Origin of the sequence: Sporobacter termitidis DSM 10068, from assembly GCF_900130065.1 — a bacterium.
GTDB classification, from domain to species: domain Bacteria; phylum Bacillota; class Clostridia; order Oscillospirales; family Oscillospiraceae; genus Sporobacter; species Sporobacter termitidis.
In genome coordinates, this window is the sequence record NZ_FQXV01000006.1 from 1 (window position 1) to 56,083 (window position 56,083).

At 58.3% G+C, this 56,083-nt stretch carries 56 protein-coding genes and 1 riboswitch (1 of these 57 cut by a window edge); of the genes, 30 read left to right on the forward strand and 26 right to left on the reverse strand.

The features are described from left to right. The first annotated feature begins 11 nt into the window (after positions 1 to 11). From BUB60_RS20135 to BUB60_RS09430, 6 genes are all read left to right on the forward strand, one after another. Positions 12 to 119 (forward strand): ASKHA domain-containing protein, encoded by a 108-nt coding sequence (locus tag BUB60_RS20135; protein ID WP_479725498.1) that lies wholly within the window; start codon positions 12 to 14, stop codon positions 117 to 119. A gap of 2 nt (positions 120 to 121) precedes the next feature. Then, positions 122 to 760 carry a DUF3786 domain-containing protein gene (locus BUB60_RS09410; RefSeq protein WP_073078156.1) on the forward strand — a complete coding sequence of 213 codons (639 nt, stop codon included), beginning with the start codon at positions 122 to 124 and terminating at the stop codon, positions 758 to 760. Positions 761 to 845: 85 nt separating this feature from the next. Beyond that, the gene (locus tag BUB60_RS09415) at positions 846 to 1,457 is read left to right on the forward strand and encodes a GNAT family N-acetyltransferase (RefSeq protein WP_073078158.1); all 612 of its coding nucleotides are present in this window, start codon (positions 846 to 848) and stop codon (positions 1,455 to 1,457) included. Between the two features lie 112 nt (positions 1,458 to 1,569). Next, a complete protein-coding gene (locus BUB60_RS09420) occupies positions 1,570 to 2,106 on the forward strand; it encodes a flavodoxin family protein (protein WP_073078160.1) in 537 nt (178 codons plus the stop codon). A 113-nt stretch (positions 2,107 to 2,219) separates the two neighbouring features. Next, positions 2,220 to 2,690, forward strand: a complete 471-nt coding sequence (locus BUB60_RS09425; RefSeq protein WP_073078162.1) for a hypothetical protein — start codon at positions 2,220 to 2,222, stop codon at positions 2,688 to 2,690. Then, a complete protein-coding gene (locus tag BUB60_RS09430) occupies positions 2,683 to 3,300 on the forward strand; it encodes a helix-turn-helix domain-containing protein (RefSeq protein WP_073078164.1) in 618 nt (205 codons plus the stop codon). The genes BUB60_RS09425 and BUB60_RS09430 overlap by 8 nt, the downstream gene beginning before the upstream one ends. Positions 3,301 to 3,363: 63 nt before the next feature. Here BUB60_RS09430 and BUB60_RS09435 read toward each other — a convergent pair whose 3' ends face one another. Further along, a complete protein-coding gene (locus BUB60_RS09435; protein ID WP_073078166.1) occupies positions 3,364 to 4,254 on the reverse strand; it encodes a DUF362 domain-containing protein in 891 nt (296 codons plus the stop codon). Positions 4,255 to 4,419: 165 nt separating this feature from the next. On the opposite strand from BUB60_RS09435, the gene BUB60_RS09440 reads away from it, so the two are divergent. After that, the gene (locus BUB60_RS09440) at positions 4,420 to 5,367 is read left to right on the forward strand and encodes a D-2-hydroxyacid dehydrogenase (RefSeq protein ID WP_073078168.1); all 948 of its coding nucleotides are present in this window, start codon (positions 4,420 to 4,422) and stop codon (positions 5,365 to 5,367) included. A 238-nt stretch (positions 5,368 to 5,605) separates the two neighbouring features. Here BUB60_RS09440 and BUB60_RS09445 read toward each other — a convergent pair whose 3' ends face one another. Next, a complete protein-coding gene (locus BUB60_RS09445) occupies positions 5,606 to 6,469 on the reverse strand; it encodes a DMT family transporter (RefSeq protein WP_073078170.1) in 864 nt (287 codons plus the stop codon). A gap of 165 nt (positions 6,470 to 6,634) precedes the next feature. Between BUB60_RS09445 and BUB60_RS09450 the strand changes: the two genes are divergently transcribed. Both BUB60_RS09450 and BUB60_RS09455 read left to right on the forward strand, forming a co-directional pair. After that, positions 6,635 to 6,901 carry a type II toxin-antitoxin system Phd/YefM family antitoxin gene (locus tag BUB60_RS09450; RefSeq protein ID WP_073078172.1) on the forward strand — a complete coding sequence of 89 codons (267 nt, stop codon included), beginning with the start codon at positions 6,635 to 6,637 and terminating at the stop codon, positions 6,899 to 6,901. Between the two features lie 2 nt (positions 6,902 to 6,903). After that, positions 6,904 to 7,221: a type II toxin-antitoxin system RelE/ParE family toxin gene (locus BUB60_RS09455; protein ID WP_073078174.1), complete on the forward strand. Its 318-nt coding sequence runs from the start codon at positions 6,904 to 6,906 to the stop codon at positions 7,219 to 7,221. 56 nt (positions 7,222 to 7,277) lie between these two features. Here the strand turns inward: BUB60_RS09455 and BUB60_RS09460 are convergent, their stop codons facing one another. The 4 genes from BUB60_RS09460 to BUB60_RS09475 form a co-directional block, all read right to left on the reverse strand. Beyond that, positions 7,278 to 7,781, reverse strand: a complete 504-nt coding sequence (locus BUB60_RS09460; protein WP_073078177.1) for a GreA/GreB family elongation factor — start codon at positions 7,779 to 7,781, stop codon at positions 7,278 to 7,280. A gap of 91 nt (positions 7,782 to 7,872) precedes the next feature. After that, positions 7,873 to 8,355 carry an LURP-one-related/scramblase family protein gene (locus BUB60_RS09465; protein WP_073078179.1) on the reverse strand — a complete coding sequence of 161 codons (483 nt, stop codon included), beginning with the start codon at positions 8,353 to 8,355 and terminating at the stop codon, positions 7,873 to 7,875. A 137-nt stretch (positions 8,356 to 8,492) separates the two neighbouring features. Then, positions 8,493 to 8,717: a hypothetical protein gene (locus BUB60_RS09470; RefSeq protein WP_143162313.1), complete on the reverse strand. Its 225-nt coding sequence runs from the start codon at positions 8,715 to 8,717 to the stop codon at positions 8,493 to 8,495. Positions 8,718 to 8,940: 223 nt separating this feature from the next. Continuing rightward, on the reverse strand, positions 8,941 to 9,534 hold the full coding sequence (locus BUB60_RS09475; RefSeq protein WP_073078183.1) for a DUF6143 family protein: 594 nt from the start codon (positions 9,532 to 9,534) through the stop codon (positions 8,941 to 8,943). A 238-nt stretch (positions 9,535 to 9,772) separates the two neighbouring features. Between BUB60_RS09475 and BUB60_RS09480 the strand changes: the two genes are divergently transcribed. Next, positions 9,773 to 10,408 carry a TetR/AcrR family transcriptional regulator gene (locus tag BUB60_RS09480; RefSeq protein ID WP_073078185.1) on the forward strand — a complete coding sequence of 212 codons (636 nt, stop codon included), beginning with the start codon at positions 9,773 to 9,775 and terminating at the stop codon, positions 10,406 to 10,408. Next, positions 10,405 to 11,202 carry an NAD(P)H-dependent oxidoreductase gene (locus tag BUB60_RS09485; protein WP_073078187.1) on the forward strand — a complete coding sequence of 266 codons (798 nt, stop codon included), beginning with the start codon at positions 10,405 to 10,407 and terminating at the stop codon, positions 11,200 to 11,202. Before BUB60_RS09480 ends, BUB60_RS09485 begins: the two co-directional genes overlap by 4 nt. Here BUB60_RS09485 and BUB60_RS20140 read toward each other — a convergent pair. The 3 genes from BUB60_RS20140 to BUB60_RS09495 form a co-directional block, all read right to left on the reverse strand. Then, positions 11,197 to 11,364: a hypothetical protein gene (locus BUB60_RS20140; RefSeq protein WP_159435379.1), complete on the reverse strand. Its 168-nt coding sequence runs from the start codon at positions 11,362 to 11,364 to the stop codon at positions 11,197 to 11,199. The two genes, BUB60_RS09485 and BUB60_RS20140, sit on opposite strands and share 6 nt — an antisense overlap. Then, positions 11,354 to 11,608, reverse strand: a complete 255-nt coding sequence (locus BUB60_RS09490) for a hypothetical protein (protein ID WP_073078189.1) — start codon at positions 11,606 to 11,608, stop codon at positions 11,354 to 11,356. The genes BUB60_RS20140 and BUB60_RS09490 overlap by 11 nt, the downstream gene beginning before the upstream one ends. A gap of 117 nt (positions 11,609 to 11,725) precedes the next feature. After that, positions 11,726 to 12,343: a TetR/AcrR family transcriptional regulator gene (locus BUB60_RS09495; RefSeq protein WP_073078192.1), complete on the reverse strand. Its 618-nt coding sequence runs from the start codon at positions 12,341 to 12,343 to the stop codon at positions 11,726 to 11,728. Positions 12,344 to 12,461: 118 nt separating this feature from the next. Between BUB60_RS09495 and BUB60_RS09500 the strand changes: the two genes are divergently transcribed. Then, positions 12,462 to 13,898, forward strand: coding sequence for a DHA2 family efflux MFS transporter permease subunit (locus BUB60_RS09500; protein WP_073078194.1), 1,437 nt, complete (start codon positions 12,462 to 12,464; stop codon positions 13,896 to 13,898). Between the two features lie 4 nt (positions 13,899 to 13,902). Here BUB60_RS09500 and BUB60_RS09505 read toward each other — a convergent pair whose 3' ends face one another. Further along, the gene (locus BUB60_RS09505) at positions 13,903 to 14,856 is read right to left on the reverse strand and encodes a glycyl-radical enzyme activating protein (protein ID WP_073078197.1); all 954 of its coding nucleotides are present in this window, start codon (positions 14,854 to 14,856) and stop codon (positions 13,903 to 13,905) included. A 288-nt stretch (positions 14,857 to 15,144) separates the two neighbouring features. On the opposite strand from BUB60_RS09505, the gene BUB60_RS09510 reads away from it, so the two are divergent. From BUB60_RS09510 to BUB60_RS19765, 3 genes are all read left to right on the forward strand, one after another. After that, positions 15,145 to 17,640, forward strand: a complete 2,496-nt coding sequence (locus BUB60_RS09510) for a pyruvate formate lyase family protein (protein ID WP_073078199.1) — start codon at positions 15,145 to 15,147, stop codon at positions 17,638 to 17,640. A gap of 218 nt (positions 17,641 to 17,858) precedes the next feature. Next, on the forward strand, positions 17,859 to 18,308 hold the full coding sequence (locus tag BUB60_RS09515; protein WP_073078202.1) for an endonuclease domain-containing protein: 450 nt from the start codon (positions 17,859 to 17,861) through the stop codon (positions 18,306 to 18,308). Positions 18,309 to 18,310: 2 nt separating this feature from the next. Further along, positions 18,311 to 19,264 carry a hypothetical protein gene (locus tag BUB60_RS19765; protein ID WP_207650766.1) on the forward strand — a complete coding sequence of 318 codons (954 nt, stop codon included), beginning with the start codon at positions 18,311 to 18,313 and terminating at the stop codon, positions 19,262 to 19,264. Positions 19,265 to 19,268: 4 nt separating this feature from the next. On the opposite strand, the gene BUB60_RS09525 is transcribed toward BUB60_RS19765, so the two are convergent. After that, positions 19,269 to 19,487, reverse strand: coding sequence for a hypothetical protein (locus BUB60_RS09525; RefSeq protein WP_073078206.1), 219 nt, complete (start codon positions 19,485 to 19,487; stop codon positions 19,269 to 19,271). A 524-nt stretch (positions 19,488 to 20,011) separates the two neighbouring features. Here BUB60_RS09525 and BUB60_RS09530 point away from each other — a divergent pair. The 5 genes from BUB60_RS09530 (at position 20,012) to BUB60_RS09550 (ending at position 25,150) form a co-directional block, all read left to right on the forward strand. Then, positions 20,012 to 20,305 (forward strand): GNAT family N-acetyltransferase, encoded by a 294-nt coding sequence (locus tag BUB60_RS09530; protein WP_278277492.1) that lies wholly within the window; start codon positions 20,012 to 20,014, stop codon positions 20,303 to 20,305. An 87-nt stretch (positions 20,306 to 20,392) separates the two neighbouring features. After that, positions 20,393 to 21,163, forward strand: a complete 771-nt coding sequence (ygiD, locus tag BUB60_RS09535) for a 4,5-DOPA-extradiol-dioxygenase (RefSeq protein ID WP_073078211.1) — start codon at positions 20,393 to 20,395, stop codon at positions 21,161 to 21,163. Between the two features lie 154 nt (positions 21,164 to 21,317). Then, positions 21,318 to 22,199: an MBL fold metallo-hydrolase gene (locus BUB60_RS09540; protein WP_073078213.1), complete on the forward strand. Its 882-nt coding sequence runs from the start codon at positions 21,318 to 21,320 to the stop codon at positions 22,197 to 22,199. A gap of 133 nt (positions 22,200 to 22,332) precedes the next feature. Further along, positions 22,333 to 22,530 (forward strand): DUF4177 domain-containing protein, encoded by a 198-nt coding sequence (locus tag BUB60_RS09545; protein WP_073078216.1) that lies wholly within the window; start codon positions 22,333 to 22,335, stop codon positions 22,528 to 22,530. A 148-nt stretch (positions 22,531 to 22,678) separates the two neighbouring features. Continuing rightward, a complete protein-coding gene (locus tag BUB60_RS09550) occupies positions 22,679 to 25,150 on the forward strand; it encodes a glycyl radical protein (RefSeq protein ID WP_073078218.1) in 2,472 nt (823 codons plus the stop codon). Positions 25,151 to 25,213: 63 nt separating this feature from the next. Here BUB60_RS09550 and BUB60_RS09555 read toward each other — a convergent pair whose 3' ends face one another. The 3 genes from BUB60_RS09555 to BUB60_RS09565 all read right to left on the reverse strand — a co-directional run bounded on the left by BUB60_RS09555 (position 25,214) and on the right by BUB60_RS09565 (position 28,048). Continuing rightward, positions 25,214 to 26,620 carry a cation diffusion facilitator family transporter gene (locus BUB60_RS09555; protein WP_073078221.1) on the reverse strand — a complete coding sequence of 469 codons (1,407 nt, stop codon included), beginning with the start codon at positions 26,618 to 26,620 and terminating at the stop codon, positions 25,214 to 25,216. Positions 26,621 to 26,713: 93 nt separating this feature from the next. Continuing rightward, positions 26,714 to 26,798, reverse strand: a riboswitch (NiCo riboswitch). A 92-nt stretch (positions 26,799 to 26,890) separates the two neighbouring features. Continuing rightward, positions 26,891 to 27,517, reverse strand: coding sequence for a chloramphenicol acetyltransferase (locus BUB60_RS09560; protein ID WP_073078223.1), 627 nt, complete (start codon positions 27,515 to 27,517; stop codon positions 26,891 to 26,893). A gap of 48 nt (positions 27,518 to 27,565) precedes the next feature. After that, positions 27,566 to 28,048, reverse strand: a complete 483-nt coding sequence (locus tag BUB60_RS09565; RefSeq protein WP_073078225.1) for a glutathione peroxidase — start codon at positions 28,046 to 28,048, stop codon at positions 27,566 to 27,568. A 41-nt stretch (positions 28,049 to 28,089) separates the two neighbouring features. Here BUB60_RS09565 and mutY point away from each other — a divergent pair, with 41 nt between their 5' ends. Next, on the forward strand, positions 28,090 to 29,139 hold the full coding sequence (gene mutY / locus BUB60_RS09570) for an A/G-specific adenine glycosylase (RefSeq protein ID WP_073078228.1): 1,050 nt from the start codon (positions 28,090 to 28,092) through the stop codon (positions 29,137 to 29,139). Between the two features lie 439 nt (positions 29,140 to 29,578). Here mutY and BUB60_RS09575 read toward each other — a convergent pair whose 3' ends face one another. Then, entirely contained in the window at positions 29,579 to 30,394 is an 816-nt protein-coding gene (locus tag BUB60_RS09575; RefSeq protein ID WP_073078230.1) for an HAD-IIB family hydrolase, read from the reverse strand. 191 nt (positions 30,395 to 30,585) lie between these two features. On the opposite strand from BUB60_RS09575, the gene BUB60_RS09580 reads away from it, so the two are divergent. After that, positions 30,586 to 30,849 (forward strand): SHOCT domain-containing protein, encoded by a 264-nt coding sequence (locus BUB60_RS09580; RefSeq protein WP_084726382.1) that lies wholly within the window; start codon positions 30,586 to 30,588, stop codon positions 30,847 to 30,849. Positions 30,850 to 30,914: 65 nt separating this feature from the next. On the opposite strand, the gene BUB60_RS09585 is transcribed toward BUB60_RS09580, so the two are convergent. Together BUB60_RS09585 and BUB60_RS09590 are read right to left on the reverse strand one after the other, a co-directional pair. Then, on the reverse strand, positions 30,915 to 32,402 hold the full coding sequence (locus BUB60_RS09585; protein WP_073078232.1) for a phytoene desaturase family protein: 1,488 nt from the start codon (positions 32,400 to 32,402) through the stop codon (positions 30,915 to 30,917). 93 nt (positions 32,403 to 32,495) lie between these two features. Then, positions 32,496 to 33,095: a TetR/AcrR family transcriptional regulator gene (locus BUB60_RS09590; protein WP_073078234.1), complete on the reverse strand. Its 600-nt coding sequence runs from the start codon at positions 33,093 to 33,095 to the stop codon at positions 32,496 to 32,498. Positions 33,096 to 33,285: 190 nt separating this feature from the next. On the opposite strand from BUB60_RS09590, the gene BUB60_RS09595 reads away from it, so the two are divergent. From BUB60_RS09595 to BUB60_RS09610, 4 genes are all read left to right on the forward strand, one after another. Further along, positions 33,286 to 34,995, forward strand: a complete 1,710-nt coding sequence (locus BUB60_RS09595) for a flavin monoamine oxidase family protein (RefSeq protein ID WP_073078237.1) — start codon at positions 33,286 to 33,288, stop codon at positions 34,993 to 34,995. A 224-nt stretch (positions 34,996 to 35,219) separates the two neighbouring features. Then, complete coding sequence (locus tag BUB60_RS09600; RefSeq protein ID WP_084726383.1) at positions 35,220 to 36,329, forward strand: GGDEF domain-containing protein; 1,110 nt, start codon at positions 35,220 to 35,222, stop codon at positions 36,327 to 36,329. A 57-nt stretch (positions 36,330 to 36,386) separates the two neighbouring features. Then, the gene (locus BUB60_RS09605) at positions 36,387 to 38,354 is read left to right on the forward strand and encodes an oxidoreductase (RefSeq protein ID WP_073078242.1); all 1,968 of its coding nucleotides are present in this window, start codon (positions 36,387 to 36,389) and stop codon (positions 38,352 to 38,354) included. A gap of 154 nt (positions 38,355 to 38,508) precedes the next feature. Beyond that, complete coding sequence (locus tag BUB60_RS09610; RefSeq protein ID WP_073078244.1) at positions 38,509 to 38,838, forward strand: rubredoxin-like domain-containing protein; 330 nt, start codon at positions 38,509 to 38,511, stop codon at positions 38,836 to 38,838. A gap of 69 nt (positions 38,839 to 38,907) precedes the next feature. On the opposite strand, the gene BUB60_RS09615 is transcribed toward BUB60_RS09610, so the two are convergent. From BUB60_RS09615 to BUB60_RS09625, 3 genes are all read right to left on the reverse strand, one after another. Further along, positions 38,908 to 39,927 (reverse strand): ABC transporter permease, encoded by a 1,020-nt coding sequence (locus tag BUB60_RS09615; RefSeq protein ID WP_073078246.1) that lies wholly within the window; start codon positions 39,925 to 39,927, stop codon positions 38,908 to 38,910. After that, complete coding sequence (locus tag BUB60_RS09620; protein WP_073078249.1) at positions 39,927 to 41,456, reverse strand: sugar ABC transporter ATP-binding protein; 1,530 nt, start codon at positions 41,454 to 41,456, stop codon at positions 39,927 to 39,929. The genes BUB60_RS09615 and BUB60_RS09620 overlap by 1 nt, the downstream gene beginning before the upstream one ends. Positions 41,457 to 41,749: 293 nt before the next feature. Continuing rightward, complete coding sequence (locus BUB60_RS09625) at positions 41,750 to 43,081, reverse strand: sugar ABC transporter substrate-binding protein (protein ID WP_073078252.1); 1,332 nt, start codon at positions 43,079 to 43,081, stop codon at positions 41,750 to 41,752. Positions 43,082 to 43,949: 868 nt separating this feature from the next. Between BUB60_RS09625 and BUB60_RS09630 the strand changes: the two genes are divergently transcribed. Next, on the forward strand, positions 43,950 to 45,551 hold the full coding sequence (locus BUB60_RS09630) for a PucR family transcriptional regulator (protein WP_073078254.1): 1,602 nt from the start codon (positions 43,950 to 43,952) through the stop codon (positions 45,549 to 45,551). A gap of 534 nt (positions 45,552 to 46,085) precedes the next feature. On the opposite strand, the gene BUB60_RS09635 is transcribed toward BUB60_RS09630, so the two are convergent. The 6 genes from BUB60_RS09635 to BUB60_RS09660 all read right to left on the reverse strand — a co-directional run bounded on the left by BUB60_RS09635 (position 46,086) and on the right by BUB60_RS09660 (position 52,130). Next, entirely contained in the window at positions 46,086 to 47,264 is a 1,179-nt protein-coding gene (locus tag BUB60_RS09635) for a BMP family lipoprotein (protein ID WP_073078257.1), read from the reverse strand. Positions 47,265 to 47,331: 67 nt separating this feature from the next. Then, a complete protein-coding gene (gene cdd / locus BUB60_RS09640; protein ID WP_073078259.1) occupies positions 47,332 to 47,745 on the reverse strand; it encodes a cytidine deaminase in 414 nt (137 codons plus the stop codon). A gap of 2 nt (positions 47,746 to 47,747) precedes the next feature. After that, positions 47,748 to 48,407 carry a deoxyribose-phosphate aldolase gene (gene deoC, locus BUB60_RS09645; RefSeq protein ID WP_073078261.1) on the reverse strand — a complete coding sequence of 220 codons (660 nt, stop codon included), beginning with the start codon at positions 48,405 to 48,407 and terminating at the stop codon, positions 47,748 to 47,750. Between the two features lie 29 nt (positions 48,408 to 48,436). Then, positions 48,437 to 49,414 (reverse strand): ABC transporter permease, encoded by a 978-nt coding sequence (locus tag BUB60_RS09650; protein ID WP_073078263.1) that lies wholly within the window; start codon positions 49,412 to 49,414, stop codon positions 48,437 to 48,439. Then, positions 49,411 to 50,592 carry an ABC transporter permease gene (locus BUB60_RS09655; RefSeq protein ID WP_073078265.1) on the reverse strand — a complete coding sequence of 394 codons (1,182 nt, stop codon included), beginning with the start codon at positions 50,590 to 50,592 and terminating at the stop codon, positions 49,411 to 49,413. The genes BUB60_RS09650 and BUB60_RS09655 overlap by 4 nt, the downstream gene beginning before the upstream one ends. Then, positions 50,589 to 52,130 carry an ABC transporter ATP-binding protein gene (locus tag BUB60_RS09660; RefSeq protein WP_073078267.1) on the reverse strand — a complete coding sequence of 514 codons (1,542 nt, stop codon included), beginning with the start codon at positions 52,128 to 52,130 and terminating at the stop codon, positions 50,589 to 50,591. The genes BUB60_RS09655 and BUB60_RS09660 overlap by 4 nt, the downstream gene beginning before the upstream one ends. 430 nt (positions 52,131 to 52,560) lie before the next feature. On the opposite strand from BUB60_RS09660, the gene BUB60_RS09665 reads away from it, so the two are divergent. The 3 genes from BUB60_RS09665 to BUB60_RS09675 all read left to right on the forward strand — a co-directional run. Next, complete coding sequence (locus BUB60_RS09665; RefSeq protein WP_073078269.1) at positions 52,561 to 54,072, forward strand: sensor histidine kinase; 1,512 nt, start codon at positions 52,561 to 52,563, stop codon at positions 54,070 to 54,072. Next, positions 54,059 to 54,757: a response regulator gene (locus BUB60_RS09670; protein ID WP_073078271.1), complete on the forward strand. Its 699-nt coding sequence runs from the start codon at positions 54,059 to 54,061 to the stop codon at positions 54,755 to 54,757. The genes BUB60_RS09665 and BUB60_RS09670 overlap by 14 nt, the downstream gene beginning before the upstream one ends. Before the next feature lie 314 nt (positions 54,758 to 55,071). Then, positions 55,072 to 56,083: the 5' portion of an APC family permease gene (locus BUB60_RS09675; RefSeq protein WP_341444199.1), read on the forward strand. The gene runs 710 nt beyond the window's last position; 1,012 of the gene's 1,722 nt are visible here — the first part of the coding sequence; the start codon lies at positions 55,072 to 55,074; its stop codon lies beyond the right edge, outside the window.

The window sequence follows — 56,083 nt, forward strand, 5'->3', positions numbered from 1 at the left end:
TCGCCAGGTGCATGACATATCTGGAGCTCTCCACCCAGCCCGGCTACATGGACGCCTTCGTCGCCGCCTGCTTCCTCCCTCATACCGACGCCGCCCTCTTCCCGTCCGTCGAGGTATAGCGATGGCGGAACGAAACCCCAACCAGCAATATGGCGTGCCGCTGGCCATCTATCAGGAGCGGTACGGGGCGCTGGACCCGGAGGAGGTCTCCCGGCGCGCCGGCGTCCCGTTTGACCCGGCGCGCGGCGTGTTCACCCTCACCGTTCTGGGCTTTGAAATCGACGCGGCCTGGCCGGAGTTTTCCCTGGCGCCGCGGGATGCGGAGCGATGCCCCAGCGCGCTGTACGACAAGGAGGGGCGCATCCTCCTGATCCGCTATCTCATCGAGGGTACGATGGCCGAGCCCACCGGGGCCTGGCTGCCCTACCGCGAGCTGCCCTGGGGCGACGTGTACGACCGCAACTTTCAGGGCCGGTGCATTAAGCGCCTGGCGTTCGGCTTCGGCGCCAAGCCCGGGGAGTTTGCCCGGGCCTGCCAGGCGCTTGGCGGCGTTCCTTACGACAAGGGCGACGCCTCTTATGACCTTGCCTTCCTCCCCCACGTCACCGTCCGGCTCATCCTCTGGTCCGGCGACGACGAATTTCCGCCCCAGTCCCAGTGGCTCTTCTCGGACAATATGCCCCTGGCGTTCACCGCCGAGGACGTGGCCTGCATGGGCGACGTGATCATCGGTGCGCTGAAGGAAATAGGGAAAAAATAAACGTATGGCCGCCCGAAAAGGGCGGCCGTTGTGCGTTTTAATATACGATACAAGACGTAACTTACAGAGGAAACGAGGTATTAGCATGGAGATCAGGCGTCTGAAACCGGAGCAGAAAAAACGCGCCGCCAAGGTGGTGGCCGATTCGTTTTACGATTACCCGTCGCTGATCTATTACTTTCCCGATACAAAGCGGCGGATGCGCTGTCTGCCCTGGTACATGGAGGGCGTTTTAAACAGCGCGGTCTCCTTCGGGGAGGTCTGGGTGACGGAGGACGTCTCCGGCGTGCTGTTTATACTGCCGCCCGAGCATACGCGGATGTCCGACTGGGACTATATTAAAAACGGCCTTCTGGCCGCGCCCCTGGTGGTTGGCCTGCACCGTTACCCCAACCTTTCCGAGTGCGAGGCATATCTGGCCGATACGCAGGAAAAGCTGCTGGCGGCGCGGCCGCATTACTATCTGTGGGGCTTATCGGTCGACCCCGCAAGGCAGCGGACGGGGGCCGGCACGGCATTGATCGCGTCGCTTCTCAAGAAAACAGACGCGGAAAACATGCCCGTTTACCTGGAGACCCACAGGGAGCAGAATGTCGCCTATTACGAGCAGCGGGGCTTTAAGCTCATTCACACCGATATTATTCCCAGGCACAATCTGGACTTCTGGTGCCTGCTCCACGAGCCGGGCGGAAAATAAATTATGGATTGGCCGCCTGTTCGGACGGCCAATTTTATCGCGGCGGCAGTTGAATCGTCTCCCGAAAAATACTATAATTATTCAAAACCACTTGCTTTAAGGAGGTACCATCATGAAAATCGTCATGCTCACCGGGAGCCCGAGGAAAAACGGGACGTCGTCGCTGCTGGCGGACAAGTTCGCCGAGGGCGCGGGAGAAAAGGGACATCACGTCGTGCGGTTTGACGCGGCGTTCAGGAAAGTCGGCGGGTGCATGGCGTGCGGGTACTGCAAGAGTCACGGCGGGGCGTGCGTGCAGAAGGACGACATGGACGAGATACTGCCGGCGCTTTTGGACGCTCATCTGGCGGTCTTCGTCACGCCGCTGTATTACTGGGACATGACGGCGCAATTAAAGGCTGTGGTGGACCGGTTCTTCGCCGTGGACAGGGCGCTGACGGACCCGCCCAAAGGCGCCGTGCTCCTTGCCACCTGCAACTCGCGGCACACGTGGGCTTTTGACGCCCTGACGGAGCACTACAAGGCCATCCTCCGGCACCTGCGCTGGGATGACCGGGGGACGCTGCTGGTATCGGGCGTGGGCGCCCGGGAGGATATCGAGGACACGGAATATCCGCAAAAAGCCAAGGCGCTGGGGCTGTCGCTGTAGCCGCCGGCACAAAAATACTACTCTTTTCACCCGGGGGGTAATAGCATTCGGGAGTCGTTTTGTGTATATTTATGTCGATAATCGGTTGCATATCAAATATTAAGGATGATTTTATGTTTTACTGGATCGGCATTATTGTTTTGCTTGCGGCTTTTATCCTCGGCTTTTCCTTCCTGGGCCCGGCGGGCGCCCTTTTGAACCCAGGCAGCCTGTTCATCATCTGCGCCGTCGTGCTGCCGCTGCTCATCGCCTCGGGACAGTTTCAGTATTTCCTGATGGGGATCAGGATCGCCGTGGGCCGGGTGAAAAAAGCTCCCGCCGAGGAGGTAAAAAAGGTGCTCGTCGCTCTGCAGCTCACCACCCGGCTGACGCTGCTGGGCGGCTTTATCGGCTTTCTGGCGGGCGGCATTTCCATCCTGGCCAACATGACGACGGTGCAGATGCTCGGCCGGCTGTCGGCCGTGGCCGTCGTCTCCATCCTGTACGCGCTGCTTGGCGTCTCGTTCCTGCTGCCGCTGCGGGCCAAGGCCGAGGCCTTTCTGATCGACATGACGAGAGCCCCGGGCAGTGCGGCCGATGAGTAATCCCGCGGTCAAGGCCGTCATTCTCCTCGTTTATCTGGCGCTGCTCTCGCTGATCATGGGCTTTGATTTTCTGCGCATCGTCAACCTCCCGTTTCTCGTCATGGTGTCGTCGGGCGGCCTGCTGCTGGCGCTGCTGGGCTACCGGAAGGGCTCGGGAAAATGGGGCTATCTGCAGAAGCTGAAAATCATGCTCCTGTTCTCGGGCGGGCTGACGGCGTTTCTGGCCAATATCGCCTTTCTGTCGGCGGGCACGCCGGACGGCGCGGAGCTCTACGCGGGCGCCGTACAAAATTTTCTGCCGCTCTTCTACGGCTTTTTATTTTACTTTATCCTGGATCTGATCCGGGTCCCGCAGGACGGGCCGGAGGACGGCGCGCCGCCGCCCGGCGGCGGCGCTGAAAATCTGGAGGACTACGACCTGACGCGCCGGGAGCTCGCCGTGGCCCGGGAGATATTGCTTGACCTGTCCAATGGCGAAATCGCCGCAAAGCTGTACATCACCGAAAACACGGTAAAAAAACACGTCAATCATATTTTTCAAAAGGTGGGCGCCCGGAACAGGACGGCGTTCATCGTCAGATTCGCCCCGAAGCCCGAGAGCAAAGCCTGACCACGCAACGGCTAAAGCGCGGCGGCAGATCATTCTGCCGCCGCGTCTTCTTTATGGGCCGTATTATTCCGCCTTTAATACCGCCCGGAGCTTTTCGGCCAGGGCTTCGCTCTTCGGGTCGTCGGCGACGATGTCTATCTGGTCGGGAGCGGTGACGCCGAGGCCGAGCTCTGCGGCGCGCCGCATCTGCTCCTGCTCAAAGATCGGGGTGTCCATGATGGCCTTGTTGCTGCCCAGGTGCTTGAGAAGGGCGAGGCCCACGGCGTCCAGAGCCACCCTGTCGCGGCCGGCGAACATGACGCCCGCCTTGGCCCGCTTGCCGTCCATGGGGCCGCCGTCCGTAAAGATGTCGATACCGTCCATGACGATAAAGTCGGGCGTGTAGGCCAGATTGATCTCGGCGATCATCCGGCGCATGTCGGGGGTGTTGTGCAGCTTGGGGAAATCCTTGGGCGTGAGGCCCACGGCGAGCTTTAAGGACATGCTGAACACGCCGCCGAAGCCGTGAGTCTTGAGACAGCAGGTGGACACGACCACATCGGCGTCCTGCACGACCTTCGGATATTCAAAATAACCGCCGGGCCAGTGCAGATCGTCCCGGCTGAATTTCACCCAGCCGCTGTCGTCCAGCGCCTCAAAGTTGACAAGCCCGGCGCCGTGCCTGGCGCAGAGCTCGGGGATGCCCTTCTGGCGCATGACCTCGGCGGTGTCCGCCGGGCCGCTGCGGTCGCCGACGGTAAGGGCGAGGGGATTTGCGGCCCTCAGGGCCTTCAAAAGCCCCTCCAGCGTGTCGTTATGGGTCGAGCCGGGGCACACGTCCGCCGTGTTGAAATTGGGCTTCAGGAAGACCTTTTTCCCAGCGTAATCGAGGGGGCCGATATGGCTTAAACAGCGGGTGACGCCCTCGCTCCTGTTTTCGGTCGCCACCAGGTATATCCGCGTTTTTTGATTCATTGGACAGCCTCCAGTTTTTTATTATTCATGGCTCTATCATAACGTCCGTCCCGCCGTTTTTCAATCAAATATTCCATACCGCGCCGCGCCGCCTTGAACGCGCCGGGGAATGGCGGTATAATGGGGCAAAAACAATACGCCGCACGCGCGGCGGAAGGAGATAAAATGATCGTATCGCTCCTCGTCTGGGACACCCCTTATCTCGAGGCCATTGAAGAGGCCACCGGCGAAAAGGTCGTGGAATGCCGCAGCGCGGAGGCGGCGCTGAAAGCGCTCCCCGAGGCCGACATTGCCCTCACCATGGGCGGCGCGGCGCTGCTGGACGAGACGCTGCTGGCCACCGCCAAAAAGCTGAGGCTCGTTTTGAGCGCCAGTGCCGGCGTTGAAAAGCTGCCGCTCGAAGCCCTCCACGCGCGGGATATCGCCGTCTGCAACGCGAAGGGCGCCCACGCCGTGACGATCGCCGAATATGTCCTGGGCGGGATGCTGGCCTGGAGCCATCATTTCCCGACGTTTATACAGCATCAGGAGAGGGCCCACTGGCAGTCCTTTTTTTCCGGCGACGACTTGGACGGCCAAACGCTCCTGGTAGTCGGCACGGGACTGATCGGCCGGGAGATCGGCAGGAAGGCCGGGGCCTTTGACATGCGCGTTCTCGGCCTGCGCCGCCATCCGGCGCCGGAGCCGCATTTCGACGAGATCCTGGGCATCGGCGCGCTGCGCGAGACGCTCCCCCGCGCCGACTTTGTGGTCATGGCCACACCCCTGACCGACGAGACGTATCACCTCATGGGCGCGGAGGAATTCCGTGCCATGAAGGATTCCGCCGTCTTTATCAACATCGCCCGCGGCGACACCGTGGATGAGGACGCGCTCATCAGCGCGCTGCGCGGCAGGCAGATCGCCGGCGCCGTCCTGGACGTGTTCCACCGGGAGCCCCTGCCCAAGGACAGCCCGCTCTGGTCCATGGACAACGTGATGATCACGCCCCACAACGCCGGGCTGTCGGACAGCGCCGAGCGGAAGACGATCCGGTTCCTGTGCGACAACATCCGGCGCTTCCGCGCCGGTCAGCCGCTGATCAACCAGATCAAAAAAGGCGAGGCATATTAAACTGCCGGAAAACCCGCTGCGCTGGGCTTTCCCGGCAACACGGGGGGAAGATTGTCGCCGCTGAGGCGGCTCTAAAGGTAAAGGGTGGCGGAAGTGAATTCCGCCACCCTTTAAGATTTGACCTTTTTTGGCTCTGTCACACGCCCGCGCACTCCGACGCCAAAAAAGCTTTTCGCCGTTGGCGAAAAGGACGGGGGACACGAGTAAAGGCCGCCCGCACGGACGAGGCTTTATTTTTTCATGCCGGGGCGCTTTCGCGCGCGGGGGCTTTGGCTTGAAGGACGCACTGGGCGGTGACGGCGGCGATGATGATAACGCCGCCCACAAGGGCGAAGGGTCCCGGACGCTCGCCGTTGAAGAGGAGCACCCAGACGGGGTTTAACAGCGGCTCCACCGCGCCGATCAGGCAGCACGGCAGCGGCGGACAGTACCGCACCGCCAGCCCCAAAAATATGTACGGAATGCCGATCTGCAAAACGCCCAGGACGACGACGGCGGACACCGTCGTTACCGACACCGTCCCCTGCGTGAAAAACGCGAAGGGGAGGCCGATCAGCGCCGTCAGCAGCTGGCCCAGCAGAATGCCGCTCATCTTCTCCCCGTCCGTGGCCTGGCCCACCGTGATGTACATGCCGGCCACAAACACCCCCGCCAGGATGCCGAGGATGTTGCCGAACAGCTGCCCCCCCTGCAGCCCGGTGATGAAGAACAGGGTGATGCCCGCAAAGGTCAAAAGCACGATGGCAAGCTCCGAGGCCTTGAATTTCTGCCGGAAAAGCAGCGCGGAAAACAGGACGATAAAGATCGGGGACGTGAACTCCAGCACGATAGCGTTGGCCGCCGTGGTGAATTTGTTGGCGGTCACGAAGCAGATAAACGTGGCGGCCAGAAAAAACATGCTGATGACCGTATTTTTGGAGAAGATCACCTTCTGCCGCGTCACCGCCATGTAGATGCCGATGGTGGCCGCCGCCAGCAGGCTCCGGACGCCCGCGATCACAAAGGGATTCCAGTCGATCAGCTTGATAAGTATCCCGCCCGTGCTCCACAGCGCCGCGCAGACCAGCATCTGCGCCACCGCGATTCTCTGTTTCTTTTTCAATCCTTATCCCATCCATCCGCGCAATATAGACTCAAACGAGGGCTATTATAGCACAGCGGTCGGGGTATCGCCAGCAAAATAAAAACGGCGTGACATAAAATCAATTGACCGCATAGAATAAAACGTCTATAATATAGTCAGAATGTTACTATGGAGGCTGATGCCATGCAAATCAAGCCGTCTGCGAATATCCGGCAGAATTACAACGAAATTGCCGAATTGTGCCGCGCCACGGGGGAGCCCATTTTTCTCACAAAAAACGGCGAGGGCGATCTTGTGGTCATGGACATCGATACATTCACCCGCCGGGAAAAAATGCTGAAGCTCCGTGAGGAGCTCCTGGCAGTGGAAGAAGACCGTCTCGCCGGCAGAACCGGATACACTCCCGACGAATTGGAGCGCTATCTGGACGGTATTATCGCCGGAGCATAGCAATGGACAAAAGAGCAGCCTATGACGTCATTGTGTCCGACCGCTCCCGCCAGATGCTGGCCGGCCACATTGCTTTTCTGGCCAGAACAAGCCCCGACGCGGCCCGCGAAGCAAAAAATAAAATTATCGCCGGTATCCGTTCTCTCTCCCAATTGCCCGAACGTTTTCCGTTTCTGGATGCGGAATTCATCCCGCCGAATAAGTACCACAAGATGTTCATTGAAAAACGGTACCTGGTGCTGTACCAGATCAGGGACAGGACCGTATACGTCGATTATATTGTCGATTGCAGGCAGGATTACGGCTGGTTCATGCGGTAATCCATACGCAAAAACGGCGGACACAGCTGCGCTGTGTCCGCCGTTTTTATTTATCCTCAATAGCTGCTGATGGGCAGGGATTCGTCGTCCTGCCCTTTTTCCAGCGCGCGGATGACGACGTAATAGCTGTACTCGGGATTCACGTCCACCCGGACGCGGTCGCCCACCTTATGGCCCATCAGCGCCTTGCCCAGCGGCGATTTCGGGCTGATGATCCCCTGCAGCGCGTCCTGCCGCAGGGTGGTCGTGAGCCGGATGGTCTGGGCCTCGCCGTCCTCCTCGAAATATATTTCCACCGTGTCGAACAGGCCCACCTCCCCGGCTTTCGACGCGCCGGAAATCACCTTTGCCGTTTTGATCATCCGTTCAAGATACCGGATGCGGCTGTCGTTGCGGTTTTTCACCTGCTTTGCCGCCTTGTATTCAAAGTTTTCGCTCAGATCGCCGAAGCCCCTGGCGGTCTTCACATCCTCCAGAATCTGCGGCCGCAGGACATTGACCCGGTATTCAATCTCCTCCCGCATTTTTTTAATGTCGACCTCTGTCAGTTCATCGTACATGGTACTGCCTCTTTTTAAGTTTATCTAAAGAAATTATGGCGCTCTTTATTATGGATTAACCGCACTGGACGCGGGAATCGCGGCCGCTTTTTTAAGAGTTGGCCGCCGCTTCCGCGGCCATCACGCAGTCGATGGCCAGCACCACCGAAAGGGCGACGATCTCGTCGCGTTCGTCCGCGATGTCCATTTCATAACAGTCGCCCCACGTCATCCATTCCTTGTGGATCGTCACGATCGGCCGGCTGCCCTGGACGATTTCATAGTCGTGGGCCCAAAAGCTGCCGTTGATCTCCCAGCCCAGGCCCTCGATGCTGTACCTCGGCCGCAGAAAAGTCAGCTCCTTGACGATTTCCGCGATCTCCATCCCCTCCACAAACACAAAGTAGCGCGGCAGGAAGCTGAAAACCTTCTGCTGTATAAAGGCGCGTTCCGCGCCGGCCATGTCGTATAGATGCAGCTTCTTTCCAAATGAAAAGAGCTCGCCCTCAACGTAATACTTATCCCGCCCGGCCTCGTCCATCACCGTGAACCGGTCCACCCATGAAAACACCTTTTGCTGTATGTACAATTTCATTGTTTTCCCCTCCTTTGCCTGCGCGGAAAAGCTTAATGCAGCCATATACAGCCTCAGCTTAGCATGGGTCCTGTTTTTGCCTGCTTTTGCTCTTCAAGTCCGCGCGCCGGCGCAAAGCTCTGAACCCCTTAACAGGCTTACATAGCGGCACGGCCTTCTGCCAGCCTGCTTATATGATCGATATTTTCTTTGATTTCATTTATCTCCGTCTCATACTTAACGACGTGATATTGGACGGAACGGTGGATTCCGGTCGTGCTGAATATCATTTCCCGTTCTTCAATGACCTCCTCGAGAAGATCCTTAAGCCTTTTAATCTCGTTATTAAGCTCCTCGGTACTCATATCGTCATATTTTTTCATATGAATTCCGCCCATCCGCATAATCGCCCCCTGCCTTGGATTATATTCCCTCCCCTCTTAATTATCAACACCGCGCGGCGAAAAGCCCCGCCGGCCGGCGGAGGAACCGCGAAAGACGAGGCGAACGCAGTTTGCCCCTGCGACGCTATACGAAATGCGCCGCAGGGGCGAGCTGTGACCGTCGGTTGACCGCGCTACTGCGCGGGTTTTATGTATCGCGGGGTTAAATTCTCTCCTCCCACCAGCCGAAGCCGACACTGCCGGCGGCGGCGGAGGACGGGGAATCCGGGTTTGACAGGAGTACCATAAGGTTGCCGCCGGGCGGGATAATGAGCTTGCCTCCTTCTTCCCCGCTTATCGTCTCGTTGGGCGCGCCCCGGCGCGCAAAGCCCATAACGCCGCCGGAGGGCTCGGTGGTGGAATTGGACGCCTGCAGCAGCTTGACCTGCGGCGCCGGCAACGGCCAATAGGCCGTATTGGCCGGGGTGACGCGCGGCGATTCCTTCCACGCGCCGGCCGTTTTGGCATTAAACCAGAACTGCGCGGTGTAGCCCCCCGGGGCCTCCATGGGATTCGACGCGCCCGACACGCCGGTGACGGTCCAGGTGTCCACGTGCAGGTTGACGTCCGAGTCCAGCGGATTATACAGCATGGCCCACGCGGTCGTGCCGTTTCCGAAGGTCAGGCCGTCGGCATAGCCGATAAAATATTCGCCGATCTCCGACTGATACAGCTCGATGGGCACGCAGATGGTCTTCGGCCCGATTGTGGTTTCTATGGTTTTGTTGCATTTGCCGCAACATTCATCGTTCTTCATAAGCTCACCTATATAAGTAAAATGTGAAAGCGCTTCACCCTATTGTATAAAAAATCCCGCGGGCCTGTGATTGCCGGCAGGGACGAAATCGGCCGCCTTGGGCGGGTACGGCCTGAACCAGGGGTCGTAGGCCAGGCAGGCGACAGGTGACGCCGTGTGCCTCAATTTTCTCTTGACGGCTAACGTTTGTTAGCGTATAATGCAGCTAACAAACGTTAGCCGCCAGGGAGGCTTATATATGGCGCAGGCCAAAGACAGGACAACCAAAGAAAAAATATTTGCCGCATCGATCGATTTGTTTGCCAAAAGCGGATTCAAGGATGTATCCATGCGCGAGATCGCCGCTCATGTGGGCATTAAGGCGAGTTCCCTTTACAAGCATTACGAAAGCAAAGAGGCCATACTTGACCATATTTTCAGCACCTTCAAGGAGAAAATGAATCAGACTGCTTTCCCCCCGGAGGGACTCGGCGACACTATGACTTCCATGACTCCCGAAGATTTTTTAAACAAATCATTTGACAAATTCAAAACGGCGATGTGGGACCCGGAGGTCGTGAAAATAGCAAAAATCATCACCGTTGAACAGCAGCGGAATCCTTCGGTGCGGGATTTTTTCATTCGGGAGCTTATCGAAAAACCGAACCAAACGCTCCGCCACGCCTTTGACCGGATGGCGGAAAGCAACCTGATCGATCCGGCAGACACCGGGGTACTGGCCGAGGAGTACGTTGCCTATGTCGTCAGTCTTTACTTTGAGCAGAACTTTCTGCGCGAGCGTTTGGACCTTGACGAGATCGACAAAAAAATGAAGCAGCACAACGATTTTTACGCCCGCTATATTCTTGTCAGGAAGGGTGCACCTCGAAAATGAAGGTTTTAGCCATTATAGGGAGCCCGAGGAAAAAGGGCAACACATATCATGTGGTCGGGCAGATCAGAGAAAATATGCTCAGGGCCGACCCTGACATTGATTTTGAATACCTCTTTCTGCGCGACAGCAACCTCCAGATGTGCACCGGCTGTTTCGTATGTATTGCGCGCGGCGAGGACAGCTGCCCTTTAAAGGACGACAGGGATTTGATACGCGCCAAGCTCTCAGAAGCCGACGGGCTCATATTTGCCGCGCCGGGCTACGCCATGGGCGTGCCCGGTCTGATGAAGAATTTTATTGACAGATTCGCTTATACCTGTCATCGGCCCTGCTTTTTTGACAAAACAATTCTGGCGGTCACGACCATCGGGGCCGCAAGGGGCATGAAGCAGACGCTGAGCCAGCTTGCGGTTTTGGCCGGCGGCGGCAGGGTGATGAAGCTCGGGGTCACGATGCCGCCCATTCCCATGACCGGCGCCGCGAGGGCAAAAAGGAAAATCGATAAAGCCTCCGCCGCTTTTTATGACGCATTAAAAGAGCAAAAGAAAAGACTTCCGGCCATAGAGGATTGGGGCTGGTTTTACGCATTCAAAACCTTTTGCTCCGTCGAAGCGTATCAGAAAGCGTGTCCGGCGGATATCGCATATTATAAAGACAAAGCAGAATACTTTTATCCGCTCCGCGGCCACTATGCCCGGCGGCTGCTCGGCAAAGCATTCAAGGGTATTTTCAAGCTCAGTATCGGGCTGATGGTTGAACGGCCGCCCTTGGGGCGGCCGTTTCGTCGTTTATAGAGCCTGCATATCTTTGATGAGCGCCCGGGCTTCCTTCGCGGCGTCCACCATGCGGAAATACAGGTTGTCCTGGGCGGAAAGCTCGTAAGGCACGTCGTCGGCGCACCTGTCGAGCATCAGGGCGATCTCCCGCAGCGCGGCGGCGATGCTGTTATTCTCCATGGCGGCCGCTCCTGTCGTTCGTCATTAAATGCAGCCGCTTCATCTTTTCGTCCGCCGCGGCGTATTTTTCCGTCTCCGCCGACAGGTCGGCGGCCAGTCCGGCGAGCCTTTGCCGGAAGGCCTCCAGCTTTTCCCGCATTGCCTCCGGCGCCCCGCCCAGCAGCGCCCCGAACTCTTCGGCGTGACCGCTCATCAGCCCCGCGCACCGGCGCGCCTCATCAACATCGACAAATATATAAGACATCGTCTGTAACCTTTCACATGTGATATGGAGGAATTATAGCAGGCCCGCGCCGGAACTGCAACAAAGCAGCACGGGTTCGCCCTATGAGGGGCCGCGTGATTTTGCACCGTAGGGCAGCTAGCGCTTGACCACCAGCGGCATAAACACATCGTCGACGATCTCGCGGACGGTCTCGTCGGATATCGGCGCGCGGTGGATGAAAATTTCAAAGCGGAACAGGTCCAGCGGCAGCATGGCAACGCGGCGGGGAACCTTTTCCGCGATCACCTCGCCCCGCTTCTCGGCGTTTTTCAAGATTGTCATCATGCCGTCCAGGAGCGTATTTTCTGTGTCGCTTTCATGCTCTCTCTGCATGGACGCGCTCAGGACCTTGCCGATCATATCGGCCATCAGGCCGTGCAGGGTTTCGGCCCCGACGATGCGCAGCGGGGCCCCCAGCCCTGAAAGGAGCCGGTAAACGTCGTCCCGAAGGCTGCCTGTATCCGGCACCTCCCTGGGAATCATGGGGAGCACATATTTCCGCAGGACCATGACCACAAGCATGGCCTTGTTTTCCCACCGCCGGTATACCACGGCCTTGTTCGTTTTTGCCCGGGCGGCGACGCTCTCCATGGTCAGGCGGTTATAGCCCGCCTCCCGCAGTTCGTCCCAGGCCGCCTCAAGAATGGCGTCCTCCAAGACCTTGCCGCGCCGGCGGGTCCCGCTCTGTTTCACGTTCCCGTTTTCCTCATCCATACGCGCCGCCATCCTTTATAAAAATTTCATAATTTACTTATTGCTTTTTTACGCCGGCAGTGTATCATAGCAAATAAGAGACGATACGTTTCTTATTCGCTATGAAAGGAACATATATATGGCAGACAAAAAACTGAAAAAACAAAAGACAACCGGGGAAAGGCTGGACCCGGCCGTCGTCCGGGTGTCGGTCATCCTCGTCCTCGGCGTTCTGGCGCCGCTTCTGGACAGCACGATGATCAACGTGGCGCTGAAGACGATGGCCCTGGAGCTGGAAACAACGGTCTCCGTCATCCAGTGGGTCGCCACCGGCTACGCGCTGGCCATGGGCATCGCGGTGCCGATCTCAGGCTGGGCGGCCGACCGGTTCGGCGGCAAGCGGGTGTACGTGTTTTCGATGCTCCTCTTTTTCGTCGGCTCGGTCCTGTCGGCCGTGTCCTGGAGCATCGGGAGCCTCATCTGCTTCAGACTGGTCCAGGGCTTCGGCACGGGCCTGATGCTCACCACGCTCACCACCCTGATCGTCCATATCTCCGGCGGCAAAAAGCTCGGCAGCCTCATGTCCATCATCAGCATCCCCTCGCTGCTGGGGCCGATCCTGGGCCCGCTGCTGGGCGGCCTGATTCTCAACGGCCTGAGCTGGCGCTGGACCTTTTACATCAATATCCCCATCTGCTTCATCACGCTGCTGCTGACACTGTTCCTGGTGCCCAAGGACGCGGGGCAGAAAGGCAAGACCCGGCTGGATATAGCCGGTATCCTTCTCCTGTCGCCCATGTTTGCGGCCTTTATCTACGGCATCTCCCAGGTGAGCTCACACGGCGGCTTCGGCAGCCCGGCCGTGCTTGTCCCGGTTCTCGCCGGCGTCGTGCTGCTGCTGGCCTTCGTCGTCTACGCGCTGCGGGCCAAAAAGCCGCCCGTCATCGACCTGCGCCTGTTTAAGTCCCGGAACTTCTCCGCCTCGACGGTTGTGATGTTCCTGTCTGGTATCGCCACAAACGGCGCCATGCTGCTGCTCCCATTATACTACCAGCAGGTCCGCGGCGAAAGCGTTTTATTGACCGGCGTCATGATGATCCCCCAGGGACTCGGCATGCTGCTGACCCGCAGTCTCGTCGGCCGCCTGACCGATAAGACGGGCGCGCGGGGCATCGTACTCGTGAGCCTCGCCGTCACGATCCTCGGCACGATCCCCTTTGCCCTTGCCGGCGGGGAGACAAGCAACGTCCTCCTGGCGGCGGCGCTCCTGGTGCGGGGCGCGGGGCTGGGCGGCATGGCCATCCCGGTCATGGCCTCCGTCTACGAGGGGCTCCAGAGAGAGCAGGTGCCCCACGCCAGCATCGCCATGCGAATCCTCCAGACGATCGGCGGCGCCTTCGGCTCGGCCACCCTGGCCGTCATCGTCCAGCATCAGCTCACCGCCCTCGTGCCGGTGGCCGCGTCGGCGGCTTTCAATACGGCGTTCTGGTGGGCCGTCGGCTTCACCCTCATCGCCGCCGTCCCCGCGCTCTTCCTGCCGCTGCGCAAACAAGAATCCCCCGGCATGGCGGCCTGAGCATCTAATGCACGCGTACCTTCAATCCGTACCCTTCCAGCTGCGCTTTCCGGTCCTGCATCAGCGCGTCGGACGGCGGCTCGGCCATGAAGACGGTGTCGTTTTTCAGGAGCCTGTCGTGCTTGGAAACGCCCAGGGTATGGTACGGCAGGAGCTGGACAATGTCGACGGCGTCCCTGATGTCGGAGAGGAACCGGCCGTATGTATCAAAATGCGCCTTGGACTCGTTGAACATCGGGATGACCGGTATCCTGACCCAGAGGCGCCCGCCGGCCCCCGCTATCTTCCGGGCGTTGTCCAGTATCGGCTCGTTGGGCACGCCGATGACCTGCCGGTGCAGGGCGCTGTCCATATTCTTGAGGTCGTAGAGGAACACGTCGGTATACGGGAGGAGCTTTTCCACGACCTCCCAGGGGACGAAGCCCGTCGTATCCACGGCGGTGTGGAGGCCGGCCGCCTTGCAGCGCCGGAGCAGCTCCAGCGTAAACTCCGGCTGGCTGAGGCACTCGCCGCCCGAGACCGTCACGCCGCCGCCCGATTCCTCAAAAAACGGCCGGTCGCGCTCGATCCGGCGCATGACCTCGTCTACCGTCCGGTCCGTGCCGCACATGTACAGGGCGCCGGCCCGGCACGCCGCGGCGCACGCGCCGCACTCGTCGCATTTTGATTTGTCCACCGCGGGGCAGACGATGTCCTCACCGGCGGCGTTCTGCGAAACGGGCCCCGGCGTGACCGCCCCGTTGGGGCAGGCGTCGAGGCACTTCCCGCACGCGTCGATTCCAAGGCAGCGGACGCCCATCCAGTTGAGCTCCGTTTTGAATTCCTGAGACTCCGGGCTGTGGCACCAAGGGCAACGCAGGGGGCAGCCCTTGAGAAACACCGTCGTCCTGATGCCGGGCCCGTCCTGCACGCTGAAGCCCTGGATATCGTACGTTTTCCCTGTGAGTGTTTTTTCCATCCCAGGCACCCGCCTCATCTTATAAATTCCGCCGGCGGCGTTATTGACAGCCGCCGCCCGGCACCGCCATTATAGCACAAGGCGCCGCCTCCGACCAGAAGATGCGGCGCCTCGCGCTGGGAAAAAGGAGGTGTGCTGTAATCAAACTGAGGATGGTCTGCCCGCCGGAAAAAAGTTTAATACGTATCTAGCTACGAAATAAGACGTGTGGTATAATGCAGACAACGGCACTTTTGTTAAATTTTGTCCCGGCGCATCATCAAAAAACCTTGTGAAGGAGTAATGGCGATGTTCCAGTTTTCCCCCGTGTCCGACCGGATCAGGCGCATCCGCGAGAAGAAGGATGTCTTCACCGGCGGCAAGTACATGACGCTCAACGCCGAACGCACGAAAATCTACACCGACTACTGCAAAGCGCACGACAACGAGTTCCCGCTTTTAAAGCGCGCCGGCGCGCTCTACGCCTGGTGCGCGGAGAAACAGACAAACGTCTTCGACGACGACGTGTTCGTCGGCACCCCCGGGCCGGACGCCCAGTCCCTGTCCCCCTATGTGGAGTGGAGCTGCGACTGGATTCCCGGCGTGGTGGACGACACGGACGAAAACTTCAGGCGCGCCTGGCAGACCGCCGACTCCATCCATATGAGCGACGCGCAGCGCGGCATCTTCCGTGACGCCTACGATTACTGGAAGGACAAAACGCTCTCGAAGCTTGTGGAGGGCGCGCTCACCCAGGACTTCTGGGACGAGGCCTTCGGCAACGGCTGCATCTTAAACGGCATGGTCATGGGCAACAGGGTCATGACCACCGTGTCCGGCATGCCCCAGGGCCATTATGTCGCCAATTTCGACAAGGTCGTCAACACCGGCTTTGCCGCGGTGAAAAACGAGGCCCTGCAAAAAATCGCGGCCCAGAAGGGGAAGCTCACCGGCGACAGGGCGAAATCCCACGTCTTCTACCACGCCGTCATCCGCGTGTGCGACGGGGCGATGCTCCTGTCCAAACGCTACGCCAAGGTCTGCCGCGAGAAAGCCGCGTCGGCGTCCGGCGCGCGCCAAGCGGAGCTCTGGCGCATGGCCGATTCCCTGGAGTGGATCATGGAAAACCCCGCCCGGACATACTGGGAGGGCCTGCAGGCCATCCTCCTCTATGAGCTCCTGCTTATCACCGACGCGCAGCAGCACGGCCAGTCCATGGGCCGCGTGGACAAATACGTGGGCCATCTGCTCAAAAAGCAGCTGGACGAGGGCACCATCACCCTGGAGGAGGCGCAGGAGTATTCCGACGCGTTCATCCTCCGCATCTACGATTTCATCTCGCTGCCCGGCTTTTTCATGAACAATCAGCGGCTCATCGACCTCAACGAAAAGGGCGGCAACCTCTTTACCTCCATCTATGACGGCATGACAGCCACCGCCGGCATCGCCCTGACCCTGGGCGGCGTGACGCCGGACGGCGCCGACGATACGACGCCGGCCACCGCGCTCCTTTTGCAGACCTACGGCCGCATGCGCCTGCCGGACCCGACGGTGGCGCTCCGCATCAACAAAAGCACGCCCGACGAGATCTGGCGGCTGGCCATCGAGTCCAGCAAGCTCTGCGGCGGCATCCCCCAGCTCCAGAACGACGAGATCATCATCGCCTCCCTCATGGACATGGGCTTTACGAAGGAGGACGCCTGCAACTACAGCATCGTCGGCTGCGTGGAGCCCGCCGGTACCGGCAACGAGTGGCCCGCCTGCGGCATGACCGGGCGGGAATCCATTTGGAACATGATGGACGTTGTCCAGCTGGCGATCAACGGCGGCGTCAATCCCCGGAGCGGGAAGACGGCGGTACCCTGCAAAAAGCTCTACGAATATGAGAGCTTCGACGAGTTCAAGGCCGCGTTTGAAACGGAGATGCGCCACGTGCTGGACTGGAACGTGTCCTATTCCAACATGTTCGAAATGGTCTATTCCCAGTACTTCCCCTGTATCGCCGCCTCCGCCATGACGGAGGGGTGCATCGACAAGGGGAAGGATGTCACCGAGGGCGGCGCCAGGTACAACCGCACCGGCTGCACCGCCTGCGGCACCGCCAACGTGGCCGACAGCCTCATGGCCATCAAAAAACTCTGCTTTGACGACAAAACCGTTCCCCTCAAAACGATGTACGACGCCCTGCAGGCCAACTGGGAGGGCTATGAGGACCTCCGCCAGACCGTTATCAACGACGTGCCCCATTACGGCAACGATATCGATGAGGTCGACGAGCTGGCCGCCTGGGCCTTGGGGCTTTTTGCCGACATGATGGCGGCCGAGACCGGCCCCCGCGGCAATTACTCCGGCGGCACCTTTACCATGACGGCCCACATCTACATGGGCGCCATGCTGGGCGCCACGCCCGACGGCCGCAAGGCCGGCGAGCCCATCGCCGACGCCATCTCCTCCCGCCAGGGCTTTGACAAAAACGGCCCCACCGCCTATCTCCGGAGCGCCGCCAAGCTGCCCCACCGCAAGCTCACCAACGGCGACCAGCTGAACATCAAGTTCACCCCCACCTCCGTGGAGGGCGACGAGGGCGCGCTGAAGCTCCGCCAGCTCATCTGGACGTACTTCCGCCTGGGCGGCATGCAGGTCCAGTTCAACGTCGTTTCCACCAAAGCCCTGCGCGAGGCCCAGAAGAACCCGGACCAGTACAAAAATCTCGTCGTTCGCATCGCCGGCTTCTCCACATATTTCGTCACCCTGAACCAGAACACCCAGGACGACTTCATCCGCCGGACGGAACAGGCGCTGTAAGCGGCGCAGGGAGTGATTCTGCCGCGCCGGGAAAGGTCCCTCCTTCACGTTTCGCGCCGCTGTATGTAGCATGCTGCCGCGCCGGGAAGGCTCCCTCCTTCAGTCGCCTGCGGGCGACAGCTCCCTCGTCTGAGGGAGCCGGGGAGGGACGCGGCCCAAAAAAAGCCTCCCTCGGCCGAGGGAGGTGGCGCGGAGCGCCGGAAGGAGTGAACTACCGCGTGTCTCTCGAATACAACAGAGCCCTGATCGACCGGGCGAAAGAGTTACGCAGAAGCCTTACGCCTCAGGAGCGAAAGCTTTGGTATGAATTTCTCTCTGCATATCCTGTCAGATTTCAGCGCCAAAAGGTTATAGATAGCTATATTGCCGACTTTTACTGCGCCAAGGCAAAGCTCATCATTGAGCTCGACGGAAGCGGACACTTCGAACCGGAGCAAAAGGAATATGACGCAATAAGGACAGAAATTCTGAATGCCTATGGTCTTACGGTTATAAGGTTTACGAATCTGGAGATCGAACGGAATTTCTCTGCTGTTTGCTCAGCCATAGAGAATTCGGTCAAAGAATCGCTCCTTCAATTGTTGGAAAATGACGGCGCAACCCAGTCGTTTTCCAAGCCTCCCTCGGTCGAGGGAGGTGGCGCGGCAAAGCCGCGTCGGAAGGAGTGAACTTGTTTCGCGCCGCTGTGTGTAACATACTGCCGCGCCGGGAAGGCTCCCTCCTTCAGTCGCCGCGGGCGACAGCTCCCTCGTCTGAGGGAGCCGGGGAAAAACGCGGCCCCAAAAAAGCCTCCCTCGGTCGAGGGAGGTGGCGCGGCGAAGCCGCGGCGGAAGGAGTGAACTTGTTTCGCGCCGCTGTGTGTAGCATGCTGCCGCGCCGGGAAGGCTCCCTCCTTCAGTCGCCGCGGGCGACAGCTCCCTCGTCTGAGGGAGCCGGGGAAAAACGCGGCCCCAAAAAAGCCTCCCTCGGTCGAGGGAGGTGGCGCGGCGAAGCCGCGGCGGAAGGAGTGAACTTGTTTCGCGCCGCTGTGTGTAGCATGCTGCCGCGCCGGGAAGGCTCCCTCCTTCAGTCGCCGCGGGCGACAGCTCCCTCGTCTGAGGGAGCCGGGGGAGGACGGGAATATATGAAAAAGTTTAAAATATATACAGTTCTGCTATTGCTGCTGCCGTCCCTGTTTTTAAGCGGCTGCGCCGGGCATGCGGCAGATAAGAACGGCGACTTTTCATTAAAAATCTATACGGATAAGAACAAATACAGCGCGGGCGAATTGATAGACTGCTACGCCACGCTCCAATATACGGGAAACGCCGATAACGCCACCTTATACGTTGACAGGCCTATGGTTGTTTTTGCCGTCAAAAGCAGCGACGGATATCTGGGCGGGTTGAGATTGCTGATATGCGCCAAAGAGGAATTTAAAAAAGATGAGATAAGAAAGTTTGCTTACGAAAAGAACGGCGGCTATGATGAAAAAAGCCCTGATTGGATCAAAGAGTTCGTAAATAGCAAGGACTTGACCTTGCCCAAGGGGAAATATACTCTTATCGCTGATTTTAAATATTCTTATTCGGATAAAGGCGATATGGAAACGCTGGAGGCCGCAAAGACGATCACCGTCAAATAAGGCTTCAGCGCCGGCGGCGGCCGGTGGATTTCGGGTCCAGCGGGGTCAGGAGCCTGACGGCCGGGAGCTCCTCCCCGGCGCCCAGGCTGCAGATATCCTCCGCCACCTGCAGGGTTTTTACCAGCGTGAGCTTGGCAAACCCGTAATTCTGCTGCTCGATATCCTCGAGCGCATCCAGCATGCCGCCCATCAGCGTCTTATACATCGCCGCGTGATCTACCATTTGTAACCCTCCATATACAATTTCTCAATGAAGGCCTGCCCGAGAGGCCGCGGTTTTTTACTGCCTGAACTTCTCATTTCCTCTACCGCTTAACTTTCGCGGCCCCTCAAGGCTTCCCCCATCGAGAAATAACAAACGCGGTGTAGGATAACACCCTACACCGCGAAACATGCGCAACGCAAGAATACAACACCACCTTGCCAAAATGAGGAAAGGGTATTATAATTCTGGTTGGTACAGCTTTGCTGTTGTGTACGGATGCCTTAACATCCTGCACAGGTCATGGGGTGTTCCCGCACCCCATGACTGCCGCATTTATTATTCTCGATAGGGTAATATTAACGCTATTGGGAGAAAAATGCAAGAGGATATTTTAGAGGGGTCCCCGCCGGGCAGGCGGGGGCTTTTTTGTTGATTATTGTTGGATAAGGGAATATACTCCAAGGTGGGGTTGACGCACATTATAGCAACAATGGGAAGTTGAATAATGTAAAATCTCCAACTAATGAATCTCCAGGCCAGGAATCAAGGAGGATCGGGAGATTGTGGGGTTACTTGAAATGTGCATAACAGAATCTTCTGATTTTCCCACAATGAAAAGCCGGAGATGGAGCCAAATTGATAGTCTCGTAGTTAAATCAGGTTTTCAAAACTGCCATATAGGACCATTACTTCTTGAGAAAGCAAAAGAGTGGTCAAAGTCCAATAATATTGATAGAATTGAATTAAAAGTCTATTCATTCAATTTAGATGCAACCCGGTTTTATACTGGAAAAGGATTTTTGGAATTAAGCAAGACAATGTTTCTGGATTTGTGAAACAGTGATTATCCGCTGAATAATCCTCGTATGTTTATTATATACAGGCCAACCAAATTTTGATTATAAATTGTTGAGGTTGAATCTATGTCAGAACGAATGCCAGCATTGTTTGTCGGGCACGGGTCACCCATGAATGCCATTGAGGATAACCAGTATTCAAAAGCCTGGGCTGAAATCGGCAAGCACATAATAAAACCCGAAGCCATTCTATCCATATCAGCCCATTGGTTTACGAAAGGAACGAAAATAACGGACGCCCCTAAGCCTGAGGTTGTTTATGATATGTATGGCTTTCCCGAGGCACTGTACCGTGTCGTATACCAGCCTCATGGATCGCCAGAGCTCGCCCATGAAACAAAGGCGCTGATCAGCAGAGACGTAAAAATTGACAACAGCTGGGGTATTGACCATGGCACATGGTCCGTTTTACGCAGAATGTACCCGAATGCTGATATTCCTGTTTATCAACTAAGTGTTGATGCCGACGCTAATGCCGAGGCCCATTTCAAAACAGGCCGTGAGCTGTCCGTTCTGCGCGATAAGGGCGTAATGATCTTCGGCAGCGGCAACGTGGTGCACAACCTGTCGCGGGTCAACTGGGACATGGATGGCGGTTATTCTTGGGCATCGGAGTTTGATGGGTATGTCAAAGGCAAGATAGTTGACGGCAAATATGACGATGTTCTGGACTATAGTAAAGCCGGACCATCAGCAGCGATGGCCTTTCATACACCAGACCACTTCGATCCGCTTTTGTATGTTCTGGGCGCGTCCGATAAAAGCGACAAGCTTACGGTCTTAAACGATTCGTGTACTCTGGGCGCGTTGTCTATGACTTGTTATCTATTTGAATAAAACAAATATTTAATTATGTAGTGCCCATCACCCATAATAGCAGGAGCAGCAAGAAAAACGTCCTGTTATGTTTAAACCATGTAGCGAAGGCGGAAGCTAGTATTTAAGATAATTCACAATCAAAAGAATTTCTGCTAATTGGAGGTTCTCCCCAATGTATGAGCTAAATCAGGTCGGGACAAACAGTTATTACATACAAGGTCCAGCAAAGATTGGTATTGTTAAGCTCAACGATACGGATGTATGTCTTATCGACAGCGGAAACGATAAGGACGCCGGACGAAAAGTCAGGCAGATACTGGACGCCAATGGCTGGAAGCTGACGGCGATCTATAATACGCATTCTAATGCCGATCATATCGGCGGCAATAAGTATTTGCAGACTCAAACCGGATGCAAAATTTATGCGTCGGGTATTGAGTGCGATTTTACAAATCACCCGCTTCTGGAGCCGTCTTTTCTATACGGCGGGTTCCCGCCAAAGGACTTGAGACACAAATTCCTGATGGCGCAGGAAAGCAGCGCGGAGTCTCTGGCAGAGGATATTCTCCCTGTAGGGATGAGCAGCATACCTCTGCCGGGCCATTTCTTTGATATGGTGGGTTTCAGAACCGCGGATGATGTCGTTTTTCTGGCCGACTGCCTGTCAAGTAAAGAAACGCTGGAAAAATACCAAATCGGATTTATCTATGATGTAGCCGCCTATCTTGACACCTTGGAAATGGTGAAGACCTTAAAAGCGGCGGCGTTCATCCCTGCCCACGCGGAAGCCACAGACAGCATTGCCCCGCTGGTTCAGATCAACATTGACAAGGTTCATGGAATAGCGGATAAGATACTTGAAATCTGTAAAAAGCCGATTATCTTTGAGAAGGCTTTGCAACAGCTTTTCAATGATTATGGTTTAACAATGAACTTTGAGCAATATGTACTTGTTGGCAGTACAGTTCGCTCATATCTTTCCTGGTTAAAGGATACCGGACGAATAGCGGTAATTTTTGAAAATGGGCAGTTACTTTGGGCAGCAATCGAGTAAAACTACCCTATCAATTTATTTAAGATAATAAGCATACCGGGAAATTCCGCCAGGTTGATGAACTGCGCATTATGTTTAGGCAAATGTAACAGTCGCTATGAAATAGTATCACACAATTACGGAGAGTAGAGCTATGGAGAAATTTGAATATAAGACACTGTTTATCGATGTGAAAGGCGTATTCGGAGGTAAGGTGGATCAAAGCACATTTCAGGATGAATTGAATGAGTTGGGTTTACAGGGATGGGAACTGGTCAACACTGTTGCCGCTGCTCAAAGCTATGGAAGTACAAGGTGTATTATTTCAGTTTTTAAACGCAAGCTGCAATAAAACATGTGATCCAACTTGTCAAAGGCATCATCCCATACGCATCTTGCATCACCCAAAGGCGCCGGACGGCGCCTTTTTGCTTTAATCTCACGGCGGGGCGTGCTATAATGTAGCTAACTACCTAATCAATAGCATTGGAGGTTATCCTATGTATAAGCTTGACCCGGTGACGCCGCGGGTGGCGGCGATGCGGGAGAGGTACAGGAGCACGAAGCCGGAGATTTGTACGGCGCGGTACCGGCTGGTGACGGAGTTTTATATGGCGCACCCGGAGCTTGAGGGCATATTGAAACGGGCGCTCAATTTTAAGAACATCTGCGAAAACATCCCCGTGCGCATTGACGACGGGGAGATCATCGTGGGCGGGCAGTCGGGCAAATACCGGGCCACGGCGATCTATCCGGAAAACTCGGCCATCTGGATCAAGGAGGAGATTGAATCGCGGATGGTGTCCACCAGGGACATCGACCCGTATATCATCTCGGAGGAGGACAGGGACTACGTCCTCAAAACCATCGACTTCTGGCTGACGGAGTGCCTGTCCGGCAAAATCATGAGCTACATGCCGGCGTACCTGAAGGACCACGCCGTGAACGGCGTCACCATGTACGGGCTCTTCGGCGCGGGGCACCAGTGCGGCTCGCCGGTGGGCCACTTTACCGGCAACCACTGGACGGCCACGAACGTCGGCTTCGGCGCGATCAAGTCGGAGGCCGAGGCGAAAATGCGGGAGCTGGAGGAGCGCGGCATTTTTGGGGAATCCATCGACCAGTATAACTTTTACCGGGCCGTGTCCATCGTCTGCGAGGGCATGCTCACGCTGACAAAGCGGTACGCGCGCCTCGCGGAGGAAAAAGCGGCGGCGGAGACGGACCCCAAGCGGAAACAGGAGCTTGTGAAAATGGCGGACGCGCTGAACTGGTGCATGGAAAAGCCGTGCCGCACTTTCCACGAGGCGCTGCAGACGCTGTACATGTACCAAAACTGCATGTGCCTGGACGCCACCATGCACGGCATCAGCTACGGGCGGCTGGACCAGTATTTAGCGCCCTTTTACGAGGCCGACATCGCCGCCGGGCGCATCACCCACGAGGAGGCCCAGGAGCTTCTGGACCTGTTTTACCTCAAGGTGGCGGAGATGAACAAGCTGTGGAGCTACGGCGCGACGAAATCCGGCCCGGGCTATACCTCCGGCCAGCTGATGACGCTGGGCGGCGTGGACAAATACGGCCGGGACGCGTCCAACGACGTCACCTACATGATGCTCCAGTCGGCGGGGCGGCTCGTGCTGCACGATCCCCCGCAGGCGCTGCGCATCCACAAAGCCACGCCCGAAAAGCTCTGGGAGGCCGCCATCGAGACGACGAAAATTTCCGGCGGCGTGCCGACCTTTGAAAACGACGACGTGATCATCCCGGCGCTGATGGCCCGGGGGCGCCTGCCTCTGGAAAGCGCCCGGAACTACTGCCTCATCGGCTGCGTGGAGCCCTCCGGCTGCGGCGACGAATGGCCGGCCTGCGGCGGCTCCGGCACAGAGAGCTATATGAATCTCGCCAACGCCGTGCTGCTGGGCATCAGCGACGGACACTACAACGCGCCGTTCATGGGCGGCATGCCGTCCCGCTACAAACCGTCGGACGCCGGGAGGGCGCAGCGCCCGGCCCGGGCCGGCCTTCCCACCGGGTACCTCTACGAGATGGAGAACATCGAGCAGGTGCTGGAAGCCGTGAAAAAGCAGATCGAGTTCTTTGTAAAGCTGCACGCCAGCTGCACCAACGCCTTTGAATATCTGGCCCGCCAGCTTCTGCCGCTGCCCGTCGTGTCCTGCACGATCACCGGCTGCATGGAGAGCGGAAAGGACGTCATGTTCGGCGGCGCGCGTTACAATTCCACCGGCATCTCCGGCGTGGGCATCGGCAACGTGGCCGACAGCCTGGCCATGATCGAGCACCTGTGCTTCAAGGCGAAGAAGTGCACGACCCATGAGCTGTACGACGCACTGATGAACGACTGGAAGGGTTACGAGGACCTCCAGCGGTATATCAAGTCCCAGGCGCCCCATTACGGCAACGCCCTGAAGGACGTGGACAAATACGCCGGCTGGGCCGCCGGTGTCTTCGCCGACGCGGTCAACGCCTGCACGGGCCCCCGGGGCAAGTTCTCCGCCGGGCTGTACCCCGTCACCACCAACGTCATCTTCGGCCAGATGACCTCCGCCACGCCGGACGGCCGCTCCGCCGGTACGCCCCTGGCCGACGGCATCTCCCCCGTCCAGCAGATGGACACGACAGGCCCCACGGCGGTGCTCTCCTCCGTGTCGAACATCGACCAGGTCAAGTATCCCAACGGCACGCTTCTCAACATGAAGTTCCACCCCACGTCCCTGCAGGGCGAGGAGGGGGACAGAAAGCTCTCCAGCCTCATCCAGACGTATTTCGACCTGGGCGGCATGGAGATGCAGATCAACGTGGTCTCCGCCGAAACGCTCAAAAACGCCCAGAAGAAGCCCGAGGACTACAAAAACCTCGTCGTCCGCGTGGCCGGCTTCTCCACCTATTTCGTCGAGCTCCACGCCGACAGCCAGAACGACCTCATCAGCCGCACCGAGCTGGCAATGTAAGGCGCGGTCAAGTCAACAAACAGCGGGCGGGATGAAATCATCCCGCCCGCCGTCTCTTATTTGTCACTCGTCCTCGATGGGCTCGAAATGGATATGGACGTTTTCCAGCTGGCTCACGGCGCTTTTCAGCCGGCGCTTGATGTTGTCGGACAAAAGCTCCAGCTTGTCGACGGTGAACTCCTCCCGGACGCCGCAGTGCAGGAAGGTGGTGACCTTGCCGCCGCACCGGTACAGCCTGATCTCATGACAGTCCAGGTCGCCGCTGATGCCGTCCACAGCCTCTTTGATGCTGCCGACGAGGTCCGGCGCCGCGGCGGTGATCTCCTCGCTGGGCAGCGCCCGCTCGGCCCGCTCGAAGGACAGGTTGACGTTGTCGATACAGGGGATTTCGCTCTTGAGCCGGCCCATGATCTCGTGGGACAGGCCGTGGGTGGCGTTCAGCGTCAGGTTCTCCCTGACCTCGATGTGGGCCGTGACCTGCTTTTTCCCGTCCAGCTCGTAGACGTGGACGTTGTGGACGTTCAGGCAGTCCGGCACCTGGTCGACGATATTCTCCAGCGCCCTGTTGATATTGATGTCGTCGGGGCTCAGGGGCTCCACGGGGTACGTGCTGACCATGATGTCGCTGTTCGGGACGAGCACCGTGACCCTGTCCTTGATCTCGCCCACGAGCCAGTGGACGCTTTTGTGGTCCCGGAGGGCCTCGACCCCGATATTCAGGTCAATGTACTTGACGGCGCCGGAGGGCCTGATGCGGACCGACTCGATCTGGACCACGTCCGGGATCGCGGAGAGCTCTTTTTCGATCATTTCCTTCATGCCGCGGGGCGCCGTGTCCAGCAGAACGTCGATGGTCTCCCTGCCGAGCTTGAGGCTCACCCTGATGACAAGCACCGCCACGCCGAGGGCGGCAATGGGGTCGGCGTACCGGAGCGCCGGGATGTGGAAGGTCTCGCCGATCCAGACGCAGACAAGGCCCCCGGTGACGACGGCGGAGCTCCAGATGTCGCTGGAAAAGTGCAGCGCGTCCGCCTCCAGCGCCTGGCTGCCGTATTTCTTCGCCGCCCGCTTTAAAACCACGACCCTGGTGGAATTGACGGCGATGGAAACGGCCATCACCAAGGCGCCCCACAGCGCCCCGGTCATCTCGACGCTCTTGCCGAAAAAGAGCTTATCGATGGCCTCGTAGCCGATCCAGACGCAGGTGACGAGCAGCAGCACGGTTTCGATAAGCGCCGAGAAGCTCTCCATTTTCCCGTGACCGTAATGGTGCTGGGCGTCGGCCGGCTTGTCGGAAAAGCGGACGGCCAGGAAGGTGATCACCGTGGCCAAAAGGTCCAGCACCGAATGCAGCGCCTCCGAGATGATGCCCAGGGAGCCGGTGAGCACGCCGACAACGACCTTCATGGCCGTCAGGAAGGCCGCGGCAAAAATAGAGTTCAGGGCGGCGCTTTGTTTTTCACTGTTCAATCAAGACACGCTCCTGTATAAGTTCTCATGTCCCGGAGATAGAAGCTATCAGCCTGCGTTGCGCAAGCTATAAAAAATACCTGCGGAACATATCACTGTCCCGCAGGTACTGAATCCTGCTGCCCTAAGGCCCAGCCCCATGAACGAAACCGTTCATCGCCTGCTCAGTTTGTACTGTAGTAAAATGCAGTGCAAAGAGATAAGATTATACTATCACACATTTTTTGTCCATGTCAACATTTTATTGGCCCGGCGCGGCGTTTGCCCAGATCAAAAAGCGTCCAGAAAATCCTGCAGCGCTTTAAAATACTGTCCCACATGGACGCCGTCGGCCAGGGCGTGATTGACCTGGAGGGAAAGCGGCAGCAGCGTTCTGCAGCCGTCCGGATAGAATTTGCCCCACGATATGCGCGGGATCGAGTCGTCCTTGTCGAGCTTTATGGTATGCGATATGTGGGTGAACGCCACCCAGGGGACGCAGGTCAGATACACGAGGTCGTCCCGCGCCTCATCCCGGCCGTCACCGAACAGGCCCCGCTGCGTCCGCTCCTTTTCCCGGGCCGCTTTTATAAACGTGTCCATGTCGCCGTCCATGTCCACCGTTACGTATTTAAACAGCTCACTGTCCTTATCCAGGGACGTAAACGACGGATGCAGCCTGTCGTGCTCTATGACGGCGCCGTCTCTGAGCCTGTAACGGAGGTTCCGCACCCCGTTTGCCGCGGTGGTCGCGGCGAAAATCATGGCGTGGTAAAACGGCAGGCCGCCGCCTTTGACAAATTTGAGGAATTTCGATATGTCGACAGGCGCGCAGATATCGTACTGCGGATAATCCATCGTGCGGAAATGCGCAAAATGCTCTTTCCTGTCCCACGTGTCCATATCTATCGTCTTCATTGATACTCCCTCCGCGGATTCCGGTTTGCTGCAGCCGCATTATTTTTATCAGTTCACGGCCAGCAGCTTTTCGATATCCTTCTCGATCTTTTGAAGCTTGACGTCCGGGGAATAGCGCTTCAGGACGGCGCCGGTTTTATCCACCAGGAATTTTGTGAAATTCAGCTTGATGTCCGCCGTGCCGAAGAGCGCTTTTTTCTGCGCCTTCAGGTAGGTATAAAGCGGCGCTTCCCTGGGGCCGCTGACGTAGACTTTTCCAAACTGCGGGAATGTCACGCCGAAGCGCACCTTGCGCACCTTGTAGATCTCCTCCGCGTCCGCTTCCTGCTCCATAAACTGATAGCATGGGAAATCGAGAATCTCAAAGCCCTTGTCCTTATATCTGGTATAGAGAATCTGCAGCCCGTCGTACTGGCTGGTGTACGGGCAGCCCGTGGCGGTGTTGACGATGAGCAGCACCCTGCCCTTGTATCCTGTCAGAGCTACGTCTTGTCCGTTTTCATCTTTTACGGTAAAATCATAGATATCCATTTCCAATACCCCCATCTCATCATAAGTTACGGAGTACCGATATGTCAACACGCATTGCCCTCCCTCAGCTTCTGCCTCAGGCCCTTTTGGCCTGGTACAATAAAAATGCCAGGGCGCTGCCCTGGCGGAAGGATCGGGACCCCTACCGCGTCTGGGTCTCGGAGATCATGCTGCAGCAGACGGGCGCCGAGGTCGTGGCGCGGTATTATCCCCGTTTTCTCGAAGCGTTCCCGACGGTGCAGGCGCTGGCGGGGGCGGACGAGCACGCGCTCATGAAGCGCTGGGAGGGCCTCGGCTACTATGCCCGCGCCCGGAATATGCAAAAGGCGGCCCGGGTGATTGCTGAAAAGTACGCGGGCGTCTTCCCGGATACATATGAGGCGCTGCGGGAGCTGCCCGGCGTGGGCGACTACACCGCCGGCGCCGTGGCCTCCATCTGCTTTGACCGGCCGACCCCGGCCGTAGACGGCAACGTGATACGCGTCGTCGCCCGTATCGCGGGCATCGGCGACGAGATCACCGACGCGGTCAAAAAAAGTATCGCCGAGGCTCTGCGCGCGATCTATCCCACGGACAGGCCCGGCGATTTCACCCAGAGCCTGATGGAGCTGGGTGCCGTCGTCTGTCTGCCCAACGGGCAGCCCAGGTGCGCGCTCTGCCCGGCCGCCGGGCTGTGCGCCGCGCTGCGGGACGGTACCGCCCTGTCGCTGCCCGTCAAAAAGCGCAAGCCGGAGAAAAAGCGCGAGGAACGCACCGTTTTCCTGCTGTCCTGCGGCGGCAGCCTCGCGCTCCGGCACCGGGAAAACTCCGGCCTTCTGGGCGGACTTTGGGAGCTGCCGAACGTATCTGGCGCCCTGGACGAGGCCGGGGCGGTCCGGCAGGCAGAGGCCTGGGGGACGCGCCCCGCCGCGCTCATAAAAGCCCTGCGGCGCAGCCATATCTTTACCCATATCCGCTGGGACATGGTCTGCTACGAGATAGCGTGCCGGGAGAAAACGCCGGATTTCACCTGGGTCACCGCGCGTGAGCTGCGCGAGTCCTACGCGCTCCCCACGGCCTTCAGCAAGTTTTTGGACGGGGAAAAGGAATAATTTCCGCCGTTGGAGGCAGCGCGCCGCGCCGCGTCGGAAGGAGTGAATCTTGTTCCGCGCCGCTGTATGTAGCATGCTGCCGCGCCGGGAAGTTCCCTCCTTCAGTCGCCTCCGGCGACAGCTCCCTCGTCTGAGGGAGCCGGGAAGACGCGGAGCGAAAAAGCCTCCCTCGGACGAGGGAGGTGGCGTGGCGAAGCCGCGTCGGAAGGAGTGAATCTTGTTCCGCGCCGCTGTATGTAGCATGCTGCCGCGCCGGGGAAGCTCCCTCCTTCAGTCGCCTGTGGGCGACAGCTCCCTCGTCTGAGGGAGCCGGGGAAGACGCGGAGCGAAAAAGCCTCCTTCGGGCGGTTATACCGGGGTCCGGGGCAAAGCCCCGAATTCAACGGGGTCATAGGGGCGCAGCCCCTATACCTCTGTTGGGCGGGCGGGTGGGCTTTTTTCAGCCGAAGCGCATTTCAAGATACTCGATAAAGTCGGCGACGGCGCCGTCCTCGCAGGGGCAGACGACGACGTCGGCGACGCTTTTTACCTCGTCGGGAGCGCCCGACGGCGCGGCGCTGAGCGCGGAGGCGGCCAGGAGCTCCAGGTCGTTGTAATAGTCTCCGATGCTCATGATTTTGTCGTGCCCGATGCCGGTGAGGCCGGCGAGGATTTTAAGCGTCGTGCCCTTGGAAATGCCCTCCGGCAGCACCTCGTAATAGATCGGCCCTGAGAAAACATAGACGCAGCCGGCGTTTCCCATCGCCTCCACGTGCGCCGACAGCGCCCGCAGCCGATCGGTCTCGCCGCAGAAGAGGATTTTGTTGCAGTCGGCCGGCATATCGTCAAGATCCCTGTCGGTGGCGGTGATGCCCTGAAAGGCCACGTGCTCCTTGGTGTATTTGTTCTTATTGATGTAGTAGACATGCCCGCCGGAATAGATCTCGATGCCGACGTCCGGGAAGGCGGTTTTGACGTCCTTGATGATCCTGTCGTAATCCCGGGGCAGGAATTCGCTCCAAAGGAGCTTTTTTTCGCCGAAGTCGTAGATGCCGCCGCCGTTGTAGACGATGGAGGGTGTGTTTGTCGGGACGCGGGCGGCGAATTTTTCGCAGCCGAGAACGCTGCGGCCCGTGGCGAAGGCAAAGCGGCCGCCCTTTCCGGTGAACCGCTCGATGGCGGCGATGTTGCGCTCGGGTATGGCGCCCTTGCCGGTGACCAGCGTGCCGTCCAGGTCCGTGACCAGCAGGATGCCGCTCATTGAAGTGTCGTTCATAAAAAGCTCCGTTTTACAGTCATTTTTTATAAGCTATTATACCATATGGGACGGCCTCCCGTCATGGCCTCTTCACCGAATTTCATCCGCAGAAAATTCAGTGAAGTTAGAATATTTAGACATATTTTCATGATAATAAATGAATATGGCAGATAAAAGCTTTGCCTGTCACAAATCAGGGGGAAATCGTCATGTTGATGTATTACGGAAACAGAATGATGGGCGGCGGCAGATATATCAGCTACGGCTGGCAGGCGCTTGTATGCCTGGCCTTTCTGATCCTGATCGTCCTGGGCATCATTGCCCTTGTCAGGTATATCCGCTTTACCGGGCACGGACATAAAATCGAGATGCCCACCGTCAATCCGGCGCTCCAGATCCTGCAGGAACGCTACGCCAGGGGTGAGCTCTCGGACGAGGAATACAGGGTCAAAAAAGCGGAACTGCTCAAATAGTCCCTCATATATCAGTAAAGCCCGGCAAAAGCCGGGCTTTACTGATATATGAGGGCCGAAAGGGATCAGTCGGTTTTAAATTCCATATTGTTCTGCAAGCAGAGCCGGTGGGCGGCGAAACGGCCGGAGGCACCAGCGCCGGGGAGGCCGCCGGGCGGCAGTGTCCACATGCCGGCCATGATGAAGCCGTCCAGGCCGGGGAGCACGCCGGGATAGTACCGCGGCACCTCCTTGTCATTTTTGATCCAGGTCATCCAGGAGCCTCGCCAGGCGTTGCAGTAGCGCACATAGGTCATGGGGGTGACGACGTCGGTGACCTCGATCTTTCCGGCGATCTCGGGGTAGCACCTTGTCGCCTCGGCGATGGCGTCGGCCTCGAGCTTTTTCTTTTCGGCCTCGTATTTTTCCCTGTCGCCGTACAGCGCCTGCCAGTAGTCGAAATCCGCCAGGTAATAGCAGCCCAGCACCGTTTTGCCCGCGGGGGCCATGGTGCCGTCAAACCCGTAATGGGTGATCATGGCGCAGTCTCCGGCGATCCCTCCGGCAGTAAAGGGCGTATCGCGGCGCACCTCCAGCCCTCTGTATTTAAAAGGCACGTCGGCATCGACGCCCAGAAAGACAAGGGCGCTGGTGACCGTGGGGTACCTGCCGGGATGGCCGAACAGCTCCTTATAAACGGGCGGTGTGTATTTGTCGTCCAGCAGGCGTGTCAGCGTATGGTGACCGTCGGCGCAGGAGACGACATGGTCGGCCGCGATCTCCCGCCCATCCTCAAGCCGGATGCCGGCGGCCTTCCCGTCCCTGACGAGAATCTTATCGACCTTGGCGTTAAAATGCAGCCTGCCGCCCAGCGCCGCGAACCTTTTCGCCATCCGCTGGGCCAGCGCCCGGGAGCCGCCGCGCGGAAAGCCGCAGTCGCCGGCGTTCATGCCCGCCAGCGTCGTTACAAACGCCATGGCGGTATAATCCTCCGGGAAGGTGGCGAGCATCGCCCTGACGAGCAGCGGATTTTTGAATTCCGCCGTGAGGTCCTTCATGGACATGCCGTTGTAATGCGCGATTTTAGACATGCTGCCGAGATTTTTGGCCGCGAATTTCAGCCCGTCCCCGGCCGTCATCATATCCATCGGCCTATCCAGCGGCATCCCGAAGTCGCCCATCCGGCGCAGCGCGCCGCACAGCTTTTTTATAGCGGGGGCATCCTCCGGCGCAATCTCCAGAAAGTGCTTTTCGAGCTTGCCGGCATCCGTATAGAAATTGACCGCCGCGTCCCCCTCCTCATACCGCACATAAATGTCGTAATGCACGATCTCAACGGTATCGTCCAGCGCGCCGGTGTCCCGCCAGATTTTGTGGAGCGCGGTGCCGGGCTTTGAGCCGACCAGCCAGTGGAGGCAGCCGTCAAAATGATACCCCTTCCTGTCCCAGCCGGTGCACTCCCCGCCGGGGATGGTGTGCATTTCATAGATTTCCGTGTCAAACCCGTTTTTTTGCGCATAGACGCCGCAGGTGAGCCCGGCGATGCCCGCGCCGATGATAACGAGCTTTTTCATGGTTTTCCCCCTTATTATAAAATGATTGATTTATCAGTCAGTCAATTCCTAACACGTTTTTCCCGCCCGGACGCGCGCCGGGCGGGTATTGCTTCAGCCTTTTTTGATTATGCCAACGAGAATTTCAGGGTCCGGCATTTTGAAGTTCGACATGGACAGCTTGTAAATGGCCAGCCCCTCGATGGCCGCGAAGAAGGTGATCGCCATACCCATCGGGTCGCCCTCCCGGAGCTCCCCCGTCCTCTGCCCCTCGCGCACGAAGCCGGCAAGGGTCTGGACGGCGGTGTTCGAAATGTCCATCAGGCCCTTGATCTCGTCGGGCGCCTCCATCACCGAGGCGTGAACGACAATGAGAAAGTAATAGGCGGTGTCCTCATAGTCTTCTATGCTTTTCAGGATATAGCGGGCCGTCTGCCGGATCTTTTCGACCGGGGGGAGCGGCAGCTTGTCGACCATCAGCAGAGACTCCGAGGAGGTCGTCATCGCCCTTTTCAGCAGCTCGTAAAAAATCTCTTCCTTGGATTTGAAATAGTGGTAGACAAGTCCGTGGCTCATGCCGCCTCCGGCCACGATATCGCTGATCTTTGTGGCTGCGAAGCCTTTTGACGCAAAAACCTTGAGCGCCGCCGACAATATCTGTTCCCGCCGCTCGTCTTTGATGAGCGCGTTTTGTTCTTCATTTCTCGGACTCATGTACGCCTCCGTTGACTGACTCGTCTGTCAATCAAAATTTATCACATTATCTCGCCGCTGTCAACGGTTCGGGAAAATATAGTCAAATTTCTTTCCCGTGCCCGGTCAGGCACAATTCAGGGGCGCAACTCATATGCTGTAGTGTAGCATTCCATGCCCTCATGAATAATGCGTGAACGGAGGCAGCATCTTGAATCTCAACAGTCAATACGAATTTTATCCGCCGCAGCCGGATAACCCCACCGACGAGGAGCGGCATCTCCTGCTGAAATACGCGCTGACGCAGCGGGGCTGGCCGGAGGATATGCAGGCGATTCTCGAGCGGATGGCGCCGCCGCTCCCGATCACGTCAGCCGCACGGCCCGGCAGCTTTAAAAATATCCGTGTGGGCGTTATGGGCGGCGGGCTTGCCGGCCTGGCAGCCGCCTACGAGCTCCGGAAAATGGGGTTCGACATCACGGTTTTCGACGCGCTGACGGACAGAATCGGTGGGCGCGTCTATACATATTATTTTGGGAGCAGCCCCGGCCAGTACGGGGAGTTCGGCCCTATGCGCATCCCCGTATCCCACGAGACGGTATGGCATTATCTCCGGGAATTCGGGCTTAAGACATACCCCTTCATTCAGTACAATCCGCACGCCTTCATTTATCTCAGGAACACGCGGGCCCGCAACGACCGGGACGGCGCCGGCGTCAAGACGTCCATTTACCCCAGGTACGACCTGAGCCCCTGGGAGCGGGCCAAAAGCTGGCAGGAGCTTTTGGCCATCGGCACGGACAATCATCTCCTGCGCGCGTCGACGCGGGAGCGCATCGAGATCATCGAGGTCAAAGCGCGGTATTCGGAGAAGGCACTCCAGTGGATTAACAGGTCCAATCTCGCCATGATGGAGGCCGGGGGCCTCAGCCAGAGCGCCATCGATCTCGTCGCCAACTTCAACCCGCTTCTGGAGGGGAACCTGTACAGCAGCTTTATCGATTTCATTCAGGAGAGCTACCCCGCCGACATGTCCTACCTGTACGCCGTCGAGGGCGGCACGGCGCATCTGCCGGCGGCCTTTTACCGGACGTTTTTTGACGAAAATCCTTATTCCGACATCCCGAGGGATGCCGTCGGCCGCGTGACGTACAGGCCGGGCTGCCTGGTGACGGGCGTTTTCCTGAACGACGGCGGCACGGGCGTGACGCTCCGGTACGGACTTTTGTCGGGCGGGGAAAACGTCCGGGAAAGCTTTGATTACGTCGTCTGCGCCATCCCGTTTTCAACGCTGCGCAACGTGGAAATAAATCCGCTGTTCTCCGGCATCAAGATGCGGGCCATCCGCGAAGTGAACTACACGCCGGCGCAAAAAACGATACTGCACTGCAACTGGCGGTTCTGGGAAAAGCAGGGCATCGCCGGCGGCGCGTCCTATACCGACCTGCCCATTGGCTCCATCTGGTACCCCTCCGACCATACGCGGCTGATCGTCCACCCGGACGACGTGGCGGGCGATATTAGCCGCCTGCCGGCAGGCGAGCCGGGCGTGATGATCGGGTCGTTTAATTTCAATCTGGACACGACACGCCTCTTGAATCAGCCGGACGCCGTCCTGTCGGCGGAGGTCATCCGGGAGGTGGCCGCCGTCCACGGTCTGCCGGCGGATACGGTGGCCGCGGCCACACAGGCGATAAAATACGTCAACTGGAACCAGGAGCCTACCTTTCGGGGCGCGCTCGCCTTTTTTACGCCGGAGCAGAAGCGGATCTTCTCCTACGGCATGGCGCTGCCGGAATACGAGGGGCGCGTCTTTTTCGCCGGCGAGCACATTTCAGCCGTCCACCGCTGGATGCAGGGTTCCCTCCAGACCGGCATGCTGGCGGCCGACGCGCTCGTCAAGACCTTGACAAAACGGTGACCGCGCATCGCCTTCGGCATGGGCGGCGGGAGGATTCCCGCCGCTTTTTCCGCCGCCGGCCGCTCGTTATAAACAGAACTTTCGGGAAAAAATAAATAATCGAACGGCTTGTATTGATAAGCGCCGATTGTCTCGATATAATGATGCTGCAATGACGTTTAACCGCCGCAAAGAAGTGATTTTATATCCAACCGCTGCTCTATACGGAACTGAATATATTCTGCATGGCCATCCTTGTCCTGATTTACCTCAATACCCAGCGCCGTTGGGAGCAGATGCTCACCGAGCAGAAGCTCTTTATGCTGCTCGTCTATACCGAAGCCTTTATCCTGATCGTGGATTCGCTGATGTGGCTCCTCGACGGGCGGCCCGGGGCCCTGACGCGAAACATCTATATTGCCGTCACGGTCCTCTACTATATTTTGACGCCGGGTCTCTGCATGGTCTGGTATTTCTATGTGGACTTTCACGTGTACAAGGACGCCGGGCATCTGAAAAAAGTCCTGCTCCCGGCCGTCGCACCTGCGTTTATAAATCTGGTTCTGTCCGTACTGAGCGCCTTTAACGGCCTGCTGTTCTATATTGACGGCGGCAACGTCTACCACCGCGGCAGGCTGTTTTTCATCATGGCGCTCGCCGCGTTTTTCTACCTGGCGTACGCGTGGGTGCTGACGATTATCAGGCGCCGGGCAATCCCGAAGCAGTACTTTGTCCCTATCGCCGTTTTCTCGTTCTTCCCTTTTATCGGGGGCGTTGTACAATGGCTTTACTACGGCCTGTCGCTCATTTGGGCCTGCACCACGATCGCCACCCTGATCATCTTTATCAGCATCCAGAATATCCAGCTCTATACGGATTACCTGACCGGCCTGTTTAACAGGCGGCAGTTGGACAAGTACCTGCAGAGCAAGGGACAGCACGGCGAAAGCGGCCTTTTGGCCGGGCTCATGATCGACCTGGATTCCTTTAAGACCATCAACGATATGTACGGCCACAGCGCCGGAGACCAGGCCCTCATCGACACGGCGGAGCTTCTCAAAAAAACCTTTCGCAAAAATGATCTGATCGCCCGGTTCGGGGGCGACGAATTCGTGGTGGTGATGCACGTCCAGAGCAGGGACGACCTGCAAAAAGCCATCGACAGGCTCAACGAAAATGTCGCGCAGTTCAACGCGCAGGAACGGACCCCCTATACGATCAGCCTGAGCATCGGCTACGACTGCTGCTTTGACGACTCCGTCAACGCCAAGGATTTTCTGAAGCACATCGACGATCTGATGTATCAGCATAAAAATATCGGGCCCGACGGCAGGCCGCCGCAAGACGGCGCCTGACGGCGTCACAATCAAAAAACGGAAGGAGACGCGCCGCAGCGCCGGCGCGGCAGAATAATGAGCGACTTTAAATACCCGCATCTTTTTGAGCCGATCAAGCTGGCCGGCACGCTGTTCAGGAACCGCCTTTTTGCCTCTCCCACGGGATATCAGGACATCAAGGGCGACGGCGTATTGACGGAAGGCGCCGCGGCGTACTACGAGCGGAAGGCCATGGGGGGCGTGGCCTCGGTGGCCATCTGCGAGGGCATCGTCGACGGCGAGCTGGGCCGGGGCGGTGACTATCACATCTGCCTGGATAATCCGCTGGCGCTCCACTCCCTGGCGCGCGTGGCCCACGCCATCCGCCGGCACGGCGCCGTGGCCTCCCAGGAGCTGCAGCACGCCGGGATGTACGCCAACCGCAGCCTGTCCTTTCTCGGCGCGGCGGCGAAGGGCGTGGCCTACGGTCCCGTTGAATGTGAACTGGACGGCCGTACAATCCTCCCCATGACGGAGGAAATCATTGAACGCACCATCAATAAATTCGCCGACGCCGCCGCCTTTGCCAAACAGTGTGGCTTCGGCATGGTGACGATCCACGCCGGCCACGGCTGGCTCCTGCACCAGTTTCTCTCCCCCGAGCTCAACAGAAGGACGGACAAATGGGGCGGCGGCGCCGTTGAAAACCGCGCCAGGCTCGCCGTGGCCGTCTGCAACGCCATACGAAAAAGAGTCGGCCCCGGCTTCCCCATCGAAATCCGCATCAGCGGCTCGGAGTGTTACGCCGGCGGTTACGATATCGACGAGGGCGTCGCCTTCGCCAAAATGCTGGACGGCCACGTGGACCTGATCCATGTCTCCGCCGGCAGCCATGAGGTGGAGGAGGTCTTTGCCGTCACCCACCCCAGCATGTTCCTGCCGGACGGCTGCAACGTCCCCTTTGCGGCCGAGATCAAAAAGCACGTGGAGACGCCGGTGGCCACTGTCGGCGCGCTGGGGGACGCGGAGCTTATGGAGGAGATCGTGGCCTCCGGGCAGGCGGACGTTGTCGAGATGGCCCGGGCGCTCATCGCCGACCCGGACCTGCCGCTGAAGATCCGTACCGGGCGTACCGGTGAAATCCGTAAATGCATGCGCTGCCTGGCCTGCTTCTCCAGCGAGCTTTCCAACGGACAGGACTACTGCGCCATCAACCCGGAGGCCGGGCGGGACCTGGAGCTGAAGTACGACATCCCCGAGGCCGCCGTTTCCAAAAAAGTCCTGGTGGCGGGCGGCGGCATCGCCGGGATGCAGGCGGCGCTCACCTTAAGAGAGCGCGGGCATGAGGTCATCCTCTGCGAAAAAAGCGGCCGGCTCGGCGGCGCGCTCCGCTGCGAGGAAAGAGTGCCCTTCAAAAAGAAGCTGGACGACTATTTGAACAGCCAGGCCGACGCCGTCGCCAGGGCCGGCGTCGATCTCCGGCTGGGCACCGAGGTCACGCCGGAATACGCCGAAAGCGTCGGCGCGGACGTGATCATTTCCGCCCTCGGCGCCCGTCCGGTGAAGCCGAATATCCCGGGCATCGGCGGCAAGACGGTCCTGTCCGCCGAGGAGACTTACATAAATCCCGAAAAGGCCGGCGCGTCGGTCGCCATCCTGGGCGGCGGCCTTGTGGGCATCGAGCTGGGCATTTATCTGGCGATGCTCGGCAGAAAGGTCACCATTATCGAGATGCTGGACCACATCTCCGACGGCGGCAATTTTCTGCACGTGCTGGGTCTCAAGGCGGAGCTCAGGCGGTATAATATCGACCTGCAGCTGAGCACCAGGGCCACGGAAATCACCGATATCGGCGTCCACTGTGAGTCTGGGGGCGCGGGCAAGTTCTTCTTTGCCGATACGGTGGTCTACGCCGTCGGGCAGCGTCCGCTGCAGGAGGAAGCCTCCGCCCTCCGCTTCTGCGCCCCCGAGTTTTACCAGATCGGCGACTGCGTGACGCCGGCAAACATCATGAACGCCACCGGCACCGCTTTTACCATCGCGCGGGACATCGGGCGGTTCTAACAAAGCCCTGCGAGCGCCGGCGCCTGCATAAACAGCAATACAAACTGCAAAATCTAAAATATATCTGTTGATAAATGGCGCGGCGTGTGATATTATAATTTTAATAATAATTCCTATTATTAAAAATAAACAAATTTTGAAGGGAGTCATCATTATGTTGTGGAAATGCTCAGTCTGCGGTTTTACTCATGAGGGCCCGGAGGCGCCTGACGCCTGCCCGAAGTGCGGCGCGCCGAAGGACAAGTTCGCCGCCCTGTCGGAAGAGGACGCCAAGAAGATTTACGCGTCCGACCGCACCAACGACATCCATATGGAAATCGTTAAGCTGGCCATGAAAATCCAGGCGCTGGCCAAGGAAGGCATCGAGATCAATCTTGATCCCCCGTGCGTGGCCCTGTTCAAGCAGGCCCGCGATGAGGCTTGGGTCATCAAGCAGCGCAGCAAGGCCGAGATCGCCGGCCATATCGGCAAAGGCAAATGGTAAAATAACGCAAAAATACCCCCGCCTTCCGGCGGGGGTATTTTGGTTTTTGCTTGTTTCGGCCGCTGTGGCTTAAGCGTTGTTCTTCTGACCGAGCTTGCTCAGGAAGATGGCCAGGACGATGATGGCGCCCTTGATGACCAGCTGCGGGTAGGAAGCGACGCTCAGGAGATTCATGATGTTGGTGATGAGCGCCAGGATCAGGACGCCGACGATGGTGAACACGACGGTGCCCTTACCGCCTTCCAGCGCGACGCCGCCGATGACGCAGGCGGCCACCGTTGTCAGGGCGTAATCGCTGGTGGAGAGGGCCGGATTGCCCAAAGACATGCGCCCCGCGTTGAAAACGCCCGCCAGTGCCGACAGGCCGCCGCTGATGATGTAAACAAGGAACTTGTACTTCGTCACGTTGATGCCAGCCAGCCGGACGGCGGACTCATTGCTGCCCACCGCCAGGATAAGGCGCCCAAACGGCGTAAAGCGCATGATGAACCAGAAGATCACGATGACAAGAAGCGTGAAATAAACCGGCAGCGGGACGCCGATGGGATCTCTGGCGTTGGCAAACCAGCTCAGCGCGTTGGCCGCGGCGATCTCCGGCTTGAGCTGGATCTGAGCGCCGCCCGTCAGCATATACGCCAGGCCCTGTCCGGCGGACATCATGGCCAGGGTGATGATAAAGGGGGCCATCCGCAGCTTGCCGATCAGAAGGCCGTTGACCGCGCCGATGGCGCAGCCCAGCGCGACGGAAAGGATGATCGCCGGGATCAGCATGGCGGCGTTCGTCTGCCCCCACGCCTGAATCAGGATGGCGCAAAGGACGTTGCCGCAGCCGGCGATGGCGGCCACCGACAGGTCGATGCCGGCCGTCATGATCGTCAGCATGACGCCGAGGGAGATCAGGAAATACGGCACCTGTTGCATCAGGACGTTGAAAATATTCCGCCACGTTAAAAAGTGGCTGGAGATGAGCGACGCGATGACGATCAGGGCGACCAGTATCAGCAGCGCGTTATACTTGATCAGGATATCCTTGACCGACAGCGCTCTTTTCTTTTTGGATATTGTTTTCTCTTTCACGGTGGTTTCCATTACACGTTTACTCCCATCGAATAATTAATGAGGTTCTGCTCTGTCAGTTCGTCCTTTTCGAGCTCACCGGCGATGCTGCCGGCCCGCATTACCATAACCCGGTCACACATACCGATGACTTCCATCATCTCCGAGGAGATCATAATGACGGCGTACTTCTGCGCCACAAGGGAGTTGATGATCTTATAAATTTCGATCTTGGCGCCGACGTCGACGCCGCGGGTCGGTTCGTCCAGGATGAGCACCTTACAGTCCGAGGCCAGGAGCTTGGCGATGGCGACCTTCTGCTGATTGCCGCCCGAAAGGCTGCTCGTGTTGTTTTCAACGGAGCCGACCTTGATGGCGAGCCTCTGTACCATATCCTCGATATAGTCTGTCTCTTTTTTCTTACTTATGACGTTGAACAGGCCGGTAAATGATTTCAGCCGGGTCATCGTGATGTTCTGCCGGATCGGCAGATTTAAAAGCACGCCGTGGGCCTTCCGGTCCTCGGGCAGCATCCCGATACCCTGTTTTACCGCGCTGCGCGGCGATTTGACCTTGATGGCCTTGCCGTTTAAGTAAATTTTTCCCGAATCCAGCGGATCGGCTCCGAAGATCGCCCGCATCGTCTCCGTCCGCCCGGAGCCGACGAGCCCGGAAATACCGAGCACCTCGCCCTCGTGGACTTCAAACGACACGTCTTTCACGGCCCGGCCGCTGGCAATGTTTTCAACCTTAAAAATTGTCTCGCCGATATGCGATTCCCGCGCGGGGAAATAGCTCTCCAGCGTACGGCCGATCATCAGGCTCACGAGCTTTTTCTCGTCAATGCTCGGGGTCTCATACGTGCCGACATAGCAGCCGTCCTTCATGACGGTGATGCGGTCGGACAGCCTGAAAATCTCCTCCAGGCGGTGTGATATGTAGACGATCGCGACGCCCTTGGCCCGGAGATCGTTCAGCAGTTTGAACAGCTGCTCCACCTCGCTGGTGGCCAGAACGGCCGTCGGCTCGTCCAGGATGAGCACCGACGACTCGCGGGCCAGCGCCTTGCAGATTTCCACCACCTGCTGGTGGGCGACGCTGAGCTCCGACACCATTTTATTTACCGGAATATTCCCAAAGCCCAGGCTGTCCAAAACGTCCCGCGCTTTCTGGCGGAGCTTCTTCCAGTTGATCAGCTTTCCCTTTTCGCTGAGCTTGTCGATAAAGATATTTTCCGCCACCGTCAGGCTGCCGATAAGGGCAAACTCCTGGTATATGACGGAGACGCCGTGCTCGATGCCGTCCTTCGGGCAGCCGATATTCGCTTTTTTCCCGTTTATGTAAATCTCGCCGCTGTCCCGGACGTAGGCCCCGGACAGGATCTTCATCAGCGTTGACTTGCCCGCGCCGTTTTCACCGATCAGCGCGTGGATCTCGCCTGACCTGATTTGAAAGCAGACGTCCTGCAACGCCTTGACGCCGCCGAATATCTTGCAGATATTCTGCATGTCCACGTGGTATTGCACGTCGGCCGTCACTTTTATTTCTGCTGTTTCAGCCATATGTTCTCTCCCCTTTTGACCTGCGCCGTTTATTTCTCATTTCTCCTGCGCCCCTCGCTTTGGGACGCGAATACCGATACCTGTGTGTCATAATCATAGCCGCTCGGGCAAGGATAAATCAAGCCTAAAATATTAGCAATAACCGTCCGAAGCTTTCCTCGATGAAATATGTAAACCGAAACGCGCAGGGGGCGCCTGTTCCGGCAGCAGTCGTCGTTAAAACCGGGACTGGCAAGTCCTATAGATCCTTCGACCCATAGGACTTGCCATTATTAATGCGTCTTGCGGGTTTATCAGCCGAGTGTCGTAAACGTGACGTCGGGCAGGGTCGAGAATTCGCTGTCGCTGAGCCACTGATCCGCGTTATCCTTTGTGACGAGGACATTCTGCATAAAGATTTCGCTGGGCATATTTGTCGCGTCAAAGCCGTCGTGGAAGATCTTGTAGACGAGATCGGTGGTCGTTTTGGCCCAGGTGTAGGGACTGGCGAGCGTGAGGCAGAGATACGTGCCGTCCTTGACCATCTGAACGGCTTCCTTCGTGCCATCGCCGACGCTTGCCACCAGAACGTCCGTGCCGACCTTCAGGCCAGCCTGCTGCAGAGCCTTGATGGCACCGAAGCCTTCCTGGTCGTTATCGGTGAAGAACAGGTTGATGTCCGGGTGCGCGGTAACGATATCCTGCGCGGCCTTCATGCCGCCCTCCTGGCTCCAGGCGCCGTCGAGGGAGGCGACAACAGACCAGTTGTAATCCGGATCGGAAAACTTCGCGGTTTTGACAATCTGCTGCTCGAGGTTATAGCCGTAGAGCATCGCGTCTTCCCTTGAGGGGAAGGGCTTGCCCATCTGAATCGCTCTTTCATAGACGAAGCCGCCGATAAAGCCGTTGAGCTTGCTCTCCGCGATCGTGTGACCGATCTGGCCGGGGCTCGTGGCCGCGATGACTTCCTTGTCCTTATACTGGTCCGCGGCATACTTGCCGACCAGGAAGCCCTGCTCGTAATACGTGGTGGCCGCCGTGGTGATCGCGGGAGAATCCGCCTGGAATGGCAGGCCGAGGCCGATGACCGGAACGCCGGCGGCGACGGCGTCCTTGATGGCGGGCGTCTCGGTGTTGACGTCCAGGTCGCAGTCGATGATCACGTCGACCCCCAGCGTCACCATGTTCTGAATGTTGGCAACCTGCTTGTTGAGATCGCCGTCGGAGACCGCAGTGGTCAGCTCAAAGCCGTTCTTCTGGCACTCTTTCGTGATCTCCTCCGTCATGGCGGCAAAGAACGGGGTGCCGTTCGTCCAGGTGACGTAGCCGACCTTGACCTTGTCCTTCTTGTTGTCGGCCTTGATGGCCTTGTCGATGCTGGCGCGGGACTTCTCCTGCGGGCCATAGAGGCCGCTCCAGGGGATCCTGTTGGACATCGTATAGACCTCGGAATTCGGGTCGCCGATCGCGGGGATCTCCGGAGAGGTCGTGGCCGGGGACGACGCCGAGGGCGACGCGGACGGCGTGGCCGACGCGGACGGGGACGCCGATGCCGACGGCTCCGTCTTTGGCGCGCAGCCGTAGAGGAGCGATGCGGACATCACAAGAACGAGAACGATAAGGACTGCCATCTTTAACTTTTTCAACTGTTTTTCCTCCTTAGTTTTTCTATTTGCCGTTTCGACGAAATATTTTACGTATTTTCGGTTTATATTCACCCGCTTTCCAATCTGGCTCACGGATACATATCGACACGTTATCTCCCGCCAAGGCGGAACTCATATATGGAACAAAGCAATAGCCTCAGCCATGGTCCGGACGGCGGGGAAATTCCCCGGCGCGCGGTTTTCTGATAATTATTGCCTCTGGAAGAAAGTTTGCCCTTTGTTTTGCAGAGATATTCAATCCGCGCCGTGAGCTCCGGATTATTATATAGCAAAAATCTCATCTGTCATCAAGAGAATATGGGGGACGTATTGTTGCAAACAGGCCCTAAAATTTTGTGCATTTAGTACATCTGCCGATGATTGCATCGCCGCGCACGGCCCATTTGTGACTTTTTACTATAATAGCACGATGGACGTTCCAAGTCTTTGGCGCACCTTACAATGCGTCGCGCAATCTATCGTGCCAGGTATAAAAAAAATTCGATTTTATTCTTCTTTTTTCGAGCGTATGTTTTTGCTCCGGCATAATTTGTACTTTTGCCATACAATATTTAAATTTTATTATATTATCCTACAATATATATTTTCGACCAGATTATCATTCGCTGCCGCCGCCGCAAAACCGGCACCCGATTAACAGAGGAAAATCAACGGCCTTGGGCGGCAGTTGTCATAAAAGGCAGAAATGCCGGCAGCGAAAATGGCGAAGAACTATTCTGCCCAAATTAACAGGGTCGAATTTTGTAGTATATTACAAAATTCGACAGCCAAAATTGACTTCACCTGCCGGCCATGAGATACTTTAAACATTGGTTGACATATTATCGAGAGAGCGGAGGGAAGACAGTTGCAGATTTCACTGAACATCATCCTCGATGTGCTGGAGTCCTATCGGCAGGAAATTCACGTGTCCTCCGGCAGCAAGCTGTCGTTTTCCCGATGCCTGCCGCTGCCCGACGATACCGGGGACATGGCGGGCGACTGCATCTACGTGGGTGGCCTTGCCAAGGCGCTGGCGCTGCGCGGTGAGGGGGTGGATATCTGCTGCATTTGCCTGCGCGACCGCGTCAAGGACGAGGCGGAGACGGACGCTGCTCTCAACGGCCTGATCATCATCAACGAGAACATCTCGCCCAATGCGCTGCTGATGCTGGTACAGAACAGATTCTTCGCCATTCTCGACTGGATACAGCAGATGCACGAAACGATGATCCACGATGGGTCGATGCAGGACATCGTCGATCTGTGCGCGCCCGTTATTGACAATTACATCGCCGTTTCCGATTCCTCGCTGATGCTGCTGGCCTATTCGAGATTTATCCCCTGTGACGACCCGATCTGCGTCAATCTCGTCAAATACGGCTATCACCCGGAGGAATCCATCCAGAAGTTCAAGGAGTACGACCTTTTCAGAAAGTGGGAAATGGCCGACGGCATCTATATCGACGACACGCGCACGACGGCGAAGTATGTCGCCCTCAATAAGATATTCAAATTCCGCAACGTCTATTTCGCCCACGTGGTGCTCACCTGCAACAGGAAGCCGCTTACGCCCGGCATGATCGACCTCTTTCAGATGTTTCTGGACGCGCTGGCCGTCTACATCGAGCGCGCCTGGGAGGCAAAGAGCGCGTGCAACCACATATACGACACGTTTTTGACGGACCTCATCGAGGGGAATATCTCCAGCAAGAAGGTCATCGAGGAGCGGGCCCAATATGTGGGGATACCGCTGACGGGCCGGTACTGCCTCTTTCAGATCATCTCCAACGACTCGGCCAACATGTCCATCGGCAAGATGCTCATGGAGTTTTCCGATCTGTTCCCGAGATTCCGGTTCATCCGGTACCAGCAGCGCATCGTCGCCATCAACAATTTTTTCCCCCACGACGACCCGGAGGAGCAACTGCAGGCCATCTGCCGGAGCCTCGAGGTCTTTTTGGAGAAATACGACGCGCTCTGCGGCGTCAGCCTCTTTTTCGACGCGCTGGACGAGATTCCCTTCTCCTTCAGGCAGTCGACGCTGGCGCTCAAGTACATCGACCGCCTCGGCAGGGGCGGCACGGGGGGCCGTCTGGTCCTCCAGGACGAAAAGCAGTCCCCGCGGATCAACCACTTTTCCGACAGCTATATCTTCTGCCTCGTGGGCGAATACGAGCCGAACGCGGAGCTGTGGTATCACAGCGATTATCACGCCATGCTCAGAAAGCTGCACGATTACGACGCGCGCCACAAGAGCAACACCGTCCAGATCCTGCAGACATATCTGAGCCTGGAACGCAGCGCAACCGGGACGGGCGCCGCCCTCAACATGCACCGCAACAATGTCCTCTACCACATCAGCCGCATCGAGGAAATGCTCAGCGTCGATTTTGACAGTCCCTCCGTCCGCTTTATGATGCTGATGTCGTTTATCCTGCTGGAGCTCTACGGGTTTAACAACGAATAAATCGGAAGCCGTCGCAATACAGGCGATCGCAGATCGCCCCTACGGGTACCACGCACGTAGGGGCGATCTGTATTCGCCTCGTTCCTTCCCGTGTAGGGGCCGCCGTCCTCGGCGGCCCATTCCCCGTGTGTGCTCTGCATGCGGGCCGCCGAAGACGGCGGCCCCTACACTCTTGTTTAAGAGTCATTCATGCTTCATCAAGTACTAATTTCGTACTTTATATTCGTACTTTATATTCGTACTTTATTATGAGTCTTCCCGCGCTTATTTAAATGTCATTCCCGCGAAGGCGGGAATCCAGGCCCGCGCGAAAGCTGTGGATTCCCGCCTTCGCGGGAATGACATGATTGGGCGGAAATTACATGATTGGGCGGGAATTACATGATTGGGTGGGAATGACATGATTGCGCGAAAATTATATAATTGGGCGAGAATGACAGCATGGTGGGCCTTGCGCCTCGTTGCGGCGGCAATGACACGTACATAATAAACGAGCGCCCGCAGTTTGCGGGCGCTTGTTTATTGTTGAAAATCTTACCCCTGGTAATCCACGGTGACGAGGTTGACGGTGGGGGTCGTCTTCGGGTCGGAGCTGTTGTTGACGACGATAGCGCCGCTGACGAGTTTGTCAAAGAGCGCCTTGTACTGGTCGACGGTGAAGGTCTTCAGCCGCCAGGAGTCGCCCTCTGTCGGCAGGCCGACGTCGCCCTCAGCGGCGCCCAGCGTGGCTGTCTTGCCGGAGAGGTCCGCGGGCCACGCCTTGCTATTGTCATACAGCGCCTTGAGCGACTGCTGGACGGAGACGGCCAGCTCTTTCATGGCGGAGGTGATGATCGTTGTGGAGACGGCAGACTGGTCGACGTCGACGCCGATGACCTTGCCGTTGGCGGCCGCTTCAGCCGCCGCGACGATGCTGTTGTAGATGCCGCCGCCGCAGGAGAAGACGACCTCCGTGCCGCCGGTGTACCAGCCGTCCATCTTGGTACGGATGTCATCCGTGGGACCGAAGCCGCCGGCGTACCAGTAATTGATCTGAACGTCGCCCTTCTTCAGGCCTTTTTCGGCAGCGGCCGCGTCGGCGCCCTGGACGAAGCCATAGCCGTAGCGGATGACGGCCGGGACAGCCATGCCGCCGGCGAAGCCCAGCTTGGTGTAGCCGTCCATGACGGCGGCGTAACCGGCCAGATAACCGGCCTGCTCTTCTTTATACAGGATACAGTGGACGTTGGCGTTGATCTTGATTGCGGTGGCGTCGTCGGCCGGATGGGGCTGGCCGTCGAGCAGAAGGAACTGCACGTCGGGATACTTTGTCTGCACGTCGTAGATGGCTTCCTCAAACAGATAGCCGGGGCAGACAACGACTGTGGCGCCCTTGTCGATGGCGGTGGCGATGGTCTCCTCGCGGGCCGCCGTGGAGTCCTCGGTGGGGCGGTAATACGCGTACGTGATGTTGTTCTCCTCCGCGTATGCCTTCACGCCGTTCCAGGACGCTTCGTTAAAGGACTTGTCGTCGATATTGCCGACGTCCGTGATGAGGGCCAGCTCATAGGTGCCCGACGCGGACGACGGCGAGGCGGACGGCGTTGCGGAAGCGCCGGCGGAGGCGGACGCCGAGGGGGACGGGGCTGTGTTCGACCCGCCGCACGAGGTTGCAATAGTGACAAGGCCGACGACCAGCACTACGGCAAGAAGCACTGAAAAGATTTTTCTCATGTTTTATCCTCCTGAAATTTATTAAATGTGGTTTTGAGACTGCATTTGCGCCACATTTTTACACGGTTCATGCGAGGTTTTCCGGCCCGAAGCCGAGAGGCAGGATATCGCTCAGCCTGTACGCCTTCGGATTTCCGCCGCCGTCCGCCAGGACGACCTCAAACGCGTCGGGCTTTGCGAACTCCATCATCACCTGGCGGCAGACGCCGCAGGGCGCGACAAGCGCGTCCGGCCCGCCGCCCTCTCTCCCGCCGCTGACGGCGATGGCCGTAAAATCTCTCTTTCCGTCCGATACGGCCTTGAAAAACGCGACGCGTTCGGCGCAGACCGTCGGGGAAAACGACGCGTTTTCTATATTGGCGCCGATATACACGGTCCCGTCCGAGCAGAGGAGCGCCGCCCCCACCGCAAAATGGGAATAGGGGCAGTAGGAGGCTTTCCGGGCGTCAACAGCCGCTTTTAAAAGCGCCGCGTGGTCCATGCTCAGCGCGCCTCCCGCGCTTTTAAAATCTTGACGATCCGGCTTGTGCCGAGGCGTCCGCTGCCCAGGCGGATAAATTCCTCGGCGTCCTCCAGCGAGGAAATCCCGCCGGACGCCTTGACCTGCACCTTGGGGCCGATGTTGGCCTTCAGGAGCCTGACATCCGCAAAGGTCGCGCCGCCCGTGGAAAAGCCGGTAGAGGTTTTGATAAAGTCCGCGCCGGTGTCGGTGACGATGCGGCACATCGTTTTTTTCTCGTCTTCCGTGAGTAAGCACGTCTCGATGATCACCTTCAGGACGCGGCCGCCGCAGGCCGCTTTTACCGCCCTGATCTCTCCTTCGACGGCGGCAAGGTCGCCGTCCTTCAACAGGCCGACGTTGATCACCATGTCGATCTCGTCCGCCCCGTTTTTAACGGCGTCCTCGGTCTCAAAGACCTTTGTCGCCGTTGTGGCGTAGCCGTTGGGGAACCCGATGACGGTGCAGACCTTCATGCGGTCCCCGGTATAGTCCTTGGCGCGCCCTACAAACGACGGCGGGATGCAGACGCTGGCGGTCTGATATTTCACTGCGTCGTCGCACAGCTCTTTGATCTGCGCCCAGGTGCTGTCGACACCCAGTACCGTATGGTCAACCTTTGACAGGATTTCTTTAATATCCATAATGAATCTCCAATCGTGCGGATATAAGGCTACCGCTGGCCTTTATCGTAGGGGATGCCTTCTGATTTCGGCGCCCTGGATTTCTTTGAGGTGAAGACGAGAACGACCATCGTCACCACGTACGGCAGCATCTGATAGATATACTGCGAGTTGCTGACACCCGTGAAGTGCGGCAGGAACGCAATGGACGAGGCGTAGGAACCGACGACCTTGAACAGCGAGAAGAACAGGGCGGCTCCCAGAATGTTGAGCGGCTTCCAGTTACCGAAGATCATGACGGCCAGGGCCAAAAAGCCGTAGCCGGCCACCGTGGCGACAAAGCCGCTGCCGGCCGCCACCGTAAATGCCAGGCCGCCGATACCGGCCAGAAAGCCGGAGATCGCCGTGCCGGCGTAGCGCATTTTGTAGACGTTGATGCCCACGGAGTCCGCCGCCGACGGATGCTCGCCGCAGGACCGGAGGCGAAGGCCGAACCTCGTCTTGTAGAGGACGACGATGGCCAGGATGAACAGGACGACGGCCACGATCGTCGTGAGGTAAAAGTTCTTAAAGAGGACGCGGTAGAGAAAGCCGTCGTTTTCCGTGACGACGCGGCCGATGCGGAGCCATTTCGGCAGATTGATCGTCGTCTGCCCCTGGCCCTGGATCGCCCAGGTCAGGATGATGGCGAAGGCCGGCGCGAAGATATTGAGGGCCGTGCCGCCGATGACCTGGTCGGCCTTCAGGTTGATGGCCGCAAACGCCAGCAGCAGCGAAAAGAGGATGCCCACCGCCCCGGCCACGAGAATCGCCAGCAGCATGGCCAGCTGCGGCGCCGACTGGCCCCAGCCGCCCAGGTCCGCGGCCCTTAAAAACAGGCACGCCGCCAGGCCCCCGATGATCATAACGCCTTCCAGCGCGATATTGATGACGCCGCCCCGCTCGGTGAACATGCCGCCCAGCGCCACCAGGAGCAGCGGCACGCCGAACATGATCATGGAGTTAATCAGATCGCCGAGAATGTTCATTGACCGGTCACCTCTCCTTCGCTGTCGCTTTTCGGCAATAGACCGCCGCCGGAGGGCCGGCCGTCGTCCTCATGCTCCTCCGCCGTTTTCAGCCCGCTCCTTCGCAGGAGGGGCCTTGAAATAACGTTCCGCATGAGCAGGGCAAAGGCCGACAGATAGATGATGACGGAGACGATGACCGTGATGTTCTCAACGGCGAATTCCGGCTGCATCGCGTCGCCGCCCACCTGGATATAGGAGATGAACATCCCCGTAAAGATCGTCCCGACGGGGTTGCTGGTGGCCAGGAGCGCCACAGGGATGCCGTTAAAGCCCATCTGCAGGAGGTTTTTATCGATGGTGTACTGCCCCGTGCCCGCCAGATAGTACAGCCCGCCGGCAATGCCGGACAGCGCGCCGGAAATGATCATGGACAGGACGATGTTCCGCCGGGCGTTGATGCCGGCATAAATGCTGGCGTTCCTGTTGTGGCCGCAGGCCTTCAGCTCATAGCCGAAGACCGTCTTGTTCAGAATGATATACATCACGATGGCGAGGATGGCGGCCAGGAAAACGCTGATGTTCATATAATTGGAGTTCAGCACCTTGTCGAGGCCCAAATTGGGGATGATGGCCGACTTGTTGGCCGCGGCGAGGGCCGCCGTCCTGTCGGCGTTGGCCGCGCCGTAGTAGTTTGCCAGCACCGAGGGGATATTGGACAGCACAAGGTTCACCGCAAACAGGCCGATCCAGTTGAACATGATGGAGGTGATGACCTCGTTGACGTTGAAGTACGCCTTGAGAACCCCTGGGAAAGCGCCCCAGACGGCGCCGCCGATCATCGAGGCGATCAGCCCGGCCCACCAGGGCATTTTCAGGACGATGCCACAGATGAGCGCCAGGCACGCGCCGACGGTGTACTGGCCGGAAGCGCCGATATTGAACAGGCCCGTTTTGAACGCGAATCCCACCGACAGCCCCGTCATAATGAGCGGCGCGGCCTGATAAAGCACCTTGGCAAACTTCTCCGGGGCGCTGAATCCCGCCGTCAGCATGCTGACGATGCCGTGGGGCGCCGCCGCCGGTTTCAGAATAAAGAGCAGCGCGCAGCCGAACAGGAGGCCGATGACAATGGAGATGAGCGACGATACGATGCTCAGCGGGCCGGCACCCAGTATTTTTTCCCGAAATCTGCTCATTCTTGCGCCCCCTCTCCCGCCGGCATGCGCCGGGCGCCCGCCATATACAGGCCCAGCTCTTCCACCGTCGTCTTTTTCGGATCGAATTGGCCGACGATCTCGCCCTCGTACATCACCAGGATGCGGTCGGCCATATTCATGACCTCGTCCAGCTCCAGGCTGACCAGCAGCACGGCCTTCCCCGTGTCCCGCTGATGGACGAGCTGCTTGTGGATATATTCGATAGCGCCCACGTCGAGGCCCCGCGTCGGCTGGATGGCCACGAGGAGCTCCGGGTCCTTGTCGATTTCCCGGGCCACGATCGCTTTCTGCTGGTTGCCGCCGGACATGGCGCGCACCACCGTGGCGCCGCCCTGGCCGCTCCGTATGTCGTACTGCCCGATGAGCTTGTCCGCATATGCGCGGACGGCGTCCTTTCTGATAAACCCAAGATTTTCAAATTCCGGCTGCCAGTACCGCTGGAGCACCAGATTCTCCGCCAGTGTGAAATCCAGGACGAGGCCGTGCTTGTGCCGGTCCTCCGGGATATGGCTCATGCCGATCTTGGAGCGGTTTCGCACCGTGGCGTTCGTGATATCGCAGCCCCGCAGCCGGATCTTTCCGGCGCTGGGCTTTTCAAGCCCCGTCAACGCCTGGGAAAATTCGGTCTGGCCGTTGCCGTCGATCCCGGCAAGGCACACGATCTCTCCCGCCCGGACCTTGAAGGACACGTTTTTCACGGCATTGTTCCGGTGCTGCTTCGACGGCACCGTGAGGCCCTCGACCTCCAGGACCACGTCTCCGGGCGAGACGTCTTTTTTCTCGACGGTAAAGCTCACGGGCCGCCCGACCATCATTCGCGAGAGCTCTTCCTTGGTCGTGTCCTTCACGTCCACCGTGCCGACGAGCTTCCCCTTGCGGAGCACGGTGCAGCGGTCGGCCACCTCCATGATCTCCTGCAGCTTGTGGGTGATAAAGAGAATAGACTTGCCCTCGGCGGTGAAGCTCTTCATGATCGCCATGAGCTCGCGGATTTCCTGCGGCGTCAAAACGGCGGTGGGCTCGTCAAAAATCAGGATGTCGTTGTCGCGGTACAGCATCTTCAGTATTTCCACCCGCTGCTGCATGCCGACGGTGATGTCCTCGATCCGGGCGTCCGGGTCGATCATGAGCCCGTACTTCTCGCTGAGGGCGCAAACCTTCGCCCTGGCCTCCTTCGTGCTGAGAAAGCCGAGCTTCGTCGGCTCCATGCCGAGGATGATGTTTTCCAGCACGGTGAAAATCTCAACCAGCTTGAAGTGCTGATGGACCATGCCGATATTCAGCGCGGTGGCGTCGTTGGGATTTCTGATCTGTACCTCTTTGCCGCCCATTTTGATCACGCCCCCGTCCGGCTGGTACAGGCCGAAGAGGACGCTCATCAGCGTCGACTTGCCCGCGCCGTTCTCACCGAGAAGCGCGTGAATCTCACTTTTTCTCAGTTGGAGGGTGATATCGTCGTTGGCCTTTATACCCGGGAATTCCTTGGTGATATTCAGCATTTCTATGACATAGTCCATACAAAGCTCCCCTGCAGGTAATGATTTGCCGCTGTCTCCGCATGCAAATTATTGTCAATATTATACCTATAAATGCGTCAGAAAAGCAACGTGATTTAATATTAATCCAGATTCATATTTATACGCTATAAAAGCGATTCACCGGGACGATGAACCGCTTTGTTCAGGCAAAATTCGCGTATATCTTTCCATCCTCCAGGCGGAATTTATATTCATGCCGCCTTATTCGCGTCTTATTCCCTCATTGGAAGTTAACATATGTAAAGACACTAAGCATTATATAACCATTTTGTCTTTTCGTACAGAGCAAATTTTTATTATTTTTTATTTTCGGCCTGCCGCGAGGGCGTTTTCAATTCCCAGGGCGGCGAAATCCTTGAATTCCGCAGCCGTCTCTGATACGATGGGGCCAAAGACGGGAGGTGCGCGCATGAGAGAAAAGAACCTCGCGACAATGAAAACGGCCGTCCTGCACGTGGTGCTGACGGTCCTGCTGCTGGGTGCGGCCACGGCCGTGGGGTATCTCTTCCGGTACCTCCGTTTCCCGGAGACGGCCACGGTCCTTGTATATCTGCTGGCGGTGCTGCTGGTCGCCTGGCAAGCCAAGGGATATCTCTTCGGCTTCCTCTCGTCGATCATCGCGACGTTTGCCTACAACTATTTTTTCACGGAGCCGCACTATACGCTGGAGGTGCGCAACCCCAGCTACTGGATCACGTTTACCGTTATGACGGTCGTGGCGGTGATCACCAGCACGCTCACCTCCCACGCCAAAAGGAGCTCTCAGGAGGCCAGGGAGAAGGCTGCCGAGACGAAAGCCGTCTATAACCTCACCTACCGCCTGAGCGACGCGAAAAATATGCAGGAAATCACCGGCGTCATCCTCGGCGCCATCAGCGAATACTTCTATTGTACGGCGGAGCTTCTGGACATCAACGAAAGCGAGCTGCCGGAATACAGACATTTGAAGCCGCTGTACGTGGCCCCGGAGCGGGACGGCGGGCCCCCGGAACGGAAAAGCTCCTACGTGAGGCTCCAGAAGGACGTCTACGCCGACGAGGCGGCCTGGCCGATTCTGGGCCGGGAGAGCGTCCTCGGCATCATCCGCATCCCGAAGGAGCGGGCGCTGCTGATGAGCGAGGCGGAGCGGCGGCTTCTGCGTTCCATGGTGGAGACCACCGCCATGGCGATGGAGCGCCTGCGGGAGGCCGAAAAAAATATCAAGGCGCGGGAGCTGGCCGAGCAGGAGCGCTACCGCGGCAATCTGCTCCGGGCGATCTCCCACGACCTGCGCACACCGCTTTCCGGCATCATCGGCACGTCGGAAATGCTGATGGCCATGACGGACGAAAGCGACCCCCGCCACGCCCTCATACGGGATATCTGCACTTCCGCCGACTGGCTGCACGCCATGGTGGAAAATATCCTGAGCCTGACGCGGCTGGACGACGGGCGGCTGCTCCTTGAAAAGCAGCCGGAGGCGGCCGAGGAGGTCGTTGACGCGGCGGTAAACCATGTGCTCCGGCACGCGCCGGAGCGCGAGATTGCCGTCAAAACGCCGGAGGCGCTGCTGCTGGTCCCTATGGACGCCACGCTCATCCGGCAGGTCCTCATCAATCTCCTGGACAACGCCCTGAAGCACACGGCGCCGGAGGACGAGCTTTCCGTCACCGTCGATGCCGAAGGGCGCTTTGCCAATTTCACCGTTCTGGACGGCGGCACCGGCATCGCGCCGGACGATCTGCCCAACATCTTTCAGCCGTTTTATACCACGGCGGCGAAGCAGGCGGACGCCGGACGCGGCATCGGCCTGGGCCTTGCCATCTGTCAGGCCATCGTCAAGGCCCACGGCGGCGCCATTACGGCCCGCAACAGGCCGGACCATACCGGCGCCGAGTTCAAATTCTCGCTGCCGCTGGAGGCGGAAAATGAACAGGTATAACGAACATGTCCTGCTGGTGGAGGACGACGCGCCGATCAGGAATTTTATCGCCTTTGCTCTGCAGTCCGAGGGCTTCCGGTGCACGCCGGCGGATACCGGGCACGCCGCGCTCAACCTGCTCCTGTCCGAAAAGGTCGACCTTATGCTCCTGGACCTGGGGCTCCCCGACCTTGACGGGATGGAGATCATCAAAAGGGTGCGGGAGTGGTCCGACATGCCCATCCTCGTCGTCTCCGCACGGGACCAGGACAAGGAGAAGGCCGCCGCGCTGGACGGCGGCGCCGACGACTACCTGACAAAGCCGTTTTCCGCCACGGAGCTTCTGGCGCGCGTCCGGGTGGCGCTGCGCCACCTCTACAAGCAGCGGGGGCTACAGACGCAGACGAGCCTGGAGGTGGGCGGGCTCTCCATCGACCTGAAAAAGCGCCTTGTGCATCTGGACGGTGAGGAGCTGCATGTCACGCCGCTGGAATACAGCCTGCTGGCTCTGTTCTTTAAAAACATCGGCAAGGTGCTGACGACGGGTTATATCATCAGGGAGGTCTGGGGCGCCGGCTACGGCAGCGATACCCAGGCGCTGCGGGCGCTGATGGCGGGCCTTCGCCGGAAGCTCGAGGAAAACCCCGCCAAGCCCCGGTATATCAAAACGGAGATCGGCGTCGGCTACCGGCTGGTGGACGAATAAGCCATGAATTTATGTAAACAGGCCGCGCCGTTATTTCAACGGCGCGGCCTGTTTTTTCTCACGAAATACGCACACGACAGAGCAATTTTTCACTTCCGCTTCACGCGGACCGGCATGATCTCACACCGCGGTCACAGCAAAGTTGTTAGAATAAGGCGTGAAACATTCCGGTCGCGAAGGAAGGGTCTGTTATAAAACTCCGTAAAATCAAATATTTCCTGCTGGGCAGGCCGCTGCAGAGCGAGGCGCTCGGCGACGAGAAATTCTCCGCCGCCTGGGGGCTCCCGATTCTCTCCAGCGACGCGATCTCGTCGGTGGCCTATGCCGGCCAGGAAATACTCTCCGTCCTGCTCCCGGTGGTGGGCGTGATCGCCTACCGGCAGATGACGTATATCTCCGGCATTATTATACTGCTCCTGTTCATCCTGATGATCTCGTACAGGCAGACCATCGAGCACTACCCCAACGGCGGCGGCGCGTACATCGTCGCCAAGACGAATCTGGGCACCATACCGGGCGTCGTCGCCGGCGCCGCGCTGGCGGTGGACTACATACTGACGGTTGCCGTCAGCGTTTCCTCCGGCGTTCAGCAGATCGCGTCGGCCTTCGGGCCGGTGGCGGGCTATACCGTGCCCATCTGCGTTTTCCTGATCATCCTCATGGCCATCGGCAACCTCCGGGGCCTCCGGGAGGCCTCCAGAATCTTCGGCATCCCCACGTATGCTTTTATCGCCGGGATGCTGGCGATGCTCGTCGCCGGCTTTATCAAGCTGGCCGGCGGCTACGTCCCGCCGGCGCCCGTCATGCCGACGCCCGAAAATCTCCTGCAGCCCCTGACGGCGATGCTGATGCTGAAGGCGTTTTCAAACGGCTGCGCCGCCGTGACCGGCTTTGAGGCGGTCAGCAACGGCGTGCCGAATTTCAAGGAGCCCGCCCGCAAAAACGCCCGAAATGTGCTGCTGATCCTCACCATTATCATCCTGGTGCTTTTCGGCGGGACGGCGGTTATCGCCAACCTCTACAAGGTCGTCCCCGACGAGCATAACGCCCTGCTCATACTCATCGCCGGCGAGATCTTCGGCAAAGGCTTCATGTATTACTACGTCACGGTCACGGCGTTCATCATCCTGATACTGGCCGCCAACACGGCTTACTCGGGCTTCCCGATGATGCTGTCGGTCATGGCCAGGGACGGCTATGCCCCGCGCCAGCTGAGCGTCCGCGGGAACCGGCTGAGCTACTCCAGCGGCATCGTGGTGCTCTCCGTTATGGCGGCGCTGCTCATTATCGCGTTTGACGCCAGGGTCGACCTGCTGATCGGGCTGT

Bases quoted from the DNA above. Each gene is read 5' to 3' on its own strand.
- BUB60_RS20135 (WP_479725498.1), top strand. From the start codon at position 12: ATGACATATCTGGAGCTCTCCACCCAGCCCGGCTACATGGACGCCTTC.
- BUB60_RS09410 (WP_073078156.1), top strand. From the start codon at position 122: ATGGCGGAACGAAACCCCAACCAGCAATATGGCGTGCCGCTGGCCATC.
- BUB60_RS09415 (WP_073078158.1), top strand. From the start codon at position 846: ATGGAGATCAGGCGTCTGAAACCGGAGCAGAAAAAACGCGCCGCCAAG.
- BUB60_RS09420 (WP_073078160.1), top strand. From the start codon at position 1,570: ATGAAAATCGTCATGCTCACCGGGAGCCCGAGGAAAAACGGGACGTCG.
- BUB60_RS09425 (WP_073078162.1), top strand. From the start codon at position 2,220: ATGTTTTACTGGATCGGCATTATTGTTTTGCTTGCGGCTTTTATCCTC.
- BUB60_RS09430 (WP_073078164.1), top strand. From the start codon at position 2,683: ATGAGTAATCCCGCGGTCAAGGCCGTCATTCTCCTCGTTTATCTGGCG.
- BUB60_RS09435 (WP_073078166.1), bottom strand. From the start codon at position 4,254: ATGAATCAAAAAACGCGGATATACCTGGTGGCGACCGAAAACAGGAGC.
- BUB60_RS09440 (WP_073078168.1), top strand. From the start codon at position 4,420: ATGATCGTATCGCTCCTCGTCTGGGACACCCCTTATCTCGAGGCCATT.
- BUB60_RS09450 (WP_073078172.1), top strand. From the start codon at position 6,635: ATGCAAATCAAGCCGTCTGCGAATATCCGGCAGAATTACAACGAAATT.
- BUB60_RS09455 (WP_073078174.1), top strand. From the start codon at position 6,904: ATGGACAAAAGAGCAGCCTATGACGTCATTGTGTCCGACCGCTCCCGC.
- BUB60_RS09460 (WP_073078177.1), bottom strand. From the start codon at position 7,781: ATGTACGATGAACTGACAGAGGTCGACATTAAAAAAATGCGGGAGGAG.
- BUB60_RS09465 (WP_073078179.1), bottom strand. From the start codon at position 8,355: ATGAAATTGTACATACAGCAAAAGGTGTTTTCATGGGTGGACCGGTTC.
- BUB60_RS09470 (WP_143162313.1), bottom strand. From the start codon at position 8,717: ATGAAAAAATATGACGATATGAGTACCGAGGAGCTTAATAACGAGATT.
- BUB60_RS09475 (WP_073078183.1), bottom strand. From the start codon at position 9,534: ATGAAGAACGATGAATGTTGCGGCAAATGCAACAAAACCATAGAAACC.
- BUB60_RS09480 (WP_073078185.1), top strand. From the start codon at position 9,773: ATGGCGCAGGCCAAAGACAGGACAACCAAAGAAAAAATATTTGCCGCA.
- BUB60_RS09485 (WP_073078187.1), top strand. From the start codon at position 10,405: ATGAAGGTTTTAGCCATTATAGGGAGCCCGAGGAAAAAGGGCAACACA.
- BUB60_RS20140 (WP_159435379.1), bottom strand. From the start codon at position 11,364: ATGGAGAATAACAGCATCGCCGCCGCGCTGCGGGAGATCGCCCTGATG.
- BUB60_RS09490 (WP_073078189.1), bottom strand. From the start codon at position 11,608: ATGTCTTATATATTTGTCGATGTTGATGAGGCGCGCCGGTGCGCGGGG.
- BUB60_RS09495 (WP_073078192.1), bottom strand. From the start codon at position 12,343: ATGGATGAGGAAAACGGGAACGTGAAACAGAGCGGGACCCGCCGGCGC.
- BUB60_RS09500 (WP_073078194.1), top strand. From the start codon at position 12,462: ATGGCAGACAAAAAACTGAAAAAACAAAAGACAACCGGGGAAAGGCTG.
- BUB60_RS09505 (WP_073078197.1), bottom strand. From the start codon at position 14,856: ATGGAAAAAACACTCACAGGGAAAACGTACGATATCCAGGGCTTCAGC.
- BUB60_RS09510 (WP_073078199.1), top strand. From the start codon at position 15,145: ATGTTCCAGTTTTCCCCCGTGTCCGACCGGATCAGGCGCATCCGCGAG.
- BUB60_RS09525 (WP_073078206.1), bottom strand. From the start codon at position 19,487: ATGGTAGATCACGCGGCGATGTATAAGACGCTGATGGGCGGCATGCTG.
- ygiD (WP_073078211.1), top strand. From the start codon at position 20,393: ATGTCAGAACGAATGCCAGCATTGTTTGTCGGGCACGGGTCACCCATG.
- BUB60_RS09540 (WP_073078213.1), top strand. From the start codon at position 21,318: ATGTATGAGCTAAATCAGGTCGGGACAAACAGTTATTACATACAAGGT.
- BUB60_RS09545 (WP_073078216.1), top strand. From the start codon at position 22,333: ATGGAGAAATTTGAATATAAGACACTGTTTATCGATGTGAAAGGCGTA.
- BUB60_RS09550 (WP_073078218.1), top strand. From the start codon at position 22,679: ATGTATAAGCTTGACCCGGTGACGCCGCGGGTGGCGGCGATGCGGGAG.
- BUB60_RS09560 (WP_073078223.1), bottom strand. From the start codon at position 27,517: ATGAAGACGATAGATATGGACACGTGGGACAGGAAAGAGCATTTTGCG.
- BUB60_RS09565 (WP_073078225.1), bottom strand. From the start codon at position 28,048: ATGGATATCTATGATTTTACCGTAAAAGATGAAAACGGACAAGACGTA.
- mutY (WP_073078228.1), top strand. From the start codon at position 28,090: ATGTCAACACGCATTGCCCTCCCTCAGCTTCTGCCTCAGGCCCTTTTG.
- BUB60_RS09575 (WP_073078230.1), bottom strand. From the start codon at position 30,394: ATGAACGACACTTCAATGAGCGGCATCCTGCTGGTCACGGACCTGGAC.
- BUB60_RS09580 (WP_084726382.1), top strand. From the start codon at position 30,586: ATGTTGATGTATTACGGAAACAGAATGATGGGCGGCGGCAGATATATC.
- BUB60_RS09585 (WP_073078232.1), bottom strand. From the start codon at position 32,402: ATGAAAAAGCTCGTTATCATCGGCGCGGGCATCGCCGGGCTCACCTGC.
- BUB60_RS09590 (WP_073078234.1), bottom strand. From the start codon at position 33,095: ATGAGTCCGAGAAATGAAGAACAAAACGCGCTCATCAAAGACGAGCGG.
- BUB60_RS09600 (WP_084726383.1), top strand. From the start codon at position 35,220: ATGGCCATCCTTGTCCTGATTTACCTCAATACCCAGCGCCGTTGGGAG.
- BUB60_RS09605 (WP_073078242.1), top strand. From the start codon at position 36,387: ATGAGCGACTTTAAATACCCGCATCTTTTTGAGCCGATCAAGCTGGCC.
- BUB60_RS09610 (WP_073078244.1), top strand. From the start codon at position 38,509: ATGTTGTGGAAATGCTCAGTCTGCGGTTTTACTCATGAGGGCCCGGAG.
- BUB60_RS09615 (WP_073078246.1), bottom strand. From the start codon at position 39,927: ATGGAAACCACCGTGAAAGAGAAAACAATATCCAAAAAGAAAAGAGCG.
- BUB60_RS09620 (WP_073078249.1), bottom strand. From the start codon at position 41,456: ATGGCTGAAACAGCAGAAATAAAAGTGACGGCCGACGTGCAATACCAC.
- BUB60_RS09635 (WP_073078257.1), bottom strand. From the start codon at position 47,264: ATGAGAAAAATCTTTTCAGTGCTTCTTGCCGTAGTGCTGGTCGTCGGC.
- cdd (WP_073078259.1), bottom strand. From the start codon at position 47,745: ATGGACCACGCGGCGCTTTTAAAAGCGGCTGTTGACGCCCGGAAAGCC.
- deoC (WP_073078261.1), bottom strand. From the start codon at position 48,407: ATGGATATTAAAGAAATCCTGTCAAAGGTTGACCATACGGTACTGGGT.
- BUB60_RS09650 (WP_073078263.1), bottom strand. From the start codon at position 49,414: ATGAACATTCTCGGCGATCTGATTAACTCCATGATCATGTTCGGCGTG.
- BUB60_RS09655 (WP_073078265.1), bottom strand. From the start codon at position 50,592: ATGAGCAGATTTCGGGAAAAAATACTGGGTGCCGGCCCGCTGAGCATC.
- BUB60_RS09660 (WP_073078267.1), bottom strand. From the start codon at position 52,130: ATGGACTATGTCATAGAAATGCTGAATATCACCAAGGAATTCCCGGGT.
- BUB60_RS09665 (WP_073078269.1), top strand. From the start codon at position 52,561: ATGAGAGAAAAGAACCTCGCGACAATGAAAACGGCCGTCCTGCACGTG.
- BUB60_RS09670 (WP_073078271.1), top strand. From the start codon at position 54,059: ATGAACAGGTATAACGAACATGTCCTGCTGGTGGAGGACGACGCGCCG.